Origin of the sequence: Acinetobacter sp. YH12069, from assembly GCF_013419675.1 — a bacterium.
GTDB classification, from domain to species: domain Bacteria; phylum Pseudomonadota; class Gammaproteobacteria; order Pseudomonadales; family Moraxellaceae; genus Acinetobacter; species Acinetobacter amyesii.
In genome coordinates this window covers 55,774-113,444 of the sequence record NZ_VOZS01000007.1, presented here as the reverse complement: position 1 = coordinate 113,444, position 57,671 = coordinate 55,774, and the positions used below count along the sequence as shown (strand labels likewise).

Genomic DNA, 57,671 nt, shown 5'->3' with positions numbered 1-57,671 from the left:
TTTTTCGCATCAGGTGTCCACGCAGGGGACAGGATTGGATCTCGTGAAGTCAAAATGGTACGGGGTTGTTCACCATCCGTATCTGCAATTTGTAGGGTATAGCGCTGATCTGGTGTTGCTGCATTACGCAATACATAGGCAATACGGCCGCTGAAGTCACCTGGAATGCCAGTTAAAGCTTGATAGATTGCATCACTGATCATATGCGCTGCTTGACGGTAACGTGAAGCAGGTACAGTGAGTAGTTCATTTAACAGGTATTGTTTTTTTTCAACATCATACAGTTGGTAGTGAATTTCATAAGAGCCATCTGCTGTTGTTTTTGATGTGCCTGTCACGACATAGGGTACGCCCGCAGCTTTCCATGCTTCTGCATTAGGTGAATTTATTGTTGCAGTTGCAGGTAAGTTTTTAGAGGCACTGGTAAATTTACCTGAGCGGTTCAAGTCATTTTCAACCACTGGATAAATATTTGAGTCATTACTAAAAGGCACGATCGCAATTTTAGGTGCCTCTTCAGGCGCCTTGGTGATTTCAAGATGAAGCTGTGCATGTGTTTGAGTGATTAAAACTGGACTCAAAGCGGTCATAATTGCTAAGCAAAGAAGATGTTTACGCGTCATTTCCATCATTCGCTAACTACTCTAAAAATGTGAGTTATTGTCTGTATTAGGTTGTGTCACATAATGGCATGATTTTGGATTATTAAAAGCATGAAAATATGACTGAACTGTTATAACACTGTGAAAAATGCAGAGATTTTATTCGAGTTCACTGAAGTTTATCTTAAAATTGGTGCAGACAACATCACATTTTGAATTGGAAATGATAATTATATATAGTTGAAATTTAATTTTTGAATCAAATGTTTAGAAGAAATAAGTAGCTCTTGATTAGGCTGAGTTAGTAAAACTTATATATATGTCATTTTATGAAAAGTGTCGACCAAATAGAATTTGTTTCATTCAAAAAATCAGTGAATGAACCCATCTAATCAATAAATTTTCCAAAGTTTGCCATATTCAGAAGAAATATAAAAAAATCCCCGCAATCAATGCAGGGATTTATCAAACTTAATTTGAAGATCTAAATGTAGAGGTAAAGCTTTGTGCTTCACGTCTAGCATCAGGGTCGCTTGGCATTGGGTACGGTGCTGCAGCACGAACCGCGGCTTCAATACTGGCTTTCATATCAGGGTCACTAGAGTTCACAATAACTGATCGGACTGAACCACTTTCTGATAATGTCACCCGAGCAGTTGCCGATTTACCCGCAGAGTCAGAAGGTGTGTCCCATGCACGACGGATTTTATTTTCAAAATCTTTCTTTGCAGTAGATGCAATCTTCTTCGCTTCAGCCTTTTTCTGTGCGGCTTCTTCAGCTGCTTTTTTTGCAGATGAAGCTTTGGCTTCTTCGGCTGCACGTTCGCGTGCTTCGGCATCGGCTTTTGCCTTTGCATCAGCCTTAGCTTTGGCATCAGCATCTGCTTTACGTTTTGCAGCTTCTGCATTGGCCTTAGCTTTTGCATCAGCATCTGCTTTACGTTTTGCCGCATCTGCATTGGCCTTGGCTTTCGCATCAGCATCAGCTTTACGTTTTGCAGCTTCTGCATTGGCTTTAGCTTTGGCATCAGCATCAGCTTTACGTTTTGCAGCTTCCGCATTGGCTTTAGCTTTGGCATCGGCGTCTGCTTTACGTTTCGCCGCATCTGCATTGGCCTTGGCTTTTGCATCTGCATTGGCTTTTGCCGTTGCTGCAGCTTTGGCTTTGTCAGCTTCTGCTTTTCTTAATGCATCGGCACGGATTTTTTCAGCCTTGGCTTTTGCATCAGCATCTGCTTTACGTTTTGCTGCGTCAGCATTGGCTTTCGCCGTAGCATCTGCTTTTGCCTTAGCCGCATCCGCTTTGGCTTCTTGTTGCGCTTTTAGTTTTGCAGCTTCAGCCGCTTTAGCTTGTTCTTGAGCACGCTTCGCACTGTCCGCAGCTTTTTGTTCTGCAAGTTGCTGTGCTTTTGCCGCTGCGAGTGCTTGTTGGGCAGCAATCTGTGGATCTGCCTTAGGTGGTTCTGCTGGCTTAGGCGGTGCAGCCGTTGGAATCTCGGGTGCTGGTTCAACGCTAGGTTCGGCTGTTTGCGTTATTTGTTTAGCTACATTTTCATGCGCGGTTTCATCAAACTCTGTGACTTCACGTGTTACAGGTTTTAAATCTTCCGGTTTTACCAAAACAGTGGTTATTTTTTTAGGGGGCTCAGGTGGTTTACTCATGCCAAGATAAAGTAAGCCAACCACAGCGACGATATGCACACCTAGTGTGAAACCAATCGCAACGGCTTTTTGTTTAAAAGGCGGCTTTTTGAAATCTTTCATAAATTACTTTAATGGCTCAGTCAGTAAACCTACTTGTGTTAAACCTGCATCTTGAAGGGTAGACATGAGTTTCATGACTTCACCATAAGGACGAGATTCACTGCCGTTAATCAGGACACTCATTTGCTTTTTCTGTTCGTTGGCTTCATTTTGCGAAGCAGTTAAAACAGATTTTAGTTCATCGAGTGTGAGTACATCATTTTGATGATTTTTATCTTCGAGTTTGATCGTACCATCTGCCTCAAGTGTAACAATCGCAGGGCGATCTTCCGCTTGCATAGGCGTGCCATTTGCCTGTGGTAAGTCGACTTTGACACCTGTGGTGATCATAGGTGCAGTGACCATGAAAATCACCAAAAGAACTAACATGACATCAATATAAGGTACGACGTTCATGTCACTTTTTAATGGTTTTTTGATACGCTCAAAGCGTCCAGAACGTTGAATAGCCATTAGTCATTGTCCTGAGTTGAACCTACAGACTGGCGTTGTAATAACGCAACCATTTCTTCGGCAAAAAGAGCACGATCGTTATAAACGGCTTCACCTTTGGCTGTAAAATGGTTAAATGCTAGTACAGCAGGAATTGCCGCAAAAAGACCAATGGCCGTTGCAATCAATGCCTCTGCAATACCAGGAGCAACCGTAGCAAGGGTGACTTGGTCAACATCTGCTAAACCAATAAAGGCGTTCATAATGCCCCAAACGGTACCGAATAAACCGACATAGGGTGCAACCGAGCCAATACTCGCAAGCGCGCCTAAACCATTTTCTAAATGTCCTTGGTCACGGCTTAAACCCACACGAAGAATACGTTCTGTACCTTCAATTGATTGTTCTGCGCTGGCATTACGTTTTTTAAGTTTGAAAAACTCGCCTAAACCTTGATAGAAAACATCTTCAAGGCCAACACGTTTCGAGTTGAGCTGAGCATTGTTGTATAAAGTATTGAGTTCGGCGCCAGACCAAAATATTTTTTGGAAATGTTCATCGTCAGCCTGCGCTTTTTTATAACTCATGTGTAACTTGGCAATCAGATACCAACTGAATAACGAAGCTAAGAGCAGCAGGAGCATTACCAGTTGTACGACAGGACTTGCTTGTAAGATTAGGTCTGAAACTTTGAGTGTTGATTCTAGTTGAGTTGCCATAGTTACTACATGTGCCAAATAATTTTTTTAATCTTGTTCCAATTCTTTCAGAATCAGTTCACGTATTTCATCAGGAAGGCGACGGGGTTTCATCTCTGCACTGATACATGCCAATTCTACCTCACCTGATGCCAGCATAATATCACCACGATAAATATTTTGTTGCAACACAAATGACGTAGCCTTACACGAAACTACACTTGCTGTAACAGTAATCAGGTCATCCATTAATATAGGACGTGAATATTTCACATTAATTTTATGAACGACAAAGTTGTAATCTTTTTGATGCCAATAATGGTCTACACCTGAAGCGCGTAGCCATTCTGTGCGGGTACGTTCCATAAAGCGAATATGATTTGCGTGGTAAACAATGCCACCTGCATCTGTATCTTCAATATATACACGAATGTTGAATTCGAATTTATTCGCCATGAGAGTGTTCCGTCTTTATAAAATCTGAAAAATATTGGTCTGCACTTCAGCAAAGAATTAGAGCATTTAAAAAATGGCGATAATTCAATGATTCGTCAAGTGCTTCAATGACGGGCAGTTTAGCACCGTGAGTTATCAGTCCAATGGCACAAGGTTTCAACTCACGTAAATCTTTAACTTTCGTAGTTGTCATTATTGTTTAAAAAAAGAGACTACTTTTAATTTGTTTGTTCATCTAATTTAAATTTTGCATCGACAAAATCCTGTAGATGAGCTGCTAAATATCCCGCAATATGAAAGTGAGTTTCTTCCATTTTCTTTTTCTGTTGCTTGGGGAGTAATGCCTTCAAAGATTCATACATATACGTTAAGCAGCAAAAGCCAAGGCCAATAACTAACATAAGTGAAAGTTTATTAGGTAGATCTATCCAGAAAAATACATAAACGAGTATGGCTAAAGCAAAGAATGAGAAGCTGAAATACAAAGTATTAATTTTTGCTGGCTTAAAGTTTTCCTTGACCAAAACTTGTACGTCGTCGTGATAGTACGTCCCAATAAAAATGAGGGCAGAAGTATAGTTGAAGCTCAGGTTTTTTATACGATATGTAGAAGGCGATTGTTTAATAGTTAAGATATTATCTTCACTTACTTCTATGGTTTCTTTGCTAAGAATGTTTTCACATTCGACAGTGATAAAATAATTGTATTCGGTGTGGAATAAGCTTTCAAAATCACTCATTTGTTTTGGGCTAAATGAACTGATAGGTTGTTCTCTGGGAATGTGTTCAATGGCACTGTCTAATGGTAGGTTTTGAATGTAGTCGCTATTAATTTTGTTAATTATTCTATTCTCAAGATTTATCATTTTAGTCTATTGTTTGTAGTGGCTTGAATTTATTTTAAAATTTAAATAAACATGCAGGGAGCATTTAACTCCCTGAAGTCGTTCAGTGAATTATCGTTTACTTATCTTTCGGCTCTGGTGGTGTCATCCCAAACTGTAAATACGCCATATTGGTGGCAATACGTCCACGCGCAGTACGCATGACATAGCCTTGCTGAATGAGGTAGGGCTCGATTACATCTTCTAGCGTCCCTGAGTCTTCTGCCATAGCAGCAGCTAGAGCTTCTACACCTGCAGGGCCACCATCAAAACGCTCTAGTAGCATTGATAAATAACGGCGGTCTAGCGTATCTAAACCATCTTTATCGACATTTAGCATGTCCAAAGCACGTTGAGCCATCTCTTGGGTTACTTCACCTGTGCCTTTGACTTGCGCATAATCACGGACCCGGCGTAATAAACGGTTTGCAATACGAGGTGTCCCACGAGCACGGCGTGCAACTTCTTGAGCACCTTCGGCGGTCATGGGCACATCCATCAAGTTGGCAGAACGAGTCACAATATGCGTTAAGTCTTTGACAGAATAAAACTCTAAGCGTTGTACGATACCAAAACGGTCACGTAAAGGAGAGGTCAGTAGGCCTGCACGAGTCGTCGCTGCAACAAGAGTGAAGGGTGGTAAATCCAGTTTGATCGAACGGGCAGCTGGTCCTTCACCAATCATGATATCCAACTGATAGTCTTCCATAGCTGGATATAAAATTTCCTCGATGACCGGTGAAAGTCGATGGATCTCATCAATAAATAAAACATCACCTTCTTCGAGGTTGGTTAGCATTGCAGCCAAATCGCCTGCACGCTCAAGGACAGGGCCTGATGTCGATTTTAAGTTACCACCCATTTCACGGGCAATAATATTGGCCAGTGTGGTTTTACCTAAACCCGGTGGGCCAAAAATTAAGGTGTGATCGAGTGCTTCTTCACGGCCACGTGCAGCACCGATAAAGATTTCCATTTGCTCACGGACGACAGGCTGCCCGATGTAGTCATCGAGGGAAGTTGGGCGAATGGCGCGGTCGAAGTGGTCTTCGGGTTTTTCTGAACCACTGATAAGACGGTCTTGCATATAATTAAATCAATCTCTGGCTGAACTTTCGAGGCACAGCCTCAAGTTGTGATTTGTGTTAAGGTGCCATTGTGTAGGCATTGCTTTACTTTTGAAAGATCAAAATGAGGGCTTTTAAATATATTTAAAAGTCCGCAAGTAAATCTTGTGTTGGATTGAGGATATATCCTTATATCCCAATCCAACATGGCGACATCCATGTCGCCTTCGTGTATCCAATTTAGGTGTATAGGTATGTCTATTTGAATTATTTATTCATCGACTTAAGTGCTGCACGGATAATGTCGCTGGCTTCAGTAAAGTCACCTTTGGCAGCATTCACTAATTTTTGTGCTTCAGCAGATTTATAACCTAAAGACTGTAAGGCCGCTTCAGCTTCAGCTACGGCAGAGTTGCCCGTAAATTGAATTTGTTCAACAGTTGAATTGGTTGGTGCAGTGCCTGAAGCCATGGCTTTAAAGCGATCACGTAACTCAATCATGAGGCGTTCAGCGGTCTTTTTGCCTACACCCGGAACTTTGACTAAAGTGTTTACATCTTCATGTTCAACCGTGTGAATCAGCATTTCAACACTTAATGTTGATAAAATGCCCAGTGCCATTTTAGGGCCTACGCCGTTAACTTTTAAAAGTGTGCGAAAAATCAGTTTTTCTTGAGCATTGCTAAATCCATACAGCAGTTGTGCATCTTCACGAACAGCCAGATGTGTCCACAGGGTAATTTTTTGACCTTTTTGTAGTTGGCAAAATGTAGAAAGTGGGGTGTCAATTTCATAGCCCACACCATTTACATTGAGTAATACTGTTGGTGCTTCCAATGCCAGCACTTCGCCAATTAAACATCCGATCATGTCATTTATTCACTTTATTTAAGTTCAGACTATATTTAAGTTCACTGTGGGTATTTCCCACATGTCCAATTTGTTGTGAGATTAGCGTGAAGGATAGTGAATTGCTAGCCTTCGATATTTTAATGGTTTAAAAGAAACCAACTTTATTGCCTTGAAGTTCCTGTGCAAGGTTATAAGCCTGATGGTCTGAAAATTTAGAGATAATATCCAATACTTGCATGATGTTTTCATAATGCAACGGCCCAAAATGTGCTCCTGAACGATGTAAAATAGACATCAATCGTTGCTCTTTAAAGCTCAAAGTTTTATTGGGCGTGGTCAGTGGAATAAAGGCATCCAAAATATTTTGCAAACTTTGGTGTGCAATAATTTCCAAACCTGCCTTATGCGGATGTTCAAAGATTTTATCACGAGCCAGTTCTTTGGCACGGTTAATCCCGATTTCAATATCTTCACTGCAATATTGCAATAAACTGCCTTTAAGTTGACCTGACAAAATTTCATGATGATGGCGGGCGAAGGCTGTCGTGACTTCTTCGACTAGACGTTTCATCACTCGACCACGTAATGCGGCAATTTTTTGTTGCCAAGTGGTATCAGTCATCGCCAATTCGGCAGGTATGCCATAGTCACCGACCAAATCAAGGAAAATTGGCTCAACTTCGTTATAGTTCAACATGTTGAGGATAATGCCATCTTCAAGGTCAATTAAGGCATAACAAACGTCATCTGCGGCTTCAAGCAAATAGGTCAACGGATGACGACAGTAGTGATATTCGCCCAGTTGAATTAAACCGAGTTGTTCTGCAATTTGCTGCAAGATTTCTTTTTCTGCTTGATAACAACCAAACTTTGCTCGTTGGCTTGCAGGTTTATTGCCTTGCGATGCAATGGTTTTTGAAAGCCACGGGTATTTTAAATATGCACCTAAAGTTGCATAGGTTAAACGCATACCACCATCATTCGGATGATAGTCAATTTTAGTCAGTAAACGTAAGCCTTGTGCATTACCTTCAAACTGACGCACATCGGCTTCTTCTTCAGGGCTTAAGTCCTGTAAAAAGTTGGTATGCGATGCGTCATCAAACCATTCTCGAATGGCATATTCGCCTGCATGGCCAAAAGGTGGATTACCAATATCGTGTGCCAAGCACGCAGCTTGAATAATTGCACCGACATCGGCAGGTGAAATCCACATCGGGAGTTCATCTTTAATTTTCTCAGCCGCCAGCATCCCCAGTGAACGTCCAATACAAGACACTTCTAAAGAGTGAGTTAGGCGAGTATGAATGCCATCATGTTGGGTGAGGGGATGGACTTGGGTCTTGCGGTTTAATTGTCGAAAGCTTTGCGAAAAAATAATGCGGTCGTAGTCTTTGTGGAAGGGGCTACGTGCCTGTTCAGAACTGTGTTTATTGCTACCAATACGAACTGTAGAAAGAAGTTCAAGCCAACGCATTTGAGTCATTTATCATTATTCAGTTATTTACTAAAAACTATGATGCCAAACTTGTGACTAAAGTAATAGTGGGTAGCGTCATAGCTTGACACTTTATTTAAGGGTATCGGTGTAGGTGTAGAATTATTCGTATTAAGGTAGGGTGTTTTTAAGATAAATATTATTCATTGGCTAGACTATTCGCTGATTCAAACCCATTGGTAATGCCGCCTTGAAAGCCTCAAAATTCTAAAATTGATATTAATTTTCGATTAATGTTTTTTACAATTTATTTTGTGCTAAGCTGCGCTGCTGTATTCAATCTTTTTGACTGAAAATAAAAACAAAATTTAAAAAATCTTGTGCCATTCTCGGATAGAAACTGCTTTTGGCATCTAGCTGATTTAACTAATTCACAGTAGAATATGCGCTCTCTTCAAGTCACATTGCGGCTTGGTTCAAAAGACCAGCCCGTGGAGCCAAAATCAGCATGTTTATCGTGGCCGGTGCACCAGCACACTCTTCTTTTAAGAAAACGCAACTATTAACACGTCTATCTTCGATTAGTTCTGTTCAAGAAATTGAAAGCCAATTGGTCTATCTATTTGACCAAGCGCTAAGCGAACAGCAACAGCAATCTGCTTTACAGCTGCTTAATGATGGTCAATCTTTTGAATTGCGCCAGCCAGCAAGTGATGAAGTCCAAATATTAGTGACGCCACGCGTTGGGACAATCTCTCCGTGGTCATCGAAAGCAACGGATATTTTTGCAAACTGTAATACACCGGTTCATCGCCTTGAACGCGGTGTTTTGTTTACTTTGAAGGGCGTAAATGCTGTTTCTGATGAAGTAAAACTAGCATTACATGACCGCATGACCGAAAGTGTTTTCAATGCTATTGAAGATGCTGCGGCACTTTTCTCTGAAACTGAACCAAAGCCTTTAAACTCAATTGATATTTTGGGTCAAGGTAAAGAAGCGTTGGTGAAAGCTAACTCTGAATTTGGTTTTGCGCTTTCTGATGAAGAAATCGATTATTTAACCGATGCATTCACAAAAATGGGTCGCAACCCGCATGACATCGAATTGATGATGTTTGCTCAAGCAAACTCTGAACACTGCCGTCATAAAATCTTTGGTTCAGAATGGACAATTGATGGTGAAGTTCAACCATTGTCATTGTTCCAAATGATTAAAAACACCTATAAAGAATCACCTACAGATGTATTGTCGGCATATAAAGACAACGCTTCTGTAATTGTTGGTTTTGACACACAGCGTTTTTATCCAAAACTAGATGCTGAAACAGGTCACCACGTTTATAAATACAAGAGTCAAGCCGCTCACATCTTGATGAAAGTGGAAACACATAACCATCCGACAGCGATTGCACCATTTGCTGGTGCAGCAACAGGTTCGGGCGGTGAAATCCGTGACGAAGGCGCAACAGGTCGTGGTGGTAAGCCAAAAGCAGGTTTAACAGGTTTTACCGTATCTAACTTGAACATTCCGGGCTTTGAACAGCCATGGGAAGAAAACTACGGCAAACCATCTCGTATGGCATCTCCACTTCAAATTATGATTGAAGGCCCATTGGGTGGTGCAGCGTTTAACAATGAATTTGGTCGTCCTGCGTTAAATGGTTACTTCCGTACATTTGAACAAAATGTCAATGGTGATGTAAAAGGCTTCCATAAGCCAATTATGATTGCCGGTGGTTACGGTAACATCCGTCCTGACCATGTAGAAAAAGATGCGATTCAACCAGGCGATTTACTGATCGTACTAGGTGGTCCTGCAATGCTGATTGGTTTAGGCGGCGGTGCAGCGTCTTCTGTAGACAGCGGTAAGTTGGGTGAAAACCTAGACTTCGCATCTGTACAGCGTGAAAACCCAGAAATGGAACGCCGTTGCCAAGAAGTGATTGATGCTTGCTGGCGCATGGAAGATCATAACCCAATCGTGTCTGTACATGACGTAGGCGCGGGCGGTATCTCAAATGCAATGCCTGAACTTGTGAACGATCACGAGTTAGGTGCGGTACTTGATCTGCGTAAAATTCCATCGCTTGAAAAAGGCATGTCTCCGATGGAAATCTGGTCGAATGAAGCGCAAGAACGCTATGTATTGGCAATCCGTCCATCATCTTTAGAACTCTTTGAATCACTATGTGCACGTGAACGCTGTCCATTCGCCGTACTAGGTGAAGCGACTGCAGCGCGTCATTTAACGGTTGAAGATCCATTATTCGGCAACAAAGCTGTGGATATGCCAATGCAAGTGATGCTTGGCGGCACACCGCGCATGAGCCGTTCATACGAAACGATTGAACGTAAAGGCGATGACTTCACTGCTGAAACAGTAACAGATTTGAAAGATGCGATTTACCGCGTTCTTAAGAATCCAACTGTTGCATCTAAATCGTTCTTAATCACCATTGGTGACCGTTCGATTACAGGTATGGTTGCACGTGATCAGTTCGTCGGTAAGTGGCAAGTGCCTGTAGCGGATGCTGCGGTAACAACAACTAGCCTTGTAGGTTATACAGGTGAAGCAATGGCAATGGGTGAACGTCCGCCAGTTGCATTGTTAAATCCTGCTGCGTCTGCACGTTTATCAGTAGCAGAATCCATTTCAAACATCATGTCTGCAAAAATCGACCAGATCAGCGACATTAAATTGTCTGCAAACTGGATGGCTGCTGCAGGTCAACAAGGTGAAGACCAAGCATTATTCGAAGGTGTTAAAGCCATCGGTATGGAAATGTGTCCTGCACTAGGTATTGCAATTCCAGTAGGTAAAGACTCATTGTCTATGCGTACAACGTGGAATGACGAAGGCATCGATAAATCTGTAACTTCTCCAATGTCAGGCGTGATCACTGCATTTGCACCTGTGACTGATGTTCGCAAAACATTGACACCTGAATTGAAAAATATCGAGTCTGTACTGGTACGTATTGATTTGTCTAAAGGTCAATTCCGTCTTGGCGGTTCGATCCTTGCTCAGGTTTATAAAGCAATTGGTTCTGTAACACCTGACGTAGACAGCTTCGATGACTTCAAAGCATTCTTTGCATTGGTTCAAGACTGGAACAACCGTGGTCTAATCAAGGCTTACCATGACATCGGTGATGGCGGTCTGCTGGCAACTGTTGCAGAAATGATGTTTGCTTCACGCCTAGGTGTAGCACTTGAAGATCAATCTACTGCAAGCTTGTTTGCAGAAGAAATTGGTGCAGTGCTTCAAATCAGCAAAGCGGATTGGGCTGCCTTAGAAGCTGAAGTTGCAGCGTCTAGCCTTAAAGATGCAATTGCGGTTGTAGGTACTGTAAATGATACAGATATTTTAACTGTAAATGGTTTGTGCTTAGACCGTGCTGAATTACAGCAAGCATGGACAGAAGTGTCACATCAAATCCAACGTTTACGTGACAACGTAGAAACTGCGGATCAAGAATATGCGCTGATTGCTGACAAATCACATGCAGGTTTAATTGCAAAACCAACATTTGATTTGAACGAGCCTATCGAAGCACCGTACATCAATGAACGCCGTCCAAACATGGTGATTCTGCGTGAACAGGGTGTAAACGGTCATGTAGAAATGGCTGCTGCATTCGATAAAGTCGGCTTCAACACTGTAGACGTACACATGAGCGACTTGCTTGCTGGCCGTATCAGTCTTGATGACTTTGAAGGTTTAGTTGCATGTGGCGGTTTCTCTTACGGTGACGTATTGGGTGCAGGCGGCGGTTGGGCTAAATCTGTATTGTTTAACCCGAAACTTCGTGACCAATTTGAGAAATTCTTCAACCGTGATGAAACTTTCTCTCTAGGTATTTGTAACGGCTGTCAAATGCTGTCTCAGCTTGCACCATTAATTCCGGGTGCAGAAGCTTGGCCTCGTTTCCACCGCAATACTTCAGAGATGTTTGAAGCACGTGCTGTCAACGTACGCGTTGAAAAATCGAACTCTGTATTGTTAGAAGGTATGGAAGGTTCGATTCTTCCTATCGCTGTAGCACATGGTGAAGGCCGTGTAGTTGCTAGCGCGGAAAACATTGCAGCATTGAATGCAGGCGATCAAGTGATCTTGCGTTATGTAGACAGCCAAGGCAACCCAACGCAGCATTACCCAATGAACCCGAATGGTTCGCCAGAAGCGATTTCAGGTGTAACGTCTAAAGACGGTCGTGCAACGATTATGATGCCGCACCCTGAACGTAACTTCCGTGCGATTCAGCATTCTTGGAAACCAGAAGATTGGGATCAAGACGGCGCTTGGTTACGTATGTTCCGTAATGCACGTAAATTTATTGGTTAATCTTAGAAAGAGGAATCATAGAAAAGAGCCGCCTTCGGGTGGCTTTTTTTATGATTAAAATTTACCAAAAGATATATTAATTATTGTGAATGCTTGTTTTTACACATATAATCGCTTTCGATTTTTAACCACCTACGGGTGGTTTTTTGTTGGTTTTAAATTTTTATTTCTCCCACTGAACTTGGTTTAGATTTTGCTTTTATATTTGTGGAAACATGCTAGTGTGTAATTTATGCACAATAACTAAGCAAGATAAAAGACAGCAAGATAAAAGAAAGATGGATAGCTAAACGAGTTCAGTATCAACACTCATGATGAGGTGATGACATGATTAAAACAGCAGAATATTCGGCAGTGGATAAATCTGCGCTGCGTAAAAAGGGCTGGAAGCTTTTTGGTGCAGTGGTGTGTTTGCAGTTGGTGTTTTTAGTTTTGGGTTATGCGTTGCAGATGTAATATTTGAAATATAGAAACCGCCGTGAGGCGGTTTTTTATAAACCATCATCTCTGGGAGATAGCCAGTCTTTATATTTTACTTTTAAGTCCTGTTTAAGAATTTCATCTTGAATAATAAAATCAATACCACCATCATAAGGTGCAACAATAATTTTTTTATCAAATGAAATGAGAAAGGCTTCAATTTCTTCATTTGCAATTTTTAATAATAAATCATCATGTTTTTTAGGCCGCCATATTACTTGAGTGTATAAAGGTATAAAACAGTCATCATTTTTATCACCATCATCAAAGTAATCAGGATCTATCTGATGTAGATTTATAGAAGGAGATTCTATTAAATTGTAGGAAATGATTTTTCTTCTATCATACTCAGGGTGGAAATAATTTGGCTCTGGCTGAGAATAATGTGGCGTAATATAATTACCAGTCACAAGGTAAACCGAGGTATCGAAGCCTAAGCAATCTGTAATGATCTGATTTTGATGATCTAATAAAAGTAGCACTTCTTCTGTTGTGTCTGCATATTGTTTAGACTTTGGAAAACTGTGTATACGGAACCAATATTCTGAAAAATAAAATTTAAATACGTATGGAATTGGAACTTTATTTGGAAAGTGATCATTCCATTGTTGTTCAAAGGTTTTAGTCATTGTTAATCTTTATATATTTTTAATAGGTTTAATATAACTTAGCATTAGGTAAATTTTCATATATCAAATGCAATGCTCAAGCTTATCTACTTCATACCTGAATAGCATCTTGAATCTACCAAACTTGCCGTATTTGAAGCAGGTGTCAGAGGTAGGTAATTTTGAGCACTGTACGTGGTAAATTTAGAGACAATACCAACTCAACATTTAGTCCGACAGAGTCTTCTAACGGGCGACATCCATGTCGCAGGTTCCGTGATCAAATATTAAAATTTGCTTTGATGATTGACTATTAATGATTCTATTTAAATCATTAACTGAATCTGCTTTAACACCGCCTTCAACGTATTTTCATAATCAAAAGCTTTATTAGTGCTTTCTTGATAACGCCAAGCGACATAACCATCTGGACGAACTAAGACAGCGCCTGATTCATGAATTTCAGATTTCGCATTCCATGTACCATAAACGTCACGGTATTCACGAGAACCAACTTGAATAACATCCAAATAAGGCAAATCCAAAGCTTCTGTAGCTTGCTTCCAGCCTTTGCCAGACAAGCCCGTAATTAAGGTAAAACGCCCTTTGCCTGTGATGTCTAAGGTTGAAATTTTTTGGCCTTTGGTATTAATCAACCATGTATGTGGAACTTTAGCCCCCGGACGCGTGGTTGCTTGCAAGTAAAGCTGTTGATCTTTCTCAAAGACTTCTGCTTCAGATTCAGCAATCATGGCATTGGATGTATAGCGCTGATTCAACTCTACACCTTGGGCATTAAACTCAAAGTTTTTAATTTCTAAGGCTTGATATAGCTTTTGACGAATTTCTGCAGCTTGTTCATCTTCCGCAAAAATACGTTGCATCATTTGAGCTTGAGTTGTGATGCCTTGGTCAAAGCCAAATACCTCTTTGAGATGCTTATAGTCAAAGCGAGATTGATTGGCACGCGCCACGATTTGCTTGCCGACAGGCGCACGCTCAGTGGTATAAGATTCAAGTAGAGCAGGAACAGCCCAACCTTTGATGGCATACGCCAATTTCCAACCGAGGTTAAAGGCATCTTGCATACAGGTATTTGAACCTAAGCCACTTGATGGTGGATGACGATGTACCGCATCACCGCCGCAGAATACACGACCTTTCGAGTATTCAGTTGCCCATGTTTGGTTCACATACCAATAAGACAGTTTTTGAATCTCGACATTTTCAACTTCAGCACCGACAAAGGCATTTAGACGCGCACGAACTTGTTCTTCGGTGACTTGTGGTTCGCCCTTGGAAATATCAAAGCCCCAACCCATAATCCATTCATTCCAAGGTGTAATGGCACGGAGTAAGCCCATGCCCAGATCACCAAAGCTCGCTTCTGGGTTAACAATCCATTGCAAAATAGCAGGGCGGTTTTTCACATATTGTGAAAGATCAGCTTTAAAGGTTACATAGACTGTACCTGCACGAGCCATGATCCCTTCCAGGGGCAAATCAAGCTCTTCAAGCACTTTAGAACGCGCACCATCCATGCCAATTAAATATTTGGCACGTAAGCTAAATTCAGTTTGGGTAATGCGATTAAGGAATGTTGCTGTTACGCCATGTTCATCTTGGATATGCGATAAATATTCAGTATTAAAATTATAAATTGCACCACGTTCAGCCGCATTTTTTACTAACAAAGCTTCCATTTTCGGCTGAATGAGATCGACCAATGGACAAGGACTGCCTTTAATATAATCGCCATGACGTTCATCACCGGTTCCCCAAGCACTCATGCGGGCAATTTCTTCACCGACAAGGCTCGTGGTAATGAGGCTTTCACCCATTTGTTCCCAAGGTGTGGCAATGTCGAGAACTTGTTCTTCGATACCTAAGTCACGTAACACTTCCATCGCACGTTGGTTGGTAATATGGGCACGAGGACTATTGGCTAACCAATTAAATTGGGTAAAAAGCTGAACCTGAATACCGTAATTTGCCAAGGCTAAACCTAAAGTAGAACCTGCAGGCCCTGTGCCAATAATCAGAACATCGGTATCGTATTGCTGTGTCATACAAAACTCCATGTGTATGTGAAGCGCAAACTTGGAATAGTCCGCAGTCTAGGCAAATGATTTTCCGAGTAGAATGGATATTCATATAAACTATAGATCTATTGGTATTTTGACTGCATGACACGGGTGATGTAGTGAGTGTGTGGAGTGAAGCGAATGGAATTACGACATTTACGTTATTTTGTGACGGTGGCGAAAGAACAGAGTTTCACTAAGGCAGCGGAAAAACTATTTACAGCACAACCATCGCTCAGTCAGCAAATTAAAGACTTAGAGCAGGAGGTTGGGGTGCAATTATTTGAACGTTCTGCCCGAAAAGTCTTACTGACCGATGAGGGGCAGGCTTTTCTGAAATATGCAGAGCAAGCACTAGAAAATGCCAAACAAGCTATAGCAGCAGCTCGCCACGTGGCGCAAGCCAAAAATAATCAAATACATATTGGCTTTTTAAATGTCGCAGAATTGAAAATTATGCCGAGTATTTTGGCGCAATTAAAACAACATATCCCTGATTTGAAAATTCATTTACATAGCTTGACGTGTACAGAGCAGATTCAAAAACTAAAAAATACTGAATTGGATATTAGCTTTACTCGTTATCACTTAAGTCATGACGACTTTACCAATATTCAGGTTTTAAGTGAGCAGATCTATCTAGTCGGTGCAGCGCATCTGCATCCATCAGATCGAATCTTAAAACTTCAAGAATTAAAAAATCACACCATTATTATGTGTGAGCAAAATGCTTCTCCTGTGTTTTACGATACCTTAAATGCCTTGATTCCTTTTGATCAGCATCAACATGATCATATGCTGTGGGTAACAAATGTCATGCAGCATTTAAATTTGATTAATATGGGCATGGGCCTGAGTTTTGTGCCCGAATATTTACTCAAATTTTTAAATGATTCGGTCAAAGTCATTCAAACAGATGTGGAATTACCGAAACTAGGTTTATATGCAACCTATCCGAATGCATCGAATAATGTTGCATTGAAAATGATTTACAGTGCTTTAAATAATGTAACTGCACAATAGAGTCTGGAATAACCAATGTTAAAACTGATTTATTATGTACCTGAGTCTCACCTAGAGTCGACTAAACTGGCCGTATTTGAAGCAGGAGCAGGTGGTATAGGAAACTATGAACACTGTGCTTGGCAAGTTTTAGGGAAGGGGCAATTTAAACCTGTAAAAGGTGCAAATCCATTTATTGGTGAGTTGGAGCAGCTAGAGTCTATCCCTGAATGGCGTGTGGAAACCATCGTGCCTGAAGAGAAGGCGAGTGAGGTCGCAAGGGCTTTAAAAGTAAGTCATCCTTATGAAGAGCCGGCATTTGAGTTTATTCAAATGGTGGATATTCAATTTTAATGATGCTTTTAAATTTTTAAGTTATAGAAAAAAGTAGATACACGAAGGGTGACATGGATGTAACCCGTTAGACAGAGATTCAAGGATGAATCTTCTGTCTAACAAGGGATTTTGGTTACTTTGATCCCCTCAAAGTAACGTAATACCCACGCGTTATAAACTAAAGTCACGTAGCTAATTGTGGTTGTGACTATTCTTTTGAAAGCAAATTATATTTTCTGAATAAACAGCTCACGATCAAAACGATACTGCGGGAAGAACACACCATCTTTAGCACGTTCACCTGCACCAATCACCATCACTGGGTATTGCTGAGCATTTAATCCTAAAATCTTCTTCACCAAAGGTTCATCAAAACCTTCCATCATACAACTGTCAAAACCATAGGCACGTAAAGCCAAAACTAAGTTTTCACAAGCCAATGCTGTGGTTTTGCTCGCCCAAAGTTTTGCATCTGCTTCATTAAAAGCTGTTACAGGCAATTGTTTATCCAGTGTACGTGCAACTTTGAAAGCAACTTTCTTAAAGTTACCTAGGGCGTTGAAGTAACCAGTTTTATAGTTATAAGGAATAAACTTGTAATACTTCTGTACCGCTGCAGGTGCTTCAGGAAATGGAAATTCAGAAATATTCCGTTTTGCCATTTCATCTACACGGTCGGTACGCGCGACACAGACAATCAATTCAGCAGCAGTTTTTGCAGCTAGTTGCCCTAAGCAAGCTTTCACCAATTGTTTTTTCTTTGGAGGGTTCTGAACTACATAGAATGTCCACGGTTGTAAATTCGATGAATTCGGTGCAAGCAAGGCGAGGTCTAAGCATTCATCTAAAACGTCGTTTGGAATGGCCTTGTCGGTAAACTTACGTACAGAACGACGGCTTTGTACAACTTTTTTAAAATTCTCGATATCGATGCCTTCAGGCGCAGGCTCGTAGTAGCGTTTCTTTTCAGGTTTAGTTTCAGTTTGTGATACTACAGTCATGTGGAAACATCCAGTTTTTTAATTTAGAAAATAGATTGGGGCTGAGATGAAAAAAACCACCCAAATATGAGTGGTTTTTTAGTTCCATTAAAACATTAATTGAACTGAGAGAAGTCAGGTTTGCGTTTTTGCATAAAGGCGGCAACAGCTTCCATCATTTCTGGAGAGCCTACTCGATCCATGAAAATTTCAGCTTCATGGTCAATCCATGCCACGATTTCATCTACATTATGTTTCATTAATGCTTTTGATTGAACCAAAGATGCTAGTGGAAGTGCAGATAACTGTGCTGCTTTTTTCGCAGCTGTCGCATAAGCATCTTCTTCAATGCTATTGACCAAATTTGCTGAAAGCGCTGTCGCACTATCAAACTTCTGAGCGGTTAAGAGTAATTCAGCCGCTTTATGGTAGCCGGCTTGTTGAACCAATAGCTTGCTCGATGCACCTTCAGGCGATAGACCAAGGCTCACAAACGGAATTTGGAATAGGGCAGTATTGTCGCTGTAGACAAGATCGCAATGAAGCAGAATCGTAACACCAATCCCAATGGCAACACCGCGAACCGCAGCGATCAGCGGCTTAGAAAATTGAGCAGCAGATTTTAATAAAATAAAAGGTGCGCCTTCTGCAGCTGGAGCTTGTCCTTTTTGAGCAGCAGATTTCATAAAATCTTGCATGTCATTGCCCGCACTGAAGTCCGCATCTTGACCACGGAGTACAACTACACGCACTGAAGAATCCTGATCAGCTTCATCTAATGCTTTGGCAATCCACAGATATAATTCTGTATACAGCGCGTTCTTCGCCTGAGGTCGGTTAATGGCTAAGGTCAGTACGCCATTGTCCAAATTCGCATTCAAATGTTCATGGGGTTGTTGAATACAGCTCAGTGTCATCGTACTATCCTTGCGTAAAAGTTTCGTTTTGATTTTATGCTCGACATTATGTCGCATATTTCAGCCTGTGGCACAACTGCTCAGTTCATAAAAAGTTTGATTTGATATGAAATATACATTTGATTATTTGGTTTTCATTGGGCGTTTTCAGCCGTTCCATTTAGCGCATTTGCAAACCATTAAAATTGCCTTACAACAAAGTCAATATGTGCTTCTAGCGCTTGGTTCGGCGCAAAATGAACGTAATATCAAAAATCCATTTTTAGCGTCAGAACGTGAGCAGATGATCCTGTCGAATTTTTCAGAGCAAGATCAGAAGCGAATCAAGTTTGTACATGTGATTGATGTATATAACGATGAAAAATGGCAAAAGTTAGTCAAATCTTTGGTGAATGAGGTGGTTGAAACGAATGCAAAAGTCGGTTTGATTGGACATTTTAAAGATGATTCTTCTTATTATTTAAAATTCTTCCCCGAATGGGAAATGGTTGAGCTGGATAGTCTAGAAGGGGCGATCTCTGCGACACCGGTACGCGAGGCGTATTATCGTGGTGAAATTCAGCATGATGCTTTTCCTCAAGGTACCGTCGAATTTTTGCAAAAATTTCAACAGACAGACATTTATAAACAACTTCAACACAAATTTATGACTCAGGATAAAACAAATCTGCTATAAAAAAACGCTAAAATTTCTAGCACTACAATGGAGCAAAAAAATAAACGTTGTAGTGATTTTAGGCTGTGTTTTATTCAGGAGAAAAACATGAATTTGCGTCACGGAACGTTAGCAAAATATATGGGAGCCTTCGCTTTATGCTGTGTATTGCCCCTACATGCTGCTGAATGGACGCTAACGCCTAATAGTCAGGTCACATTTGGCATTAAATCTGTGGGGCTGTCTATTGTAGAAGGGCGCTTTAATAAGGTTCAGTCGAACCTTAAGTTTGATCCTGAAATTCCACATAAAGGTTCAGTGCATTTAGTGTTAGATGTAGATAGCATTAGTTTTAGTAACCCAAGCTTAAAGGGATTAATCTTGGGAAGTGAATATTTTGATGCCGCTGAATTTAAGCAAGTGAAGTTCGTCAGTAAACAAATCGAACCCGTGGCTTATGCGAAATATATGATTCGAGGGGATCTCACCATTCGTGGTATCACTAAACCGGTGATCTTCGATACTACACTCACTCCAAGTCCGCAAAATCCAAAAGTGTTGGATGTTCAATCTTTAGCAACCATTAAGCGTAGTGATTTTGGTATGCGTAAAGCACTGGGTGGTGTTGGTGAGCAAGTATTGATACAGCTCAAAGGCCAATGGCGGCTTGAATAACCGCAGTCTTAATGGGTTTAACACATATGATCATTGGCATGTTGCAGCACAACAGCAGTCAATTTTTGTAATTGAACAGATTGTTGGTTCCAATGATGCCAATACAAAGCTAGATCAATACTGAGTTCTGTTGAAAGCTCTATCAATTTTCCTACTGCCAATAAGTCTTTGCTTTGATAGTCGGGTAACCATCCATAGCCCAAGCCCATCGTAATGGCATCAAAAAATGCCGTTGAAGAGGGAATGAAATGATGCGGATATTGTGAAGGATTGAGTCCGAAATTTTTCTGAATCGATTGCGTATGCAGGTCATCTTTCTCATTAAAAATCAGTGCAGGTGCAGCCCTTAACGCACTTCGCGTCACACCTTGACCGAACCATCTTTGGATAAAATCAGGAGTTGCTACAAAGCGATAATGCATTTCTCCCAGATATTCTGCAACGCAGCCTTTCATGGCTTCTGATTCTGTTGTGACACAGGCATTGACCAGTCCTGCTTCTAATAAATGATGTGTTTGTGACTGATCATCGACCTGAAAATGAATCACGATTTTTTCTTCAATTAAGAGGTCTTTGAGTAGCGGAAGCAGCCATGTTGCAAGTGAGTCAGCATTGGTTGCAATATTGACTCGATAGAAAGCATTCGCCGTTTGTCCTGTTAGATTTTGCAGAAAATTATGTTCTAGTAATTTGCTGTGTTGTAGATAATGCAATAAAGATTGGCCTGCGAGTGTTGGGCGGCAGGGCCGTTCACGCACAATGAGTACATGACCTAATTTCTTTTCTAAGGTTTGCAGCCTGAGCGTGACCGCAGATGCCGTAATGTTTAAACGTAGTGCCGCTTGTTCAAAGCTTCCTGTTTCTGCAACTGCAAGAAATGCTTCACTATGTTTGCTTTGTAACATGAGTCACCTATGAGCATTAGAAATTCTATAAACTAAGAAAAACTTAGTTATATTGATATTTATTTATAAATACTTATTTTTAGCAATAAGCTTGGATAATAGCAACATTCATTTAAAGCTTTGAAAGTGTAGTTAAAAATGTTGCACAGTTATATGCAAGGGCTCGCAATTGGATTTAGCCTAATTATCGCGATTGGTGCGCAAAATGCGTTTATTCTCAAGCAGGGGTTAAAAAAGCAGTATGTCTTTTGGCTCTGCGCTATTTGTGCTGCTTCTGATTCGATACTCATCTTACTAGGTGTGCTCGGATTCTCTCAATTGGTTGAAAGTCATCCGGAAATTGTGAGTGGAGCGAAATATTTGGGCGCAACGTTTTTAGCAGTTTATGGAGCACAGCATTTTCTGCAAGCCTTTAAAACTTCGAGCAGTTTAGCGCCCAGTGAGAAGAATGAAACAAAATTATTGAAGTTGGTACTGATTTGCTTGGCTTTAACGTGGTTGAATCCACATGTATATCTCGATACGGTTGTGTTGATTGGCTCTATTTCCACGAAGTTTGAGTCGACCGCTGTATATTTTGCGATTGGGGCCATCACAGCCTCTTGGGTATTCTTCTTTGTCCTCGGATTTGGCGCGCGCTATTTGTTACCGCTCTTCCAAAGTGCAAAGGCATGGAAAATTTTAGACTTTATTATTGGCGTTGTGATGTGGGGAATTGCAATTTCATTATTGCTCTAGTTATATGTCCTCATTAAATTTGAGCCCATTCCTAAAGGAGCGGGCTCAAATCATTAATTTTATGCAGCTTGTAATGCTTTTAAATCTTCTAAGACTTGTTCTGCATGGCCTGCAGCTTTGACTTTACGATATTCTTTTACCAGCTTTCCATTATGGAAAATAAAGGTTGAGCGTTCGATGCCCATAACCTTTTTGCCATACATATTTTTTTCTTTAATCACATCGAAATGCTGACATAGCACTTCTTCTTTATCACTGATTAAATCAATGCTTAGATTTTGCTTTTCAGTGAAGTTTTGATGGGCTTTAACCGAGTCACGAGAAATACCGTAGATTGGGGTATTAAGCGCATCAAATTGATCTTTTAAGCATGAAAACCCAATGGCTTGCGTCGTACATCCCGGTGTTGAATCTTTAGGGTAGAAGTAGATGATCAGCCATTCATTGTTTAGTTCTGCAAGGTTGACTTTACCTGAGGTGGTTGGGAATGTTTGATTTGGTAAGCTAATTTCAGTCATGAAGAATATCCTTTTTAATGTTTTATCCCTAAAAGGGCTTAAACAAAGTATGTGAAATATGACCATCATACAGAATTTACTTTGAACTTAAAGCAATAAAAAAGCCTGCAAATGCAGGCTTTTTTGAGACGAAAAATTATTTTTTCGCTTGAGCAGATTTCATTGCTTCTTCAGTTAAAGTTTTTAATTTACCTGTTAACTGAGGGCCGAAACATGCTTGAAGGTCTTTATTTTGTTTTTGAACAAAAGCGAGTGTTGCAGGACTTTTCTTCTGGTTGATTGTGCTTTGGATTTCCCATTTTTGAGCATTGGTTAAACGACCATCTGCTTCAACAGCACAAGTACAGTATTTGCTAACTTCAGCGGCAGTTAGTTTTTTACCTTTGCCTGTTTCTTCTTTACAAACATTAATTAACGAAGATTTAACGTTAGTGCTCTTATATGCTTGTTGAAGCTTTTCGTTGTCAGCGTGTGCAACTGAAGCAAACAATGCAGCTGCAGAGAAAGCAGCAGAAAGAATAATGTTTGATTTTAAATTTTTCATAAACCCTACCTTGTTATTTCGGTATGTAACGTGTCGGATCTTCAACACCTGCGTCAACGAAACCTTGTTTACGAAGACGGCAGCTATCGCATTTACCGCAAGCACGACCTTGGTCATCTGCTTGATAGCAAGACACCGTTTGACTGTAGTCTACGCCATGTTCTATACCTAAGCGAATGATATTTGCTTTGGATAAATGTAACAGAGGTGTTTCAAATTTAAGTGGTTTTCCTTCAACGCCAACCTTTGTTGCAAGGCGAGCCATGTTGGCAAATGCTTCGATAAACTCTGGACGGCAGTCTGGATAGCCTGAGTAATCAACTGCATTAATACCAATGACAATCGCTTCTGCACCAAAAACTTCCGCCGCAGCTAAAGCATAGGACAAGAAAATCGTGTTACGCGCTGGTACATAAGTTACAGGAATACCGGCTTGTTCATGATCAGGAACTTCAATGCTATGGTCAGTTAACGCAGAGCCACCTAAGTTACCTAAATCTATATTAATGACACGATGTTCTACACCAGCCAGCTTAGTTAACTCACGAGCAGCATCTAGTTCTGTCGTAGAACGTTGACCATACATAAAACTTAAGGCAATACATTCATAACGTGCTTGAGCCCAAGCTAAACAAGTGGTTGAGTCTAAGCCGCCAGACAATAAAACTATGGCACGAGGGCGCATATGCATTACTCCAAATAATTCTTTAAAACTTAACGACCAGTTTCATCGTTCCAAAGCAATTTATGTAATTGCAATTGGAAGCGAACAGGGAGATGGTCTTCTAAAATCCATTGTGCTAAATCACGTGCAAGCTGAGGCAAACTAACAGCACCTTTTTCAACGGCAAAGGCCGGAGAGAACCAAATGGTGCTGACTTTTTCGTTTAGCTTATAGCGCTCAACTTGCTGTTTTGACCATTCATAGTCTTCACGATTACAAATCACAAATTTGATCTGATCATGCGCTGTTAAATGGTCGAAGTTGCTAAGCAAGTTTCGTGCAACTTCACCCGATGTCGGGGTTTTTAAATCCATAACCTTTGAAACACGTGGGTCAACTTTAGACACATCTAAAGCACCGCTGGTTTCTAAAGAGACTTCGCAGCCTAAATCGGCCAGACGAGTCATGAGGTGAAGGGCGTTCGGTTGAGCAAGCGGCTCACCACCCGTCACGCAAATATAAGGCGTTTTAAAATCTAAAGTGGTTTGAATAATTTCTTCTAATGATTGGCGTTCACCGCCTTCAAACGAATAGGTTGTATCGCAATAAGTGCAACGTAAAGGACAGCCCGTCAAGCGGATAAAGACCGTAGGCAAACCTGCAGTATTGGCTTCACCTTGCAATGAATAAAAAATCTCCGTAATACGTAAACCCGCAGACGGATCAGAAACAGGAATAGCGGAAGATCGAAGGGTACTCATAACAAAATTAACCAGATATAAAAAAACAAAAAATCTCTACGATCATTGCTAACCGTAGAGACGAGGAGCGATAGAGGCTCCACGGAACATGAATGCTCCGCTGAAATAAAGACTTAGTCTTCGCGTAATAATTCGTTCAAGCTTGTTTTCGCACGAGTTTTCGCGTCAACTTTTTTCACGATTACTGCAGCGTAGAGGCTGTATTTACCGCATTTAGACGGCAAGCTACCAGAAACCACAACAGAGCCAGCAGGAACACGACCGTAATGGATTTCGCCAGTTTCACGGTCATAAATCTTAGTCGATTGACCAATGAATACGCCCATTGAAATCACAGAACCTTCTTCTACGATCACACCTTCAACGATCTCAGAACGCGCGCCGATAAAGCAATTGTCTTCAATAATTGTTGGATTCGCTTGAAGTGGTTCAAGAACACCACCAATACCAACACCACCAGACAAATGTACGTTTTTACCAATTTGTGCACATGAACCAACGGTTGCCCATGTATCAACCATAGTACCTTCGTCAACATATGCACCGATGTTTACATAAGAAGGCATCAATACGACGTTTTTCGCTTGGAATGAACCTTTACGCGCAACAGCAGGTGGAACTACACGTACACCAGCAGCTTTAAATTGTTCTTCAGTCCAGTCAGAGAACTTAGTGTCAACTTTGTCATAGAAGCGTAAGTCACAAGCTTCCATTGGTTTGTTGTCGTTCAATTTGAATGAAAGCAAAACGGCTTTTTTCACCCATTGATGAACAATCCATTCACCATCAATTTTTTCAGCAACACGTAATGTACCGTTATCTAGGCCAGCGATCACTTCTTCTACTGCTGCACGTACTTCAGCAGGACAGTCAGCTGCAGTGAAATTAGCACGGTCTTCAAACGCTTGTTCAATGATTGTTGAAAGCTGAGACATGTTCTTCCATCCAGAAAAAAATTTTCCAAGATTTTACACTAAATCGAGTTAAAAATAGATGGTAAATCGGCCTAGGATCGGAATTAATTATTAAGCAAGCACTAAAACCAAGAAATTAAGAGTAATGAATTTAGCATTTTCATAAGGTTTGTATAAAAAATACGCAAAATATACAGAATTGTTCCTTAACATCATTATTATATTTAAAAAAATGAAACAAAAACTCTTTATTAATCAATATTAAAATCTAAATGTATCAAAAGTTAACAAAAAATCAGTAAATTTGCATAAATGTTGAGCTGTGTTTCCTTTTAACATGTGCCATATAACAAGTCTGTAAAATCTGAATAACAGTTTATTTTGAGGAGAAACACATGAAATCATTACGTTTATTAACAGTAGCTGCTCTACTTACTGCTGCAGGTACTGCAATGGCAGATACCTCTGTAGTTCATGATGGCTATGCATTTGATCAAAACCAACTTATCCCAACTGGCGCTCGTCTAGAAGTGGGTACGACTGGTTATGGTGGTGCGTTACTTTGGACTGCGAACCCATACGTCGGCCTTGCATTAGGTTATAACGGTGGTGATATTTCATGGTCTGATGATTTATCTGTCGATGGCGTAAAATACGACATGGATATGGATAACAAAGTTGGTTACTTAAATGCAGAAGTTCGTCCTTGGGGTGCAAGTGCTAATCCATGGGCTCAAGGTCTTTATGTTGCTGCGGGTGTAGGTTATATCGACACTGAATATGGTTTGAAATCTACAGCGAAAAGCGGTGAAATCGAAATTGATGGTAAAGAAACTTCTTTCGAACGTCTAAACGGTAAAGTGTCTTACGATAACGATATCGCACCATACCTAGGTTTTGGTTTTGCACCAAAATTAAATAAAAACTGGGGCGTATTCGGTGAAGTAGGTGCTTATTACACTGGTAACCCAACTGCAAAATTAACGGCTGTTGGTGGTACTGCTGCTGACCGCGAATTACTTGCTGACCATGAACGTAGCATCGAACAAGATGACAAATACGAATGGCTTCCAGTAGGTAAAGTAGGTGTGAGCTACCATTGGTAAGTTATTACTGAAATAAAAAAACGAGCTTCGGCTCGTTTTTTTTGTTTTTAGAATGCGTTTAAAATCTGTGACCAAATTTCAAACCATAGATCATGGCATCATTGTCTGAGACACTTGCAAGACCTGAAATATGAGATGTTTCAGTATTCGATGGTTTTGAGAGCTTCATATAATACAGGCCAGTCGCTAGAAAATTGTTCGGGTTAAATTTATACATCATACCTAAACCTAAACCTCGATAGCCATCACTTGGGTTTAAGGTAGACGCCGCATTTCCTGTCCCGTTGTCCCAAATAAACTCTGCAGCAGCGAGCCAACTCGGATTCAATTGATGTGCAATCCCTAACTTTCCTGACCATTGATCTTTCTGATATTCCACCAATTGGATATCAGCTAAATCACGGTATTGTGGATCGAGTGCTGCGTATTGAAGCACGGCATTAAACTGCGGTGGCTGAATGTTGAAATCTTTCCAATTAATCCACCGAACTGTGCCATATACAACATTGTGTGGGCTAATGGCTGTTTGAAATTCAAAATTGACGCTTTGTGGCGTTTGAATGGAGGTATGGGTGTCTGGTACTAATTGAAAAGGACCATTTGAATATAAAGTTGATTCAGAGGTCTTGGTGTCATGTTTGATTTTTGAACGATAGGTTAGGCTGGTTTTAATAGCGTATTCAGGGATTTGATAACTGAAACCGAGCAGCCATCCGAGCGCTTCATCTTGTTTAAAGTCGGCATGGTATCCATTGAGAGCTGCATATTGTTGCCCAGATATTTTTAAATCACCTTTAAATGTTTGTAGGCTCAAACCGCTATAAATATTCCAATTTTTATTCGGCTGATAGCCCACCAATCCAGTTAAGTTATGCGTTCTAAAGTTAATATCGGCACTTTCAATATCGATATTTGAGCCATCTGGTAGGCGAGGGCTATATTGATAACTGATATCGGTATGAAAGGGTTGCTCATAAATCACCCCCGCAGAAATATTTTCATGTGGTTGAATTTTGAGTGCCAATTTCCCAGAAAATTGTTGATGAGCGAGATTCCCTGTAGAAAAATCAGTGATGCCCAATTCACTGATTAAACCTTGGTTTTGAACTTTGCCGTCCACTTGAGCATCGACATAAGCGAAACTGGCTTCAGTATAATTTCCAGGCTCAAGAAAGGCCGAGATCGATTGATCTGAGTTTTCTATTCCTGCTGCATACATGATCTGTATGGGGCAGACGATACCGACTGCCACTGCGACGAATTGATTTTTCATAAATATGGGTCGGAAGTAATAAGGTTTTAATTTTTATTGTGTTGGATGTATTTTAATCAAAATTAAAAATAAAGCCAAGAAAACTTAGATAAAATATGTGTTTACCAAAAAAAGAGGACAGTAGGTGTCCTCTTTAATTCGTCAATTGGCCTATCATTCTTCTGGGTAAGCGACTTTTTTCAACGCTTTGATGTCAGCATCTGGTGAACATAAAGAAATAAACTCATAGCCATAACCGCGTAGTAAATGTCCTTTGCGAACAGCAATCCAAGTGGTATTGACCCCAAAAATATCGGTTGGAATTTGTTTTAAACGGTAGTCACGTTCTGGGTCGTATGCTACATCGTTGACAATACCAACCCCCATATTGAGTTCAACATAGGTTTTAATAACGTCTGCATCAAGTGCGGACATCACGATATCAACATCAAAGCCTGAATCTTCAAAGGCTTTATCAATTTTTGAACGACCCGTAAAACCACCGTGGTAAGTAATAATTGGATAGTTCGACAAATCTTCAATGGTGATATTTGATTTTTGGGTCAGTGGATGCTCTTGTGGTGTGATGATACTGTGTTGCCAGTTATAGTAAGGCACACTTGCAAGGTTATCTTCGGTGGTTAACGATTCGGTTGCGATCCCAATATCCGCTTCACCTTGAAGGAGCATTTCTGTAATTTCAACAGGGCTTGCTTGTTGCAAAATTAGATGAACTTTTGGAAATTCTTTTTTAAATTGGTTCACAATCGGCGGCAAGACATAACGCGCTTGCGTATGTGTAGTCGCAATCGTTAATGTCCCTTCATCCACTTTGTTAAAGTCATCTGCTAGACGTTTAATATTGTCTGCATCTACAAGCATGCGTTCAACGATACCCAATAATGACTGGCCTGGTTCGGTTAGACCGAGTAAACGTTTACCTTTACGGATGAACAGCTGTACACCAAGTTCATCTTCTAGATCTTTGATGTGTTTACTCACGCCTGACTGCGAAGTGTAAAGTGCAGCAGATGCTTCTGTTAAATTAAAATTCTGACGTACTGTTTCTCGAATAATTCTTAATTGTTGGAAATTCATAATTTTATTTTACCTTAAAAGCAAGTGGGGCTTGTGACGGCCCCAACTTTTTGTTTTATGCAACTTGGTTTTCAAATAAATGCAAGTTTGTTGCACTTAACCATACCGTTTGATTTGGGCGGAATTGATGCGCTTTCGCTTCATCAGCCGTTAATGAAATTTCGATCAGATTGCCTTGGCGGTCATGCAGTTCAGCAATGACTTTACCTGCAATCCAAAGCTCACGTACAAAAGTCGCTTGGATGGCATTTTCTTGCGGCTGTGCATGAATACGCAGTTCATCCGGACGAGCAAAGGCAATGACATTGCCTTGCGGTGCATTGGCATTTTGTGGCAACAAAATTCGGTCTTCACCAATTTGAATAAGGCCATTGCTATTTTGACCTTCAAAACGGTTGGCTTGACCTAAAAAGTCAAATACAAACGGTGTTGCAGGTTTTTCATAAACTTCACGTGGCGAGCCAATCTGTTCTACGTTGCCTTTATTCATCACAATGATTTGATCGGCCACTTCAAGCGCTTCTTCTTGGTCATGGGTCACGAAAATAGAGGTAATGTGGAGTTCGTCATGCAAGGTACGTAACCAGCGGCGTAATTCTTTACGAACTTTGGCATCCAATGCACCAAAAGGTTCATCCAGTAATAACACACGCGGCTCAACCGCTAAAGCACGTGCTAGTGCAATACGTTGACGTTGACCACCTGAAAGTTGAGCAGGGTAACGGTCAGCCAAGAAACCAAGCTGAACAAGATCAAGCAAACGAGTAACCCGTTTTTTGATTTCCGCTTCAGATGGACGTGTTGCACGTGGGCGTACGCGTAAACCAAAAGCAATGTTGTCAAATACGGTCATATGGCGGAACAGTGCATAATGCTGGAATACAAAACCAACTTCACGTTCACGGACGTGAACTTTAGTGGCATCTTCACCTTCTAGAATGACTTGACCGCCATCGGCAGATTCAAGACCTGCAATGATACGCAATAGGGTAGTTTTACCACAGCCAGATGGGCCAAGCAGCGCAACGAGCTGACCATCAGGGAAATCTAAAGAGATATTTTTAAGTGCATGGAATGCACCAAAGTGTTTTTCAATATTTTTTACTTGAATACTCATGAGGTCATTCCTTAAGAAACTTGTGAATCTTCTTTACGCTTGTCTTGTCGTTCCTGACGTAGTTCAACCCATGTTTTTAAAATCAGGGTCACAATCGCCAAGAGCGCTAATAGTGAAGACACAGCAAAAGCAGCACTAAAGGTATATTCGTTATAAAGGATTTCTACGTGTAGGGGTAAGGTGTTGGTTTCGCCACGAATGTGACCTGAAACCACAGAAACAGCACCAAACTCACCCATTGCACGTGCATTACAGAGAATCACGCCGTAGATTAAGCCCCATTTGATATTTGGAAGTGTCACTTTCCAGAATGTCTGCCAGCCTGAAGCACCCAAGACGATTGCCGCTTCTTCTTCCTCAGTCCCTTGAGCTTCCATTAATGGAATCAACTCACGTGCCACAAAAGGAACGGTAATAAACACAGTGGCAAGGACAATGGCTGGAACGGCATATAAAATTTTGATGTCGTTATCCATCAGCCAGCCGCCTAACCAACCTTGAGTACCAAAAATCAATACCAACATTAAGCCAGCAATAACTGGAGAGACTGAAAATGGCATATCAATAATCGTGGTTAAAATAGATTTACCACGGAAATTAAACTTGGCAACAGACCATGCCGCAGCTACACCAAAGACCACGTTTAGCGGTACGGCAATCACAGCTGTTAGTAATGTTAGTTTCACCGCAGATAATGTGTCTGGATGAACCAGTGCTTGGAAGTAAACGCCAACACCTTGTTTAAAGGCTTCAACGAAAACCAAAACCAATGGCAGAATCAGGCAGCTTAAGAAGAAAATTAAAGCAATGATGATCAGGGTATAACGAACCCATGTCGGTTCACGCGTTGCATCACGCGACTGTAATTTTTCCGCAAGCGCATTACTGTTCGTATTCATCGTGCAGTTCTCCCTGTACGGCGACTCGCCCATGCTTGAACCAAGTTAATTAAGAATAAAATGGCAAAAGAAATCACCAGCATCACGACTGCAATCGTGGTCGCGCCTGCATAATCATATTCCTCAAGACGAGAGATGATCATCAATGGCGCAATTTCAGTTTTGAAGGGTTGGTTACCTGCGATAAAAATCACCGATCCATACTCACCCACACCGCGTGCAAAGGCCAAAGCAAAACCTGTTAACAGCGCAGGAAATAGAATAGGTAAGATCACTTTGGTCACGATCTGAAAGCGATTTGCGCCCAGTGCCGAAGCTGCTTCTTCAAGTTCAGTTTCTAGATCACTCAGTACAGGCTGTACAGTACGAACCACAAAAGGAATACCAATAAAAATGAGGGCCAAGGTAATACCGATCGGGGTATATGCGACTTTAATGCCAATGGGTTCAAGGTACTGACCGATCCAACCAGTCGGTGCATATAACGAAGTTAATGCAATACCAGCAACGGCAGTTGGCAATGCAAAAGGTAAATCAACCAATGCATCGACAATACGTTTACCAGGGAAGGTATAACGAACCAAGCACCATGCTAAGAGTAAACCAAAAACCACATTAACTAACGCAGCAATAATGGCGGCACTAAAACTCAGTTGTAACGATTTTAAAATACGTTCTGAGCTTAAAATCTCCCATAGTCCATCCCAACCGATACCTAAAGATTTAATAAATACGGCCGAAAGGGGGATGAGCACAATTAAGGATAAATACGCTAGGGTAAAGCCTAGAGAAAGACCAAATCCTGGCAGCACTCGGGATCGCTGCGACATGATGACTCCTCAAAATGAGAAAAGCTGACTTAAAAGGTCAGCAAAATTGAATAAATGATTTTGCGACAAGCTTAAAGCTCAGTACTTAAAAAGCAAATTGAAATAAATACTTGTTTTCATCAGTAAAGCTGATATGTTTCATGTGGTTTTCTGAAATTAAGTAATTGAAAATTTCAGGAAACGGTCCAAAACCTGATGCAACATTAATGTGTCCTACAGCGCCCATATTCACAGGGTAGAGCTTCCAAGCACCTGCAAGTTGTTTTGCATCTTCAAAGCCAAGCCAAGGATCATTTTCACTAATCAACATCGTTGTCGGCACACGAATACTTAGCTGATGAAAAAAAGCTTTGTAATCCGTTGTACTGTCGCGTGCAAAGCCGTTTTCTCCAAAGCGAGCTGGATTGGCTGGCGCAACCAAAACTAAATTTTTGATTTTTTTATTGAGTTCTGGATGCAAGGCCAATGCTGCCACCGTGGTTAAACAACCAAAGCTATGCGCCACAATTTGAATTTCACCCTGTAAAGGTCGTACGGTTTGAACGAATTGTTTAATCCAGTCTTTTAGTACAGGGTGATTCCAATCCTTTTGCTGAACACGAGAGCTAGACATGAGCTGACGTTGTAACCAAGATTGCCAATGTGCGTGTTCACTACCGCCTACACCCGGGACAATTACTGTATGTGTCATGTCAAGTTCTCCTGATTCAGTCAATGAATGGTCTTATTTTCCATTGTTGGCTTTGACGATTTGGTCAAACACGCCGCCATTTTCAAAGTGTGCTTTTTGGACTTTATCCCAACCACCAAATTCTTTATCAATGGTGACGAGTTTAAGTGGCTTAAAGACTGATGCGTATTGTGCAAGCGTTGTAGGGTTACGTGGACGGTAAAAGTTCTGAGCTGCGATTTGCTGACCACGTGGTGAATAAAGGAAGTTTAAATAACCTTTGGCTAAATAAAGATTGCCTTTTTTCTCTGCATTTTTTTCTAGAACAGCAACAGGTGGCTCAGCTAAAATTGAAAGTGAAGGGGTTACAATTTCAAACTTACCCGGCTGTTCACGAATCGCTAAATGTGCTTCATTTTCCCAAGCCAGCAATACATCACCAATACCACGTTCAGCAAAGGTCGTAGTCGAACCACGTGCGCCTGAATCGAGTACTTTGGTGTTTTTATAAATCTTACGGACGAATTCTTGAGCCGTTGTATTATTACCACCCGCTTGATGTTTTGCCCAAGCCCACGCAGCTAAATAGTTCCAACGCGCACCGCCGGAGGTTTTCGGGTTTGGGGTAATAATACCTACACCTGGTTTAACCAGATCGCCCCAATCTTTAATCGCTTTAGGGTTGCCTTTACGGACTAAGAACACAATGGTTGAGGTATATGGCGTTGAGTTTTGTGGAAGTTTCTTTTGCCAATCTGCAGGTAAAAGTTTGGCTTTTTCTGCAATCACATCAATATCCGCTGCAAGTGCTAAAGTCACCACGTCGGCATCTAAGCCATCAATGACGGCACGTGCTTGTTTACTTGACCCGCCGTGAGATTGTTTAAAATTAATTTTTTGACCTGTACGGCTTTCCCAATATTTACTGAAGTCTTTATTCACACTTTCATAGAGTTCACGCGTTGGGTCGTAAGATACGTTTAAAAAGTCTTTTGCAGCTGCGCCAAAAGAAACTGTCGAGATGACGGCAGCAAGAACACCCAATTTTAATTTTGCGGAAATACTCATGTGAACCTCAATAATTTTTACTTTGTCTGTAACATGGGGGAAGAATAGCGCCAATCTTTATGCATAAAAAATAATTAAAAACGAATTTTATATGAATAAAAAAGATAACAAGTGTGTCTACGAAAAAAAAGCATCGACCTTATGCGAAAGGAAGATGCTTTCCGGTTTTTAAAGCATTATTTGGAATTATTGGTCTTCACGATTTGGTCAAAGACGCCACCATTTTCAAAATGTTTTTTCTGCACTTTGCTCCAACCACCAAACTCTTTATCAATAGTCACTAATTTTAAAGGTTTAAAAACATTTTTATATTTTGCCAGTACCGCAGCATTACGTGGACGATAATAGTTCTGTGCTGCAATGGTTTGACCTGCAGGTGAGTACAGATAATTTAAATATGCTTTGGCTAAATTTTCATTGCCATCCTTCTTGGCATTTTTTCTACAATCGCAACAGGTGGCTCGGCCAAGATAGAAAGTGAAGGGGTCACAATCTCAAACTTACCCGGCTGTTCACGAACTGCCAAATGTGCTTCATTTTCCCAAGCCAATAACACGTCACCAATACCACGTTCAGCAAATGTAGTTGTTGCACCACGTGCGCCTGAGTCGAGGACTTTGGTTTGCTTATAAATTTGACGGACAAATTCTTGGGCTTTTGTATCGTTGCCACCTGCTTGATGTTTGGCCCAAGCCCACGCTGCTAGATAGTTCCAACGCGCACCACCCGATGTTTTTGGGTTCGGGGTAATAATGTCGACACCTTGTTTAATTAAATCGCCCCAGTCTTTGATGCCTTTCGGGTTGCCTTTATGCACTAAGAACACAATAGTCGATGTATACGGCGTTGAGTTTTGCGGAAATTTCTTTTGCCAGTCTTTTGCAACTAAACCACGTGCAGCAATTTCATCAATATCTGCAGCCAAGGCCAAAGTGACGACATCGGCATCTAGACCATCAATAACTGCACGAGCCTGTTTACCTGATCCACCATGAGATTGTTTAAAGTTAATGTCTTGGCCTGTGGTTTTTTTCCAGTAAACACTAAAGTCTTTATTGAAGTTGTCATACAATTCACGGGTTGGATCATATGACACATTTAAGAAATCTTTGGCAGATGCACTGAATGCTGTGGCAGAAATGAATGCAGCCAAAACTCCAAGTTTTAATTTAGATAGATTCATGTTGTCCTCAATTTTTATACATGTTTTGTTGGATGAGGCAAGAATATCTGTAGTTTTTATGCAGAAAAAATAATTAAAAAAGAATTTAATATGAACAAAAAAGAAATATATGCTGAACGATTATTTTTTAAAATAAAGAGATGTAATTGGGATGACGACGTATGCAGTGTTTTAAAAATGCGCAGCAAATAGAACAAGTTGATTTACTTGATCGAGCCTTTCACTATGGCGATGGCTGTTTTAGCACGGCACGAATTCGCCAAGGACAAATAGAACTTTTAGCTTTGCATATTGCACGATTAAAACTGAGTAATGAGCGATTAAAGCTAAATGCAGATTTAAGCCTCATTGAAGCCACTTTAAAATTGTTACGTAAACAAGATGTCGTCAATGGCACTTTAAAAATTGTGTTGAGTCGTGGTATCGGTCAGCGTGGCTATAGTTTACCTGAGCATCCAGCAGAAGTTTGGGTGTTTTATTACCCCAAAGCTGTTGCGGATTTTGAGTACGAAACTGTCGAAAGTGGTGTATTACATCAAGCCATTGGGTTAACCATGCCAAGTTTGGTGGGCTTGAAGTCCTTAAATCGATTAGAACAAGTCATGCTTAAAGCAGAGTTGGATCAAACCCCATGGGGGGAGGCTTTGGTGACGGATGTGCAAGGTACAGTTGTCGAAGGTGTGAGCAGTAATTGTTTTATTCGTACAAATGAAGGATGGATTACGCCCGAACTTCGTTATAATGGCGTGCATGGTGTCATGCGTGCAGAAATTTTAAAACGGATGCAGCAGCATCAGACTCCATGTACTCAACGTCACGTCAATATGGATGAAATTCCGCATTTTCAGAGTGTTTTTTTCTGCAATGCTTTAAGTCCCATGAAAATTGCATCAACTCTGAATGGAGTTGAGTTAGATGTTCAAGCTTGTATTGAACTTTTCCGAACACTTCAATTAAGTCAGATTCGTTAATATGTCCACCGCGTCTAAAAAAACAAATAAGAAAAAATCTGCCAAAGCAGGTTTTCCATTTAAAGCATGTTTGGTTGTGCTACTTGGTATCGTTGTACTTGTGGCGATCTTACTGTGGTCGAGTTTATTTAAAGCCTATCCCGTGGAAGGCAAAAAGCAAATGTTGGCGATTGGTGCAGGGGATACCTATTCAGGATTTATTGACCGACTGGCCAAAGAGAAACAAGTTCATTTTCCTATTATTTTGAAGTTGTACCAAAAGTTCATGATCAATGACACCCTGAAAGCGGGTGTATATGAAATTCATGAAGGCATGAGCGTACGTGAAGTCATGAAACTGATTTCTAACTCTGAAAATGCGCAAATGAATCGAATTTTAGTGATCGAAGGGACGACATTTAAGCAACTGATAGATGCTTTAAAAAATGACCCTTTGGTGACGCATGACATCAGTCATTTACCGTATGCAGAAATCTTAAAAGAGCTCGGTATTCCGTATTCACACCCTGAAGGATTATTTGCACCGAATACGTATTTCTTTGCAAAAGGCGAGTCTGATCGCAAAATTTTGAAGGATTTGTATAACCGACAAATCAAAGCCTTAGATCAGGCTTGGAACAATCGAGCTCAAAATTTACCGTATAAAGATAAATATGAAGCCTTGATCATGGCATCGATTATTGAAAAAGAAACCAGTATTGATAGTGAGCTTGAACAAGTGTCTGGTGTGTTTGTCCGTCGTTTACAGCAAGGCATGCGTTTACAAACGGACCCTACGGTTATTTATGGCATGGGTGATAAATACCAAGGCAATATCACTCGCCAAGATCTACGTACACCTACAGCATATAATACGTATACGATCAATGGCTTACCGCCTACACCGATTGCTTTGCCGAGTCAAAAAGCAATTGAAGCCGCGATGCATCCAGATGCGTCAAATAACATCTATTTCGTGGCAACAGGTAACGGTGGTCATAAATTTAGCAGTAATTTGTCAGACCATAACCGAGCGGTACAAGAGTATTTATCGGTAATTCGTGCGAAAAATTGAGGAGTGAGCATGTTTATTAGTTTTGAAGGCACGGAAGGTGTGGGTAAAACCACGTTGATTCGTAAACTACATGAGCATTTCCAACACTTAGCAAAAGATGTGGTATTAACCCGTGAGCCGGGTGGTACACCTATGGCAGAGCAAATTCGCTCACTGTTACTTTCGGTGAACCACGAAGAAACCATGAGTAATGATACTGAATTATTGCTGATGTATGCAGCACGTGCACAGCATTTAGAAGCCGTGATTCTCCCAGCGTTGGCTGCAGATAAAATCGTTTTATGTGACCGTTTTACAGATTCGAGTTTTGCATATCAGTGCGCAGGTCGTGGTTTGGACCGAGAAAAACTGAAAGTTTTAAATGACGGTTTTGTGGCGCGTATGCCAGATATTACCTTTTGGTTAGATGCACCGATTGAAACGGGGATGTTACGTGCGCGTGAACGTGGTGCTTTGGATCGATTTGAGCAAGAGAAAGCAACGTTCTTTGAGAAAGTGCGTTCAGGTTTTGCTGAAATTCATGAAAATGAGCCTGCACGCATGAAGCGCCTCGATGCGACGCAAACACCTGAACAGGTTTTTCAACAGGCATTATTGCATTTGCAACAGATCTAAAATGCCATAGTAATCTTTAGGTATTTGATTTAAAAATCATTCATAGCATAAGTTATGGATGATTTTTTTATGCCGCATCGAAAGCAGGCGATTATTGATTTTTTACAACGTGAATTTGCCCCAAGTTTAAAAAATTGCACGATTCAAGAAGTTGGACAGCAAACCGCGACCTTAATTTGGCATGTCACTGAACAAGATCTAAGACCTGGTAATACGATTTCTGGCCCAACCATGATGACTTTGGCTGACTTTGCGCTATATGTGGCCATCTTGGGGGAGATCGGGATTGTGGGACTGGCGGTCACGACCAATATGAATATTAATTTTTTAAGAAAGCCAGAAGCCAATAAAGACTTAATAGGCGAGTGTCGATTGCTGAAAGTGGGCAAAAGTATAATTTATGGTGAGGTGTTGGTGTATTCAGCAGGTGTGGATGAGCCTGTTGCACATATAACAGGAAGCTATTCTATTCCACCGAAGCGATTATAAAGGCTCAATTGCATTTGCTGATTCAAATAAAAAGCCGAATTTACATTCGGCTTTTTATGGTTTTTAGACATTTTAGATGTTTAAGAAACCAGTTCTGTATTCACCAATGGACATTCCACTTGGAAATTGGGTGGAGTTAGGACTGTTTTTCGTAATTCTGCTGCTTGTTCAGGATAGTCCAAAGTGAAATGCAGTCCACGTGATTCTTTACGTTCCATTGCACAGCGTACAATCATTTCTGAAACCAACACTAAGTTACGTAATTCAATCAGATTTTTACTGACTTGGTAGTCTTGGTAATACTCGGTAATTTCACGATTGAGCATTTCAATACGATGGAGCGCACGTTGAAGCCGTTTGGTTGTTCTGACAATACCCACGTAGTTCCACATGGTTTGGCGAAGTTCATCCCAATTCTGCAAAATCACCACGTCTTCGTCAGGGTTGGTCACTTGCGAGTCATCCCATTCTGGGACATGAGGCGCCTGATAGGATCCCTGATGCTGTGCTGTGATATGTGCTGATGCACTCATGCCATAAACGAAACATTCCAATAAGGAGTTACTCGCCATACGGTTTGCACCATGTAGACCAGTATAAGAGGTTTCCCCAATGGCATATAGGCCTGGAATATCGGTCTGACTGTTTTCATCAACCACAACGCCGCCACAGGTGTAGTGAGCAGCAGGAACCACAGGAATCATTTCTTTGGTGATATCAATGCCAAGTTCCATTAAGCGTGCATACAATGTAGGAAAATGTTCTTTGACAAATTCTGCAGGTTTATGGGTGATATCAAGCCAAACATGACGTATGCCCAGACGTTTGATTTCATAATCAATAGCGCGCGCTACAATATCGCGTGGTGCTAATTCTGCACGCTCATCAAAGCGCAGCATAAAGCGTTCACCGTCAGGAAGACGTAAATAGGCACCTTCGCCACGCATCGCTTCGGTAATTAAAAAGGAGCGAGCTTGAGGATGGTACAAACAGGTTGGATGGAATTGGTTGAATTCCATATTGGCAACACGACAGCCTGCACGATAAGCCATGGCAATACCATCACCCGTCGCAATGTCGGGATTCGATGTATATAAATAAGCTTTCATTGCACCGCCACAGGCAAGGGCAGTAAATGGTGCTAAAAAGGTATGTACTTTTTCGGTTTTTTCATCTAATGCATAAAGGCCTAGAGCACGGCTTTCAGCTTCAGGATTTAACTTTTTTGCGGTAATTAGATCTATCGCGATATAGTTTTCAAAGATCTGAATATTTGATTTTTCTTGGGCGCGTTCTACCAATGTTGTGGAAATTGCACGTCCAGTTGCATCCGCTGCATGAATTATACGGCGCTGAGAGTGGCCACCTTCTCGGGTCAGATGTAGCTGTTCTTGTTCGTCTAAAGTAAATTGCACCCCTTGATTCAGTAGAAAATCGACAGAGGGCTTACCACCTTCAACGGTTTGTTTTACCGCCGCCATTTCACATAAATGTGCACCTGCAATCATGGTGTCATCGATATGTTGTTCAATGGAATCTGTTTTATCGAGGACGGCTGCCACGCCACCTTGGGCAAAATATGTACTGGCATCCGTCAGCGTCGACTTAGCTAAAACAGCAATATTAAAATGATCTGGTAACGAGAGGGCTAAACTTAAACCTGCACCGCCACTTCCCACAATAATCACATCAAATTGATGTGTCGTGTTTAAATTAGACATGTCCATCAGCTAATTTTAAAAATGTCCGATCATCACAACTGTTTTTGCCTAAAAACGCAATGACTATAAATTAACTAAATAATGAAAAATATTCATGGATCTGTAATATTTAAGGAATGTTTAAGATTGTTTATCCTAAATATTCATCAAACATTTTATTACGAAGCCTAGACTTGCATTGTGATAAAAACTAACGTATTTCAAATGATAAGCACAATTGAGTGAATGCTAACAATGAATAAATCGTATTTACAAAAGGGACTTTATGCAGCTGTGTTTACGGTTGCTAGCGTACAAACGCAGGCAGCAGGTCCTGTTGATTTTTCCAATTTGGTTGAACAGGTCAGCCCAGCTGTCGTAAGCGTGAATGTGGTTAAAAAGCTCAGTCAAGAAGAGCTTTTACAGCAGCAAGTCCCAGAAATATTACGACGCTTTTTTGGTAATCAGGTCGTTATCCCGCAGCAAAAAATGCCGCAAGAAAAGACCGGTTATGGAAGCGCATTCTTTATTAGTAAAGATGGTTATCTATTAACTAATCACCATGTGGTAGAAGATGCATCGAAAGTCACCATCGTATTGAATGACCGCCGTGAAATTGATGCCACCGTTGTGGGTAGTGATGAGCGGACTGATGTGGCTTTGCTAAAGGTGAAAGGTTCAAATTTTCCAGAGCTACGCACAGGTAATGTTGACCGTTTACGTGTAGGTGAGCCAGTGTTGGCTATTGGTTCACCATTTGGTTTTGACTATTCAGCTTCGGCAGGGATTGTCAGTGCGAAAATGCGCAATATGATGGGAGAAACCTCGGTTCCATTTATTCAAACCGATGTGGCATTGAACCCCGGAAACTCAGGCGGCCCTTTATTTAACCAGTCTGGTGAAGTGGTTGGGGTGAACTCTCGTATCTTTAGTGGTACGGGTGGTTATATGGGTTTATCGTTCTCGATTCCTATTGATGTGGCGATGGATGTTGCAGACCAATTAAAGAAAAACGGCAAGGTGACACGTGCTTACTTAGGCGTTATGCTGCAAGATATCGATCGGAATCTTGCTGAATCCTATAACCTTTCAAAACCTGAGGGCTCATTGATTACTCAAGTTGCACCGAATTCACCCGCAGCAAAAGCTGGCTTTAAAGCGGGTGATGTCATTTTGAAATTTAATGGTACACCGATTTCACGTACTGGCGAACTACTGAATTATCTCAATCGTACAGGTCCTAATCAAAGTATTCAGCTTGAAGTATTACGTGATGATAAACGCCAAAACATTTCAGCAACCTTGATCACTGCACCAGATGATACGCCTGCAAAAGCTGAAATTGCACCTGTGAAAAAAGGCCCGGTGATTGGGGTGTCAATTCGTAATTTAACTGCAGATGAATTAAAGCAACTGAGTGTGAAAGGTGGTGTATTAATTCAAGATGTACGAGCTAGTGGTATTGCTGCACAAGCGCGAATTCAGCCGGGTGACGTTGTGACTCAAGTTAATAATAAAGCTGTGAATAATGCAGAAGATTTTGTGAAAGTTATTTCAGAATTGAAAAATGGCAGCATTGCACGTGTTTCTTTGATTCGTCAGGGGCAACGTGCGATTGTGGGCATGCGCATTCAATAATGATTTGCTGAATGAAAACCACTCCAAGCGAGTGGTTTTTTAACTTTAGCGTTTTTGCAATTCACCCTTAGATAAAAATGGGTAGACTGTGGGCCACAATTTAAAATTTGCAGGACGCTATGAGCGATATCTTTGATTTAAAAATTACAGTTCAAGCTGAACATATCGACACATTAAATCATGTGAATAACGTGGTGTACGTCAGTTGGATGCAAGATGTCGCGACAGCACATATTGAAGCTTTGGGTTTAGGCTTAAAAGAATATATTGAATTGAAGCATGCCATGGTCGCTGTTGAGCATCATGTGCAATATCGTAAAGCAGCGCTCGAAGGTGAGGAGATTATTCTGCGAACGTGGCTCAATGATATCAATGCGTTGTATTCATTTCGTCAGTATGTATTTTATCGCCCTAAAGACAAAGCGATATTATTTACAGGCAATACACAGTGGGCATGCATTGAAATTGCTACAGGCCGTCCAAAACGCATGTCGCCAACATTTACCCAAGCTTATCAACCCATCGCAGATAGCATAAATCCGCTGGATTTTAGTGCTTATGATCTTTGAGTTTGATTTTATCGCAAAATTTCAAACCAAGACTAGCCAAGTTCTCCATGTAGGATGAATGACTTGCATAAAAGCAATGCATTATTTTCGATACTTTGAAAAATCCATCTGCTATAATCCTCGGCAATTTCTATTCGGCTTTTGCTATGCATAAAGAATTGCATGCATAGCGCTTTTATTTTTCCAAGGTAGCCCATGGCGCAAGCTAAAAAATCTGTTGATATAAAAAACATTCGTAACTTCTCGATCATTGCGCATATCGACCATGGTAAGTCGACGCTTGCCGACCGATTTATTCAAACTTGTGGTGGCCTGCAAGATCGTGAAATGCAGGCACAGGTTCTAGATTCTATGGAATTAGAACGTGAGCGTGGTATTACGATTAAAGCTACGTCTGTGACTTTGTATTACACTCATCCTAACGGTGAAGAATACCAGCTTAACTTTATTGACACACCTGGGCACGTTGACTTTTCTTATGAAGTTTCACGTTCACTTGCTGCATGTGAAGGCGCATTATTGGTGGTCGATGCTGCACAAGGTGTAGAAGCCCAGTCTGTTGCTAACTGCTATACAGCAATTGAACAAGGCTTAGAAGTCCTACCTGTTTTAAATAAAATCGATTTGCCGCAAGCAGAGCCAGAGCGTGTTATTCAAGAAATTGAAGACATTATTGGTATCGAAGCGACTGAAGCACCTACATGTTCAGCTAAAACCGGTCTAGGCATTGAAGGGGTGCTTGAAACACTAGTCAATGTCATTCCTGCACCCGAAGGCGATCGTAATGCACCATTACAAGCCTTAATTGTTGACTCTTGGTTCGACAACTATTTGGGTGTGGTTTCTTTAGTTCGTATTAAAGAAGGTCGTGTGCGTAAAGGCGATAAAATGTTGATGAAATCAACTGGTCAAACGCACATCATCACCTCAGTAGGTATTTTTAATCCTAAACATACAGAAACTGACATGCTCGAAGCAGGTGAAGTTGGTTTCGTGATCGCGGGTATTAAAGATATTTTTGGTGCTCCAGTTGGTGATACGATTACCTTGGCAACTACACCAGAAGTTGAAAGCTTACCGGGTTTCAAAAAAGTGAAACCACAGGTCTATGCAGGTTTATTCCCAATCGATTCAAGTGAATTTGAACCGTTCCGTGAGGCGCTGCACAAACTGCAAATTAATGACTCAGCATTATTCTTTGAACCAGAAAGTTCAGATGCACTCGGTTTTGGTTTCCGTTGCGGCTTCTTGGGTATGCTGCACATGGAAATCGTACAAGAGCGTTTAGAGCGTGAGTATGATCTTGACCTGATTTCTTCTGCACCAACCGTAATTTATGAAGCGGTGATGAAAAATGGTCAAACCATTTATATCGATAGCCCTTCTAAAATGCCGGATGGTTCAACAGTTGAAGACTTACGTGAGCCAATTGCAGAATGTCATATCTTAGTTCCGCAAGAATACTTGGGTAATGTGATGACTTTATGTGTTGAACGTCGTGGCGTTCAAAAAAATATGAAGTTCATGGCAAACCAAGTCGCCATTACGTTTGAAATTCCAATGGCAGAAGTGGTGATGGATTTCTTTGATAAGTTGAAATCATGTTCACGTGGCTTTGCGTCGCTTGATTATAGCTTTGTCCGTTTTGAGAGTTCATCTCTCGTTAAGGTTGATGTGCTAATTAATGGTGAGAAGGTTGACGCCTTGGCCATGATTTGTCACCGCCAAGATGCTCGTCATCGTGGTATTGCTCTAGTTGAAAAAATGAAAGATTTGATTCCACGTCAAATGTTTGATGTGGCTATTCAAGCAGCAATTGGTGCACAAATCATTGCACGTTCAACTGTAAAAGCGATGCGTAAAAACGTATTGGCAAAATGTTATGGTGGTGACGTGTCGCGTAAGAAGAAACTTCTTGCGAAACAAAAAGAAGGTAAGAAACGTATGAAACAAGTGGGTAGTGTTGAAATCCCACAAGAAGCGTTCCTTGCTGTATTGAAAGTAGAAAGATAATAAATAGAGGTTTATGAGCTCATGGATTTTGACTTTAATTTGATCCTTGTTCCTGCCACAGTCATTTTTTTCTTAATTTGGTTGTTGGATAAGTTTGCCTGGAAGCAACGGCAGACCAAAGGTAAGGGGAATGAAAATGTCGTTATCGCATGGGCTTATGATTTCTGGCCGATTCTAGCGATAGTCTTGGTAATGCGTTCATTCTTATATGAGCCATTTAATATTCCATCAGACTCTATGGTTCCAACTTTAGAGACAGGTGATTTTATTGTGGTGAATAAATATCAGTATGGCGTACGATTACCTATTATTAATAAAAAAATTCTTGATGTCGGTGAACCTGAGCGTGGTGATGTCATTGTATTCCGTTATCCACCACAACCAACCATTAGCTATATTAAACGTGTGGTCGGTTTACCAGGGGATCATATTATTTATGATCATGGTCAACTGAGTGTGAATGGTCAGAAAGTGGCAAAAGTTCCTGTGGAATTTAGCCGTGAAAAAGATCAACTCGACACACCTACATCGATTTATCATAAAGAAACTATGGGTAAGCATACGTTTACCATGCGTGAGCTTGAAGGCGTAAATGTTGCGCGCCAAGCGCCATTTATCAACTATGTTGAAAATGGTAAATATTCAACAGAAAATGGTTTATATTGGGAAGTTAAGGTTCCTGAAGGTCACTATTTTGCGATGGGGGATAATCGCGATCAAAGTGCGGACAGTCGTTTTTGGGGCTTTGTGCCTGAAGAAAACCTCACTGGACGTGCTTTTTACAAGTGGATGCATAAGGAACCTGGTTTAAAACTGCCTTCATTTAGTCGTAATGGCAGTATTGATTAGTCTATAAAAATAGGAATATAAAATGAGACATCAACGGGGAACGTCTTATTTAGCTATAATGTTAGCTGTAGTTGGTTTTGCATTTATGGCGAAGGTTGCAATTGCAGTATGGGGGCCATATTTTGAGGATCGGATGATTAATAGTCAGATCCGTGAGCAACTTGTTAGTGCTCCTAAGAATATTAGTCCGGCTGGATTTGTAAAGGAAATGGATAAACGATTTAATATGAATATGATTGATATTAAATTTTCAGATATTGCACAAGTAAACAATGACAATGGTTTGCGAGTGGAAAAAAATTATGAAATAAGAAAACCTTTCTTATTGAATATTGATATTGTGTTGAAGTTCGAGAAAAGTTTTGATCAAAGCTCAGTCCAAGCTAAATGAAGCTCGTTTAGCAAGTCGTATCGGTTATCAGTTTAAACAACCTGAATTGTTACAACTGGCCTTGACCCACCGATCGGTGAGCCATAAATACAATTATGAACGCCTAGAATATCTGGGCGATTCATTATTGGGTATGATAATTGCCAATTATCTGTACCATGCCTACCCGCATGAAAATGAAGGGCGTCTAACGCGTATGCGTGCGACACTGGTTCGTCAGGAAGCGTTAGGTAAAATTGCCAATGACTTAAAACTTAGTCAAGAATTAATCTTGAGTACAGGTGAGTTGAAATCTGGCGGTCATCATCGCGAGTCTATACTTGCGGATACCGTTGAATCGATCATTGGTGCAATCTATGTCGATTGTCAGGATTTAAAAATTCTGGAACCGATTGTTCTTAAATGGTATGTGCCATATTTAGATCATATTGAACCGACCGATCAACTGAAAGACCCTAAATCACGTTTGCAAGAGTATTTACAAGCACGTAAAAAACCTCTCCCGGTTTACGAGGTTGTAGATATTCAGGGTGATGCTCCGAACCAACATTTTAAAGTTGAATGTACAGTCGAAGGGCTCCCTGTTAAATACGGTGAAGGTTCAAGCCGTCGCTTTGCTGAACAAGCTGTAGCGGCAGAAATCTTAGAAATTTTGGAGAAAAAGTCTTAATGACTACTCATTCCGATCACGTAGATGCTGATCACGAGTCGCAAGGCGACAGTAACGATTTAATTAGTCAGTTTTTTAGTGCGCAAGGCACTGAAATTCCGGCCGATTTTAAAAGTGGTTTTGTAGCGATTGTTGGTCGTCCAAACGTGGGTAAATCAACGTTGATGAACCATATTTTGGGTCAAAAACTTTCAATTACGTCCCGTAAACCACAAACGACTCGTCATAAAATTGTGGGTATTGACTCACGCGAAAAATCTCAAGCGGTATTTGTAGATACCCCGGGGATGCACAAAAAAGAAGTCCGTGCCATCAATAAAATGATGAACCGTGCGGCACATTCTGCACTTCGTGATGTGAACTTAGTTTTGTTTGTGATTGATGCAGACAAATGGACACAGAATGATGATTTAGTGTTAGAAAAGCTAAAAAATGCCGATATGCCAGTGATTCTTGTGATCAATAAAATTGATACACTAGAGAATAAAAACCATGCATTACCATTGATACAAGAGCGTGCAAAATTAATGAATTTTGCAGAAATTGTTCCTGTATCAGCATTACGTGGTGCAAATTTAGATCATTTGCGCAGCACGATTGAGAAATATTTACCATTCCAACCACCACTGTATTCACTTGAGCAATTAACGGATCGTTCAGAGCGCTTCCTTGCCTCTGAAATTATTCGTGAAAAAATCATGCGTCAATTGGGTGAAGAGCTTCCTTATGATTTAACCGTTCAAATTGAGTCGTTTAAAACAGAAGAAGCAACAGTTAATCCAAAAACTGGTCGTCCTAAAGCGGCGTGTACCTATATTGATGCGACGATTTTTGTCGATCGCTCTGGTCAGAAGGCTATTGTGATTGGTGAGAAGGGTGCCAAACTGAAGAAAATCGGTATGGATGCACGTGTAGATATGGAAAAAATGTTCGAGCAAAAAATCATGCTAACACTTTGGGTGAAAGTCAAAGGTGGTTGGTCTGATGATGAGCGTGCATTGAAAAGCTTGGGTTATAGCGACATTTAATTGCTAGACATTTAAAACTTTGAGGGAAGAGTAATGATGAAAGTAATAGCTGTAGTGGCATGTGTTTTGTTTCTACAAGGATGTATTCATAAAATCGTTACTGTTCCTGTCAAAGTGGCTTATAAAACCACAAAAGGCGTGGTCAAAGGGACCGCTGCAGTTGTGGGTGCAGTCATTCCAGATGGGGATGATGAAGAAGACGAAAAGAAAAAGAAAGACAAGGATTAATATTTTAAATCATGCGTAATGAGATACTGCATGGTTATTTAATTCACCATCGTAAATATCGTGAAAAAAGTCATATCGTGCACCTGTTTACGCAGGAGCATGGCCGAGTTGACGGTATTCTCAGGCAAACACCTCCGCCTCAGTATCAACCGATTTGCTTGCAAGCATCCGGCAAGTCTGAGCTTAAAAATTTCAGTAAACTTGAAATTGTAAATCAACCCATTTTCTTTTTTGGGGATGCTTTTTTTTCAGGGTTTTATTTGAATGAAGTCTTATTGAGGCTATGTCCCTTAGAGGTCGAGATGCCAGAGACATTTGCTCAATATGCACATACCTTAGAACAACTCCAATGCATGTCTGCGCACGATAATCCTGACCTGTTTTTGCGACAAATCCTTAGACAGTTTGAGCATGAACTGCTTGAAGAATTGGGTTATGCGCTGGATTATTCAACTGATGCAAATCAACAGCAAATTCAGCTTCATGAAAATTATCAATTTCATTTAAATGAAGGTTTTCAACCTGTCATTAAAGCCTCACGCGCAACATTGTCAGGTCAGCACATTTTAAGTATGTGTGATTATGAAAAAGGTGGGGAATTTAATTCTGAACAGTTACAATTACTGTCTAAGTTGTACCGACAAATGATTACTTCCTTGCTTGGCGATCGTCCATTAAAAAGTCGTCAATTGTGGATACAGAATTCTCAAACTCAACGTCATTAGGAAAGAATTATGGCAGCTTTGCTTGGTGTAAATATTGACCATGTGGCAACACTACGAAATGCACGTGGGACAACTTATCCAGATCCTGTGAATGCCGCAATTATTTGTGAGCAAGCGGGGGCGGAAGGGATTACGCTACATTTACGTGAAGATCGTCGCCATATTAAAGATGATGATGTGCGTCGTATGCGTTCTGTATTAAAAACCCATATGAATCTTGAAATGGCAGTGACCAATGAAATGGTTGAATTTGCCAAAGAGATTCAGCCGCATCATGTATGCTTTGTTCCTGAAAAGCGTGAAGAAGTCACGACTGAAGGCGGTCTAGATGTTGTTGGGCATTTTGAAGATGTAAAAAATGCGACTCAAGCACTCGCAGCGATTGGTTGCGAAGTTTCATTATTTATTGATGCTGACTTTGCTCAAATTGATGCGGCGATTGCCTGTGGCGCGCCAACGATTGAGTTGCATACAGGTGCATATGCAGATGCTGAAACACCAGAAGCGCAGAAGGCAGAGCTGGAGCGTATCATTCAAGGTGCTGAATATGCGGCATCTAAAGGTTTGATTGTGAATGCTGGTCATGGCTTAAATATTGACAATGTCACTCCAATTGCTCGCATTGCGCAAATTCATGAACTAAATATTGGTCACTCGATTATTGCTGATGCAGTGTTTATTGGATTGGCACAGTCTGTAAAACAAATGAAAGCTGCGATTAAAGCCGCACGTTAATTTTTTAAGTAAAGTATATGTCAAATATTGATTATGATGCCCTAATGAAGCCAGTCATTGGCTTCTTGGGGTGTGAAACACCAAAAGCATGGCTAGATGAAGCTTTAAATAATTTGGATATCCTGATGCAGGATCATGCCAATTGTGAAAAGAAAGCTGCAAGTACAGCAATGAATTTGATGTTTCGTTATAGTTTTTTCTCGGATTTACAAATCAAACTGGCACAGCTAGTACGTGAAGAAATGCTTCATTATGAGCAAGTGCTGGAACTGATGGCAAAACGTGGTCAGGAATGGACTGCAATCAGTGCTGGTCGGTATGCAGGTGGTTTACGTAAAGAAGTGCGGACTTATGAGCCAGAAGCGTTAATTGATATTTTGGTGATCGGCGCATTCGTTGAAGCACGTTCATGCGAACGTTTCTATGCGCTTGCACCGCACGTGGATGAAGAGTTGGGTCGTTACTACCGCTATTTGCTAAAGTCTGAATCACGCCATTATGAGGACTATTTAGCATTGGCCATGGATGTGGCGACGACCAATAAGCTAAAGAACCCGAAAGAAGATATTCAGATGCGTATTGAGCATATTCGTGAAGTTGAAAAAAATCTGATTAGCAGCCCAGATGAGTTATTCCGCTTTCATAGTGGTGTGCCAGTCAAAGCAGCTTGATAAAAGAATCCTCCAGAATGGGGGATTTTTTATGCACTTAAAATAAATGATAATAAGAATTATTTACAATTATCTTGGGTGAATCTAAAATGAAACGATCTCTATGAATCAAACAATTTAAGCTCACTTATTCAATATGAAATTACAATTCACTTTACTCTGTATCGCTTTGTGTGCGGTTGGTCAGGCTGAAGCGCATTATCCTTATGTTGCACCTCTAAACTATCAAACATTTAATAATCATAGTGCCATTCTTTCTGGTTTTTATGACAATCCGTTTGTTTCTGAAATAGCCATTAAAAATTTTAATTTCCATGTACATACACCGTCAGGTGAAAAGCTGCATCTAACAGATGCCGATTGGGCAAAAACTCAAACAGTCAGCAGTTATAGTTTAGAAAATAAGCAGGATGGCACGTATCGTATTCGTGGTGAAAAGCAGGGAAGTACAGCGCGTTTTGCTTATGATCAAAAGCAGTGGAAAGCGTTAATCAATGGTGTACGTGATCCTCAAAAAACTGCGAATGCAAATGTCATTTATACAGCCGAGTTGACTAAAAAGTCGCAAATCAAAAGTATTCAAACCCAAGAAATCATTGAAACTTTTGTATCGCGCCGTGTAACGTCTACAAATGTAGTGAATCATTTGCATGATGGTTTTGATGTGCAATTTAGAACCCATCCGAATGCCATTATGCAAAATGAGCCAGTACAACTGAAAGTGCTAGATCAGAAAAAAGCGGTTCCGGGTTTACAGGTTGAAATTTTGCAGCAAACAACGGATTACAGCCGTGAAGGAAAAGTTTATAAAACGCTTAAAACTGATCAAGAAGGAAACTTGAATTTTAGCCTATCAGATCGTGGTCAGTATTTACTGAAAATCGATTATCAACAGCCTTTTGAAATGAAAGGCGATACATTAAAACGATACAAATATACTTTGAGCTTTAATGTAATCTAAGGTGATTAAAAGAGAAAAAGCTCTGCGATTTACGGAGCTTTTTTATGAAAATGATTTAGCTATCTTTAGGTTTAAGATAAAACATCGATAAACCTATCAATAAAATTAAACTGGTTTGAGTGAAAAAGTGTTTATTAAAACCACCATAATATTGCTGCGAATAGCCTGCGATCAGTAAATACCCCGTTAAATAGAGCAGTCGATAATATCGGCTTTCAAAACAATAAAAGACACTTGCAAAACATAAAATCAAGCAACCAATCACCATATAGTGGATATCCCAAATGATGGTGTTGATAGCAAATAAAAGTGCTGAAAGTGCGCCGATAGATAAATTACGAAGGCTTTCAAACCCTTGAAAAATGTGCATCAAAGCTAATATGAAGAGTGGTAATAGAGCAAGTGCATATTTTATTTTCATACTGTTTTGCGTCATGAGCATAAAATTTTGCTGTTTCTCAACAATGGGGCTAGTACTGATGCTTAGCCTAAGCCATTGTAGGGTTAAGTGTTCAGGGATGTTGGCTTTAACTAAAAATTTGAGAGTGGCTTGTGGTGGGATAATATAATTTTCTTGGAATTCATGGCCATAAAAGATCCAAGATTTATTGGTCTCCAATGTGTGATATTGCGTATTTTTTTGAGTTGAGATGTTAAAGAGTTGTCCACTTGCATTTAACCCAGCTTTCATACATGGTGTTTCTTTTTCGTGAACAATACATAACGGCAGTACCGAAATTTCAAGATCTTTTCGAGTTTGTTGCTGACCTGCAAAATCGATATGAACATATAACTGATCAGATTGGTTTTGCAGCGTAATCGGTGTGCTTGACCAATATTGTCCTTCTGTCATCTCGTCCAATACAGATTCAGATATTTCCGGAATAGTATTGTGATTTTGAATCTGCTGAGGTGGAATCAACCATTGTAGGTTGCTGTCAAGAAGGGTGTTCGATTCACTATTATATAAATTGGGTGGTGTTTTGAAGTGTTGTTCAATTTCACTTTCGGGTGTGCAGCTCACCAAATAAATTGCAAATGGACTGATAAAAATTAAAAGAAAAATGAATGCAGTGAGGTAGTGTTTTAAGGCAGTTTTATTTGATTCAGCATCAACTTGAATGAACATTTTTTTTATTTTAATGACAATGACTTATAGATTATATGTAAATCAAAGGCATTAAAAAAGCCCATTTAAATAAATGGGCTTTAGAATTTGGCTCTCCAACCTGGGCTCGAACCAGGGACCTGCGGATTAACAGTCCGTCGCTCTACCGACTGAGCTATTGGAGAATCTGAATGCGATTATAAGCAGATTTTGAAGAGGGTCAAGCTAAAAATACCAATATGAGGAGAAATGCGTGATAGACGTTTTTTATTTGAACAAAAAGAAGGATTTTTTAGAAAAAATGAATCTTAGGCTTGCAAAGAAAAAATTCAATTGATAGTCTGAATGCAACAACAGAGCGTTTAAACATATGTTTAAACAGTGTGGATTTAAACCCAACTTGCCAGCACTAAAATGGCTAAACAGGAGAAAGCGAATGAATACGCTGACTATTTCTCAGATTTTTTCAAACTTTTCTTTTTATCAAGAAAACTATCTTTCCATTATCAGTAACCAAGAGCAATATCAAACACCTGTCGAAGGGGCGTACGTTGACGTTTGGCCTTTGGGTCAACGTGACTTAGCATTGGGTGATTTATTACAACTGTGGTTTAGTGAAAAATGGTTGATCAACGCGCCATGTCATTTACGTTTTGAACATCAAGATGATGGTCGTCGTATGCCTTTGCAACGCAAGCAAGATTTGTATTTATACCAATTGGCAGGTAATGCGTTATCAGGCTCAAATCGTTCTAAAGTATGGTCTATTTCAGAACAACGGGAACTTCGTGTTGAGTTAGATAGTGCTTTAAAATATTATTGCTTTCAAAAGGGCAGTAATCGCATTGATCTAAGTGAAGGCCAATTAATTCGTGCCTTACATTCAGCAATTTAAGTTTGAATCATCATCTGCTCGCATTGAATTGCGAGCAGAAAAATAAAATATTAAGGACGTATAATCATGCAGGTTGCAGTTGCATGTGCATAAAGTTTGCCATTGTCATCAATAATTTTCCCTTCAGAAATCCCTAAATTTTTACTGATATTAATGACTTTTCCTATAGCCGTAAGTTCAACATTCTTTGGGATCGGACGACACATTTTAATATTTAAGTCGATGGTGCCATAACCCACACCAGCCTCTAATAACGTGTGAATGGCACAACCTGTCACCGAGTCGAGTACCGTAGCAGCAAAGCCACCATGCACACCGCCAAGTGGATTTAAGTGTCGTGCATCTGCTTTAGCCTTAAAGCTAATACTGCCCTCAGATACTTCATAAGGCTGCATAGGAATAGTTTCGCTAATACTTGCTGGTGGAATTTTCCCTGCACACATGGCTTGTAGAAGTTGTAGTCCAGTCATTTCTTTTGGGTTCATTATTGTGGCCTATTTTATGAGTTCTAAAAAGGAATCTGAGCTTAACATAGCTAATTGTTGAAATTATTGTCAAGTTGATTATTTGAAGCTTTCATTGAGTAATCTTGCTTTGGCATTTACGTGGGTTATATAAAGAATAGCAGTGAGTAGAGGGGATAAAGGGAGGTAGGCATGATGTGAAAAATAACGCGAAATGCATCTAAAAAAATAAGTAATAAATCTATTGTATATACTTGGTTTTTAACAGATGATGGGTAAAACATAAAAGATATCAGCTGATTATAAGTCGAATTGAGACTTATATTTAGAATAAAAAATACAGTGAAAAGTCATGAAAACGTTTTTAAATTTGTGGATGCCCATTTTTTTGAGTAATACCATTTTAATGCTTGGTGGTTTATTCGATACGATTTTTTTATCTCATTTTTCAGCACAACATGTCACTGCAATGGCTGTTTGTTTGGGTATCTACAGTTTAGTTTTTGTCTCGGGTATGGGTATTTTGCAAGGCATGATGCAGGAACTGGCGGAAGCAAATGGCCGCAAAGCGTATCTGGAATTACAGCTGATTATTAAGCAAAGTATCATTATTGTGCTCTGTCTTTCATGTGGTGCGGCTTGGCTTTTTACTCATGCAGAACCATTGCTTAATGTCTTAAGAGCTGATGAAGAAATAAGAGCATTAATTCAACCATGTTTGGTTTTGATGGCTTTAACCATTCCCGGGCATTTTTTATTACGAATTCTTTTTATTTACACGCAAACCTGTGGGCAGGCAAAGCGCGTGTTTTATGCAAACACGCTGTATTTAATAATAAAAGTAACTTTGGCATATGGCTTTATATTTGGAATTTCGGTTTTTAATATTCCTGCTTATGGTGTGAAAGGCGCTTTTCTAGAGCATCTTCTTGCGCAATGGCTGTTGCTTGTTCTCTATTATTTCTTTTTCTTAGAAAAGAAATTAAGTATTCACTGGTTAGGTGAGTTCTTTAATTTAAAAATTTTATGTAATATTTTAAGCATTGGATTACCAACTGCTGTGGTTGTTTTTATTGATGTATTTACCATAAGCGCAATTGCGTTACTGGCATTACCACTGGGTAGTGTCATTGTAAATGCGTATCAAATCGCTATGGGGTTTTGCGGCTTATTGTTTATGTTGCCGCTTTCACTTGGCGCAACCTTTAGTATTTTGGTATCGACTAAAATTGGAGAGGGGTGTGTTCAGGAGGCGTGGCATTTAACCGGTATAGCGATGAAGGTGGCATTCGTGGTCGCATTATCCGCCTCAATCGTTGTGGCAGTATTTCATCCCTATATATTGCCCTTGTTCAGTAATGACAAAGATGTACTCAACGTGGTTTTCTCATTGGTGTTTTTATTGTGTTGGATGCATATCTTTGATGCGATGTTAGTAGTTTCGGTCAATATGTTGAGATGTTGGAAAGTTATTGTATTTCCGATGCTGGTTTATAGCAGCATGATTTTAGTTTTCGGGCTTGGTGGCGGCTGGTATTTGGCATTCCATCCAGTGACATGGTTGGGGCGCACGTACGTTGCATTCAATATTCAAGGATTTTGGATCATGCTTTGTTTTGCTTATACGCTGGCGGCAATTATTTGCTTTACCTGTCTTAAATGGAAACATAGTAAATATTTAAAAATGGCTCAGATATAAAAAACCCGCGAATATCGCGGGTTTTTTTGATTTGATCTTTAGATCAAATTATTTTTCAGCGGCAATTGAAGCAATCGCAGCGTCTACGCCTTCGATTGAGTCAGCAGCTTTCTTGATACGTGCAAGCGCATCTACAAGAACTTCGTCTGCAGTTGCATAAGAAATACGCATGTAACCACCTAGACCGAACGCATCACCAGGAACTACGGCAACACCAGTTTCTTCCAATAACCATGCAGAGAATTCTGTGCAAGATTTTAAACCTTTTGCACGAATCAATGGACGGATGTTTGCGTATGCATAGAATGCACCATCAGCAGGAAGGCAAGTGATACCGTTGATGTCGTTCAAGCCTTTCACAACTAGGTCGTGACGGCGTTTGAATGCTTCAATCATTGGCTCAAGAACGTCTTGAGGACCATTCAATGCAGCTTCAGCAGCAACTTGTGAAATAGAAGTTGGATTTGAAGTTGATTGAGATTGGATTTTTTTCATCGCACCAATAAGTTTAGCAGGGCCCGCTGCGTAGCCAATACGCCAGCCAGTCATTGCATAAGCTTTAGATACACCGTTAAGAACGATTACGCGATCGTAAAGGTCTGGTGCAACTGTTGCGATGTTGTAGAATTCGTCGTCCCAACGGATTGGTTCGTACATATCATCAGAAGCAACTAAAACTTCAGGGTATTTACGTAGAACGTCAGCTAAAGCAAGTAATTCTTCTTTAGTGTAGATCATACCTGTTGGGTTAGAAGGGCTGTTTAGAACCACTAAACGAGTTTTGTCAGTGATTGCAGCTTCTAATTGAGCAGGCGTAATTTTGAAACGTTGGTCTTCACCACATTTCACGATTACAGGAGTACCTTCAGCAATGATCACCATGTCTGGGTAGCTTACCCAGTAAGGAGCAGGGATAATTACTTCGTCACCTTTGTTTAACAAAGCAAGTGCCAAGTTAAAGAAAGATTGTTTACCACCACAAGAAACCAAGATTTGGTTTGCAGCGTAATCAAGGTTATTGTCGCGTTTTAATTTAGCAATAATTGCTTTTTTAAGACCTGGAGTACCGTCAACAGCTGTATATTTAGTGAAGCCATTGTTGATAGCAGCAATTGCAGCATCTTTGATGTGTTGTGGGGTATCGAAATCCGGTTCACCTGCGCCTAAACCAATTACGTTTTTACCAGCAGCTTTCAATTCAGCAGCTTTGTTAGTAACAGCAAGTGTAGGGGACGGTTTGATGCTATTTACACGATCAGACAGACGTACGTCCACGGCAGTATTCCTTCTTATAGGGATTAAAAAATAAAAAGCACACTATCTTAGCTTAAATGCACAGTAATGGGGAGTGGCAAAATCAACAATGTGCAAAAAAGTGTGATATTCTATCCTAACCATATAATTGAGAAAATTTACATTGAGTTACTTAAATTTTTAATCAAATTTTATGGCAAATTCTTAAAGTCACGGACAAAAATAGGGCATAAAAAAGGCCACAATATCTGTGACCATTTTTAATAAAATTTTGTGCTTCAAATACTTTGCTTATTGAACAAAACGCGATAGATCTTCTTCGGGGCGAGCAGTTAGCACTTCTACACCATTTTTTGTTACAAGTAGCGTGTGTTCGTACTGTGCAGACAAGCTATGATCTTTAGTAACGACAGTCCATTTATCACCAAGAAGTTTGGTTTTCCAGTCGCCACCGTTCACCATTGGTTCGATGGTAAAGGTCATGCCTTCTTCTAAGATCATGCCTGTATTGGGTTGACCGTAGTGTAAAACTTGTGGTTCGTCATGGAAAACAGTACCAATACCATGACCACAATATTCACGTACAACGCCAAAACGTTCTGATTCAACATATTGTTGAATGGCATTACCAATATCACCCATGGTTGCGCCTGGTTTTACCACCGCCATACCACGGTACATGGCTTCTTGAGCAACTTTACATAAACGGTTCGCTAAAATAGATGTTTCACCGCCTACGATATACATCATGTTGGTATCACCGTGGTAACCATCTTTAATCACAGTGACATCGATGTTTAAGATGTCACCTTTTTTTAACTTTTTGCTTTCAGATGGAATACCGTGACACACCACATGGTTCACTGAAGTACAGATCACGTGCTGGAACGCTGGACGACCCGGCGCAGCACCATAACCTAAACAAGCAGGAATAGCTTCTTGTTTGTTGACAATATAGTCATGACAAATCGTATCAAGTTCTAGGGTAGTCACACCTGGAACAATATGCGGTTTGATCATATCCAAAACTTCTGCCGCCAGTCGACCCGCGACGCGCATTTTTTCAATTTCGTCAGGCGTTTTAATTAATCGACGTGGAGCTTCGTAAGTACTGTTCATGATCTCTAAAAACTTTTGGAAATTTGTATGTGACTATGGTATAAATAGCCGCCCATTTTATCAAATGCTTTTTCGTGAATATCTTTCATGAGCTTTGTGCGATGGGGCAATAAAATCCGCACATATATCGACACATTTCTCTGGGTGCCTTTTTAGGTGGAGAATGCGGGTATATGGAGGCCTAACCCAAACTTTAAGGTAAAGAAAATGGCAGATTACAACGTAAGCATGCGCGACCTTCTTCAAGCAGGCGCACACTTCGGTCACCAAACACGTTTTTGGAATCCAAAAATGCGCGAATACATCTTCGGCGCGCGCAACAAAATTCACATCATCAACCTTGAGCACACTGTTCCTGCGTTAAATGATGCTTTGAACTTTGCTAACAACTTGGCTAGCAAAAAGAACAAAGTTTTGTTCGTTGGTACAAAACGTGCAGCTTCTGCAATCATCCGTGAACAAGCTCAACGTGCAGGTCAACCATATGTTGATCACCGCTGGTTGGGTGGTATGTTGACTAACTGGAAAACTCTTCGCCAGTCAATCAACCGTCTAAAAGACCTTCAAACTCAATCTACTGACGGTACTTTCGCTAAACTTACTAAACGTGAAGCTTTAGAACGTACTCGTGAGATGGAAAAACTTGAACGCGCTCTTGGCGGCGTTAAAAACATGGGTGGTTTACCTGACGCATTATTCGTAATCGATGTTGATCACGAAGCAATTGCAATTAAAGAAGCTAAAAACCTTGGTATTCCTGTTATCGGTATCGTTGATACAAACTCTAACCCAGACAACGTAGACTACGTTATCCCTGGTAACGACGATGCGATCCGTGCAGTTACTCTTTACGCTTCTGCTATGGCTGATGCGATTCTTGCTGGTAAAGAATATGCTCAATCACAAGCAAATGCACAAGCTAAAGGCGAAGAAGCTCCTGCTTCTGAGGCTTAATGCGTTTGACGTAAGCTTGTCATTTTTGCGACACGTGATGGTGGCAAAGTAAGCGTCATGTATGCAGACGGCCCAAGAGACAGCTCTGGGCCGTTTCTGTTCTAAAAAGAATTCATTTTCTACCGTATTTAGGAGATTAACATGACTGCAGTTACAGCAAGCATGGTTAAAGAATTGCGCGATCGTACTGGTCTTGCAATGATGGAATGTAAAAAAGCATTAACAGAAGCGGGCGGTGACATCGAATTAGCGATCGACAACCTTCGTAAATCTGGTCAAGCTAAAGCTGCTAAAAAAGCGGGTAACATTGCTGCTGACGGCGCGATCAC

Annotated in this window: 59 protein-coding genes, 1 tRNA gene and 1 pseudogene (2 of these 61 only partly in view); 28 read left to right on the top strand and 33 right to left on the bottom strand. The window is 40.5% G+C overall.

The genetic code is table 11. The annotated features are described in order from the left end of the window. The 9 genes from tolB to FTU16_RS06790 all read right to left on the bottom strand — a co-directional run. Positions 1-629: the 5' portion of a Tol-Pal system beta propeller repeat protein TolB gene (tolB, locus tag FTU16_RS06830; RefSeq protein WP_180126505.1), read on the bottom strand. The gene continues 655 nt to the left of window position 1, outside the view; the window shows 629 of its 1,284 coding nt (coding positions 1-629); the start codon lies at positions 627-629; the stop codon falls past the left edge of the window. Between the two features lie 444 nt (positions 630-1,073). Further along, a complete protein-coding gene (gene tolA, locus FTU16_RS06825) occupies positions 1,074-2,366 on the bottom strand; it encodes a cell envelope integrity protein TolA (protein ID WP_180162967.1) in 1,293 nt (430 codons plus the stop codon). A gap of 3 nt (positions 2,367-2,369) precedes the next feature. Beyond that, a complete protein-coding gene (tolR, locus tag FTU16_RS06820; RefSeq protein ID WP_180162966.1) occupies positions 2,370-2,819 on the bottom strand; it encodes a protein TolR in 450 nt (149 codons plus the stop codon). Continuing rightward, a complete protein-coding gene (gene tolQ / locus FTU16_RS06815) occupies positions 2,819-3,517 on the bottom strand; it encodes a protein TolQ (protein WP_078192037.1) in 699 nt (232 codons plus the stop codon). Before tolQ ends, tolR begins: the two co-directional genes overlap by 1 nt. Positions 3,518-3,544: 27 nt before the next feature. Then, positions 3,545-3,952, bottom strand: a complete 408-nt coding sequence (ybgC, locus tag FTU16_RS06810; protein ID WP_078190367.1) for a tol-pal system-associated acyl-CoA thioesterase — start codon at positions 3,950-3,952, stop codon at positions 3,545-3,547. Between the two features lie 218 nt (positions 3,953-4,170). Continuing rightward, positions 4,171-4,818, bottom strand: coding sequence for a hypothetical protein (locus FTU16_RS06805; protein ID WP_180162965.1), 648 nt, complete (start codon positions 4,816-4,818; stop codon positions 4,171-4,173). 97 nt (positions 4,819-4,915) lie between these two features. Then, the gene (gene ruvB / locus FTU16_RS06800; RefSeq protein WP_168378058.1) at positions 4,916-5,923 is read right to left on the bottom strand and encodes a Holliday junction branch migration DNA helicase RuvB; all 1,008 of its coding nucleotides are present in this window, start codon (positions 5,921-5,923) and stop codon (positions 4,916-4,918) included. A 247-nt stretch (positions 5,924-6,170) separates the two neighbouring features. Then, a complete protein-coding gene (gene ruvA, locus FTU16_RS06795) occupies positions 6,171-6,773 on the bottom strand; it encodes a Holliday junction branch migration protein RuvA (protein WP_180162964.1) in 603 nt (200 codons plus the stop codon). 127 nt (positions 6,774-6,900) lie between these two features. Beyond that, entirely contained in the window at positions 6,901-8,241 is a 1,341-nt protein-coding gene (locus FTU16_RS06790; RefSeq protein WP_180162963.1) for a deoxyguanosinetriphosphate triphosphohydrolase, read from the bottom strand. Between the two features lie 460 nt (positions 8,242-8,701). Here FTU16_RS06790 and purL point away from each other — a divergent pair, with 460 nt between their 5' ends. Together purL and FTU16_RS16515 are read left to right on the top strand one after the other, a co-directional pair. Continuing rightward, on the top strand, positions 8,702-12,538 hold the full coding sequence (gene purL, locus FTU16_RS06785) for a phosphoribosylformylglycinamidine synthase (RefSeq protein ID WP_180162962.1): 3,837 nt from the start codon (positions 8,702-8,704) through the stop codon (positions 12,536-12,538). Between the two features lie 327 nt (positions 12,539-12,865). Beyond that, complete coding sequence (locus tag FTU16_RS16515; RefSeq protein WP_257223017.1) at positions 12,866-12,994, top strand: KGW motif small protein; 129 nt, start codon at positions 12,866-12,868, stop codon at positions 12,992-12,994. A gap of 35 nt (positions 12,995-13,029) precedes the next feature. Here FTU16_RS16515 and FTU16_RS06780 read toward each other — a convergent pair whose 3' ends face one another. Continuing rightward, positions 13,030-13,647 (bottom strand): hypothetical protein, encoded by a 618-nt coding sequence (locus tag FTU16_RS06780; RefSeq protein WP_180162961.1) that lies wholly within the window; start codon positions 13,645-13,647, stop codon positions 13,030-13,032. Positions 13,648-13,952: 305 nt separating this feature from the next. Then, positions 13,953-15,695 (bottom strand): FAD-dependent monooxygenase, encoded by a 1,743-nt coding sequence (locus FTU16_RS06775; RefSeq protein ID WP_180162960.1) that lies wholly within the window; start codon positions 15,693-15,695, stop codon positions 13,953-13,955. Between the two features lie 156 nt (positions 15,696-15,851). On the opposite strand from FTU16_RS06775, the gene FTU16_RS06770 reads away from it, so the two are divergent. Together FTU16_RS06770 and FTU16_RS06765 are read left to right on the top strand one after the other, a co-directional pair. Then, positions 15,852-16,733: a LysR family transcriptional regulator gene (locus FTU16_RS06770; protein WP_111883955.1), complete on the top strand. Its 882-nt coding sequence runs from the start codon at positions 15,852-15,854 to the stop codon at positions 16,731-16,733. A 15-nt stretch (positions 16,734-16,748) separates the two neighbouring features. Next, the gene (locus FTU16_RS06765) at positions 16,749-17,066 is read left to right on the top strand and encodes an NGG1p interacting factor NIF3 (RefSeq protein WP_180162959.1); all 318 of its coding nucleotides are present in this window, start codon (positions 16,749-16,751) and stop codon (positions 17,064-17,066) included. A gap of 209 nt (positions 17,067-17,275) precedes the next feature. Here FTU16_RS06765 and FTU16_RS06760 read toward each other — a convergent pair whose 3' ends face one another. Both FTU16_RS06760 and FTU16_RS06755 read right to left on the bottom strand, forming a co-directional pair. Beyond that, a complete protein-coding gene (locus FTU16_RS06760) occupies positions 17,276-18,049 on the bottom strand; it encodes a nitroreductase family protein (protein WP_180162958.1) in 774 nt (257 codons plus the stop codon). Between the two features lie 95 nt (positions 18,050-18,144). Next, positions 18,145-18,945: an enoyl-CoA hydratase-related protein gene (locus FTU16_RS06755; RefSeq protein WP_180162957.1), complete on the bottom strand. Its 801-nt coding sequence runs from the start codon at positions 18,943-18,945 to the stop codon at positions 18,145-18,147. A 106-nt stretch (positions 18,946-19,051) separates the two neighbouring features. Here FTU16_RS06755 and FTU16_RS06750 point away from each other — a divergent pair, with 106 nt between their 5' ends. Both FTU16_RS06750 and FTU16_RS06745 read left to right on the top strand, forming a co-directional pair. Beyond that, the gene (locus FTU16_RS06750; RefSeq protein ID WP_180134987.1) at positions 19,052-19,621 is read left to right on the top strand and encodes a nicotinate-nicotinamide nucleotide adenylyltransferase; all 570 of its coding nucleotides are present in this window, start codon (positions 19,052-19,054) and stop codon (positions 19,619-19,621) included. An 87-nt stretch (positions 19,622-19,708) separates the two neighbouring features. Then, on the top strand, positions 19,709-20,275 hold the full coding sequence (locus FTU16_RS06745) for a YceI family protein (RefSeq protein ID WP_180162956.1): 567 nt from the start codon (positions 19,709-19,711) through the stop codon (positions 20,273-20,275). Positions 20,276-20,292: 17 nt separating this feature from the next. Here the strand turns inward: FTU16_RS06745 and FTU16_RS06740 are convergent, their stop codons facing one another. After that, on the bottom strand, positions 20,293-21,180 hold the full coding sequence (locus tag FTU16_RS06740) for a LysR family transcriptional regulator ArgP (RefSeq protein WP_180162955.1): 888 nt from the start codon (positions 21,178-21,180) through the stop codon (positions 20,293-20,295). Between the two features lie 138 nt (positions 21,181-21,318). Here FTU16_RS06740 and FTU16_RS06735 point away from each other — a divergent pair, with 138 nt between their 5' ends. Beyond that, positions 21,319-21,918 carry a LysE/ArgO family amino acid transporter gene (locus tag FTU16_RS06735; RefSeq protein WP_180162954.1) on the top strand — a complete coding sequence of 200 codons (600 nt, stop codon included), beginning with the start codon at positions 21,319-21,321 and terminating at the stop codon, positions 21,916-21,918. Positions 21,919-21,977: 59 nt separating this feature from the next. Here the strand turns inward: FTU16_RS06735 and FTU16_RS06730 are convergent, their stop codons facing one another. From FTU16_RS06730 to dapD, 5 genes are all read right to left on the bottom strand, one after another. Beyond that, positions 21,978-22,436, bottom strand: coding sequence for a peroxiredoxin (locus FTU16_RS06730; protein WP_180162953.1), 459 nt, complete (start codon positions 22,434-22,436; stop codon positions 21,978-21,980). Between the two features lie 136 nt (positions 22,437-22,572). Next, the gene (locus FTU16_RS06725) at positions 22,573-22,980 is read right to left on the bottom strand and encodes a hypothetical protein (RefSeq protein WP_180111167.1); all 408 of its coding nucleotides are present in this window, start codon (positions 22,978-22,980) and stop codon (positions 22,573-22,575) included. A gap of 13 nt (positions 22,981-22,993) precedes the next feature. After that, the gene (gene queC, locus FTU16_RS06720; RefSeq protein WP_180026884.1) at positions 22,994-23,665 is read right to left on the bottom strand and encodes a 7-cyano-7-deazaguanine synthase QueC; all 672 of its coding nucleotides are present in this window, start codon (positions 23,663-23,665) and stop codon (positions 22,994-22,996) included. Positions 23,666-23,694: 29 nt separating this feature from the next. Then, positions 23,695-24,405, bottom strand: coding sequence for a 7-carboxy-7-deazaguanine synthase QueE (queE, locus tag FTU16_RS06715; protein WP_180162952.1), 711 nt, complete (start codon positions 24,403-24,405; stop codon positions 23,695-23,697). 113 nt (positions 24,406-24,518) lie between these two features. Continuing rightward, the gene (gene dapD, locus FTU16_RS06710) at positions 24,519-25,340 is read right to left on the bottom strand and encodes a 2,3,4,5-tetrahydropyridine-2,6-dicarboxylate N-succinyltransferase (protein WP_078190347.1); all 822 of its coding nucleotides are present in this window, start codon (positions 25,338-25,340) and stop codon (positions 24,519-24,521) included. A 374-nt stretch (positions 25,341-25,714) separates the two neighbouring features. On the opposite strand from dapD, the gene carO reads away from it, so the two are divergent. After that, positions 25,715-26,425 (top strand): ornithine uptake porin CarO, encoded by a 711-nt coding sequence (carO, locus tag FTU16_RS06705; RefSeq protein ID WP_180023341.1) that lies wholly within the window; start codon positions 25,715-25,717, stop codon positions 26,423-26,425. Positions 26,426-26,483: 58 nt separating this feature from the next. Here the strand turns inward: carO and FTU16_RS06700 are convergent, their stop codons facing one another. From FTU16_RS06700 to FTU16_RS06665, 8 genes and pseudogenes are all read right to left on the bottom strand, one after another. Next, positions 26,484-27,698 carry an OmpP1/FadL family transporter gene (locus FTU16_RS06700; protein WP_180162951.1) on the bottom strand — a complete coding sequence of 405 codons (1,215 nt, stop codon included), beginning with the start codon at positions 27,696-27,698 and terminating at the stop codon, positions 26,484-26,486. Positions 27,699-27,851: 153 nt separating this feature from the next. Then, positions 27,852-28,775: a CysB family HTH-type transcriptional regulator gene (locus FTU16_RS06695; RefSeq protein ID WP_180009951.1), complete on the bottom strand. Its 924-nt coding sequence runs from the start codon at positions 28,773-28,775 to the stop codon at positions 27,852-27,854. 55 nt (positions 28,776-28,830) lie between these two features. Further along, positions 28,831-29,892, bottom strand: a complete 1,062-nt coding sequence (locus FTU16_RS06690; protein ID WP_078190344.1) for a sulfate/molybdate ABC transporter ATP-binding protein — start codon at positions 29,890-29,892, stop codon at positions 28,831-28,833. An 11-nt stretch (positions 29,893-29,903) separates the two neighbouring features. Further along, complete coding sequence (gene cysW / locus FTU16_RS06685) at positions 29,904-30,791, bottom strand: sulfate ABC transporter permease subunit CysW (RefSeq protein ID WP_078192018.1); 888 nt, start codon at positions 30,789-30,791, stop codon at positions 29,904-29,906. Then, positions 30,788-31,621 carry a sulfate ABC transporter permease subunit CysT gene (gene cysT / locus FTU16_RS06680; RefSeq protein ID WP_078190342.1) on the bottom strand — a complete coding sequence of 278 codons (834 nt, stop codon included), beginning with the start codon at positions 31,619-31,621 and terminating at the stop codon, positions 30,788-30,790. The genes cysW and cysT overlap by 4 nt, the downstream gene beginning before the upstream one ends. An 85-nt stretch (positions 31,622-31,706) precedes the next feature. After that, a complete protein-coding gene (locus FTU16_RS06675) occupies positions 31,707-32,312 on the bottom strand; it encodes an alpha/beta hydrolase (protein ID WP_180162950.1) in 606 nt (201 codons plus the stop codon). Between the two features lie 33 nt (positions 32,313-32,345). Beyond that, positions 32,346-33,359: a sulfate ABC transporter substrate-binding protein gene (locus FTU16_RS06670; protein WP_180162949.1), complete on the bottom strand. Its 1,014-nt coding sequence runs from the start codon at positions 33,357-33,359 to the stop codon at positions 32,346-32,348. Positions 33,360-33,535: 176 nt separating this feature from the next. Beyond that, positions 33,536-34,542 (bottom strand): annotated as a pseudogene (locus FTU16_RS06665) (sulfate ABC transporter substrate-binding protein). A gap of 161 nt (positions 34,543-34,703) precedes the next feature. On the opposite strand from FTU16_RS06665, the gene pabC reads away from it, so the two are divergent. The 4 genes from pabC (at position 34,704) to FTU16_RS06645 (ending at position 37,671) form a co-directional block, all read left to right on the top strand. Then, on the top strand, positions 34,704-35,513 hold the full coding sequence (pabC, locus tag FTU16_RS06660) for an aminodeoxychorismate lyase (RefSeq protein ID WP_180162948.1): 810 nt from the start codon (positions 34,704-34,706) through the stop codon (positions 35,511-35,513). A gap of 1 nt (position 35,514) precedes the next feature. Continuing rightward, positions 35,515-36,567 carry an endolytic transglycosylase MltG gene (mltG, locus tag FTU16_RS06655; protein ID WP_180162947.1) on the top strand — a complete coding sequence of 351 codons (1,053 nt, stop codon included), beginning with the start codon at positions 35,515-35,517 and terminating at the stop codon, positions 36,565-36,567. 9 nt (positions 36,568-36,576) lie between these two features. After that, complete coding sequence (gene tmk, locus FTU16_RS06650) at positions 36,577-37,182, top strand: dTMP kinase (protein WP_078190336.1); 606 nt, start codon at positions 36,577-36,579, stop codon at positions 37,180-37,182. A 69-nt stretch (positions 37,183-37,251) separates the two neighbouring features. Further along, positions 37,252-37,671, top strand: coding sequence for a PaaI family thioesterase (locus FTU16_RS06645; protein ID WP_180007634.1), 420 nt, complete (start codon positions 37,252-37,254; stop codon positions 37,669-37,671). Positions 37,672-37,751: 80 nt separating this feature from the next. Here the strand turns inward: FTU16_RS06645 and nadB are convergent, their stop codons facing one another. Further along, entirely contained in the window at positions 37,752-39,398 is a 1,647-nt protein-coding gene (nadB, locus tag FTU16_RS06640; RefSeq protein ID WP_180007635.1) for an L-aspartate oxidase, read from the bottom strand. A gap of 228 nt (positions 39,399-39,626) precedes the next feature. On the opposite strand from nadB, the gene FTU16_RS06635 reads away from it, so the two are divergent. The 12 genes from FTU16_RS06635 to FTU16_RS06580 all read left to right on the top strand — a co-directional run bounded on the left by FTU16_RS06635 (position 39,627) and on the right by FTU16_RS06580 (position 49,849). Continuing rightward, positions 39,627-41,009: a Do family serine endopeptidase gene (locus FTU16_RS06635; RefSeq protein WP_168378034.1), complete on the top strand. Its 1,383-nt coding sequence runs from the start codon at positions 39,627-39,629 to the stop codon at positions 41,007-41,009. 119 nt (positions 41,010-41,128) lie between these two features. Then, entirely contained in the window at positions 41,129-41,578 is a 450-nt protein-coding gene (locus FTU16_RS06630) for a thioesterase family protein (protein ID WP_180101969.1), read from the top strand. A 195-nt stretch (positions 41,579-41,773) separates the two neighbouring features. After that, positions 41,774-43,591, top strand: a complete 1,818-nt coding sequence (gene lepA / locus FTU16_RS06625; RefSeq protein ID WP_180162946.1) for a translation elongation factor 4 — start codon at positions 41,774-41,776, stop codon at positions 43,589-43,591. Positions 43,592-43,612: 21 nt separating this feature from the next. Further along, positions 43,613-44,440 (top strand): signal peptidase I, encoded by an 828-nt coding sequence (gene lepB / locus FTU16_RS06620; protein WP_180162945.1) that lies wholly within the window; start codon positions 43,613-43,615, stop codon positions 44,438-44,440. 22 nt (positions 44,441-44,462) lie between these two features. Continuing rightward, on the top strand, positions 44,463-44,831 hold the full coding sequence (locus FTU16_RS06615; protein WP_078190327.1) for a DUF4845 domain-containing protein: 369 nt from the start codon (positions 44,463-44,465) through the stop codon (positions 44,829-44,831). Continuing rightward, positions 44,803-45,501: a ribonuclease III gene (rnc, locus tag FTU16_RS06610; RefSeq protein WP_111883979.1), complete on the top strand. Its 699-nt coding sequence runs from the start codon at positions 44,803-44,805 to the stop codon at positions 45,499-45,501. Before FTU16_RS06615 ends, rnc begins: the two co-directional genes overlap by 29 nt. After that, a complete protein-coding gene (era, locus tag FTU16_RS06605) occupies positions 45,501-46,529 on the top strand; it encodes a GTPase Era (RefSeq protein WP_067765139.1) in 1,029 nt (342 codons plus the stop codon). The genes rnc and era overlap by 1 nt, the downstream gene beginning before the upstream one ends. A gap of 33 nt (positions 46,530-46,562) precedes the next feature. Continuing rightward, a complete protein-coding gene (locus FTU16_RS06600; protein WP_180162944.1) occupies positions 46,563-46,757 on the top strand; it encodes an NF038104 family lipoprotein in 195 nt (64 codons plus the stop codon). Between the two features lie 8 nt (positions 46,758-46,765). Then, entirely contained in the window at positions 46,766-47,482 is a 717-nt protein-coding gene (recO, locus tag FTU16_RS06595) for a DNA repair protein RecO (protein ID WP_180162991.1), read from the top strand. A 9-nt stretch (positions 47,483-47,491) separates the two neighbouring features. Further along, the gene (pdxJ, locus tag FTU16_RS06590) at positions 47,492-48,217 is read left to right on the top strand and encodes a pyridoxine 5'-phosphate synthase (RefSeq protein WP_180003244.1); all 726 of its coding nucleotides are present in this window, start codon (positions 47,492-47,494) and stop codon (positions 48,215-48,217) included. A gap of 17 nt (positions 48,218-48,234) precedes the next feature. Beyond that, on the top strand, positions 48,235-48,888 hold the full coding sequence (locus FTU16_RS06585; protein WP_078190322.1) for a tRNA-(ms[2]io[6]A)-hydroxylase: 654 nt from the start codon (positions 48,235-48,237) through the stop codon (positions 48,886-48,888). Positions 48,889-49,024: 136 nt separating this feature from the next. After that, on the top strand, positions 49,025-49,849 hold the full coding sequence (locus FTU16_RS06580; RefSeq protein ID WP_180162943.1) for a DUF4198 domain-containing protein: 825 nt from the start codon (positions 49,025-49,027) through the stop codon (positions 49,847-49,849). Between the two features lie 55 nt (positions 49,850-49,904). Here FTU16_RS06580 and FTU16_RS06575 read toward each other — a convergent pair whose 3' ends face one another. Further along, positions 49,905-50,978: a hypothetical protein gene (locus tag FTU16_RS06575; RefSeq protein ID WP_180162942.1), complete on the bottom strand. Its 1,074-nt coding sequence runs from the start codon at positions 50,976-50,978 to the stop codon at positions 49,905-49,907. Positions 50,979-51,066: 88 nt separating this feature from the next. Continuing rightward, positions 51,067-51,142, bottom strand: a tRNA-Asn gene (locus FTU16_RS06570). 251 nt (positions 51,143-51,393) lie between these two features. Here FTU16_RS06570 and FTU16_RS06565 point away from each other — a divergent pair. Next, positions 51,394-51,852 (top strand): hypothetical protein, encoded by a 459-nt coding sequence (locus FTU16_RS06565; protein WP_180162941.1) that lies wholly within the window; start codon positions 51,394-51,396, stop codon positions 51,850-51,852. 50 nt (positions 51,853-51,902) lie between these two features. Here FTU16_RS06565 and FTU16_RS06560 read toward each other — a convergent pair whose 3' ends face one another. Further along, positions 51,903-52,340: a PaaI family thioesterase gene (locus tag FTU16_RS06560; protein ID WP_180084181.1), complete on the bottom strand. Its 438-nt coding sequence runs from the start codon at positions 52,338-52,340 to the stop codon at positions 51,903-51,905. A gap of 328 nt (positions 52,341-52,668) precedes the next feature. On the opposite strand from FTU16_RS06560, the gene FTU16_RS06555 reads away from it, so the two are divergent. Further along, positions 52,669-54,015: an MATE family efflux transporter gene (locus FTU16_RS06555; RefSeq protein ID WP_180162940.1), complete on the top strand. Its 1,347-nt coding sequence runs from the start codon at positions 52,669-52,671 to the stop codon at positions 54,013-54,015. A gap of 48 nt (positions 54,016-54,063) precedes the next feature. Here the strand turns inward: FTU16_RS06555 and FTU16_RS06550 are convergent, their stop codons facing one another. Continuing rightward, positions 54,064-55,290: a pyridoxal phosphate-dependent aminotransferase gene (locus FTU16_RS06550; RefSeq protein ID WP_111883988.1), complete on the bottom strand. Its 1,227-nt coding sequence runs from the start codon at positions 55,288-55,290 to the stop codon at positions 54,064-54,066. Positions 55,291-55,560: 270 nt separating this feature from the next. Then, positions 55,561-56,388, bottom strand: coding sequence for a type I methionyl aminopeptidase (map, locus tag FTU16_RS06545; protein ID WP_168378021.1), 828 nt, complete (start codon positions 56,386-56,388; stop codon positions 55,561-55,563). Between the two features lie 207 nt (positions 56,389-56,595). Here map and rpsB point away from each other — a divergent pair, with 207 nt between their 5' ends. Then, positions 56,596-57,342, top strand: a complete 747-nt coding sequence (rpsB, locus tag FTU16_RS06540; RefSeq protein WP_078190314.1) for a 30S ribosomal protein S2 — start codon at positions 56,596-56,598, stop codon at positions 57,340-57,342. 141 nt (positions 57,343-57,483) lie between these two features. Continuing rightward, on the top strand, positions 57,484-57,671 hold the beginning of the coding sequence (gene tsf, locus FTU16_RS06535; protein ID WP_180066391.1) for a translation elongation factor Ts. The gene runs 688 nt beyond the window's last position; 188 of the gene's 876 nt are visible here — the first part of the coding sequence; its start codon is at positions 57,484-57,486; the stop codon falls past the right edge of the window.

Excerpts from the sequence above, each read along its gene's own strand:
- tolA (WP_180162967.1), bottom strand. The coding sequence starts at position 2,366 with ATGAAAGATTTCAAAAAGCCGCCTTTTAAACAAAAAGCCGTTGCGATT.
- tolR (WP_180162966.1), bottom strand. The coding sequence starts at position 2,819 with ATGGCTATTCAACGTTCTGGACGCTTTGAGCGTATCAAAAAACCATTA.
- tolQ (WP_078192037.1), bottom strand. The coding sequence starts at position 3,517 with ATGGCAACTCAACTAGAATCAACACTCAAAGTTTCAGACCTAATCTTA.
- ybgC (WP_078190367.1), bottom strand. The coding sequence starts at position 3,952 with ATGGCGAATAAATTCGAATTCAACATTCGTGTATATATTGAAGATACA.
- FTU16_RS06805 (WP_180162965.1), bottom strand. The coding sequence starts at position 4,818 with ATGATAAATCTTGAGAATAGAATAATTAACAAAATTAATAGCGACTAC.
- ruvB (WP_168378058.1), bottom strand. The coding sequence starts at position 5,923 with ATGCAAGACCGTCTTATCAGTGGTTCAGAAAAACCCGAAGACCACTTC.
- ruvA (WP_180162964.1), bottom strand. The coding sequence starts at position 6,773 with ATGATCGGATGTTTAATTGGCGAAGTGCTGGCATTGGAAGCACCAACA.
- FTU16_RS06790 (WP_180162963.1), bottom strand. The coding sequence starts at position 8,241 with ATGACTCAAATGCGTTGGCTTGAACTTCTTTCTACAGTTCGTATTGGT.
- purL (WP_180162962.1), top strand. The coding sequence starts at position 8,702 with ATGTTTATCGTGGCCGGTGCACCAGCACACTCTTCTTTTAAGAAAACG.
- FTU16_RS16515 (WP_257223017.1), top strand. The coding sequence starts at position 12,866 with ATGATTAAAACAGCAGAATATTCGGCAGTGGATAAATCTGCGCTGCGT.
- FTU16_RS06780 (WP_180162961.1), bottom strand. The coding sequence starts at position 13,647 with ATGACTAAAACCTTTGAACAACAATGGAATGATCACTTTCCAAATAAA.
- FTU16_RS06775 (WP_180162960.1), bottom strand. The coding sequence starts at position 15,695 with ATGACACAGCAATACGATACCGATGTTCTGATTATTGGCACAGGGCCT.
- FTU16_RS06770 (WP_111883955.1), top strand. The coding sequence starts at position 15,852 with ATGGAATTACGACATTTACGTTATTTTGTGACGGTGGCGAAAGAACAG.
- FTU16_RS06765 (WP_180162959.1), top strand. The coding sequence starts at position 16,749 with ATGTTAAAACTGATTTATTATGTACCTGAGTCTCACCTAGAGTCGACT.
- FTU16_RS06760 (WP_180162958.1), bottom strand. The coding sequence starts at position 18,049 with ATGACTGTAGTATCACAAACTGAAACTAAACCTGAAAAGAAACGCTAC.
- FTU16_RS06755 (WP_180162957.1), bottom strand. The coding sequence starts at position 18,945 with ATGACACTGAGCTGTATTCAACAACCCCATGAACATTTGAATGCGAAT.
- FTU16_RS06750 (WP_180134987.1), top strand. The coding sequence starts at position 19,052 with ATGAAATATACATTTGATTATTTGGTTTTCATTGGGCGTTTTCAGCCG.
- FTU16_RS06745 (WP_180162956.1), top strand. The coding sequence starts at position 19,709 with ATGAATTTGCGTCACGGAACGTTAGCAAAATATATGGGAGCCTTCGCT.
- FTU16_RS06740 (WP_180162955.1), bottom strand. The coding sequence starts at position 21,180 with ATGTTACAAAGCAAACATAGTGAAGCATTTCTTGCAGTTGCAGAAACA.
- FTU16_RS06735 (WP_180162954.1), top strand. The coding sequence starts at position 21,319 with ATGTTGCACAGTTATATGCAAGGGCTCGCAATTGGATTTAGCCTAATT.
- FTU16_RS06730 (WP_180162953.1), bottom strand. The coding sequence starts at position 22,436 with ATGACTGAAATTAGCTTACCAAATCAAACATTCCCAACCACCTCAGGT.
- FTU16_RS06725 (WP_180111167.1), bottom strand. The coding sequence starts at position 22,980 with ATGAAAAATTTAAAATCAAACATTATTCTTTCTGCTGCTTTCTCTGCA.
- queC (WP_180026884.1), bottom strand. The coding sequence starts at position 23,665 with ATGCGCCCTCGTGCCATAGTTTTATTGTCTGGCGGCTTAGACTCAACC.
- queE (WP_180162952.1), bottom strand. The coding sequence starts at position 24,405 with ATGAGTACCCTTCGATCTTCCGCTATTCCTGTTTCTGATCCGTCTGCG.
- dapD (WP_078190347.1), bottom strand. The coding sequence starts at position 25,340 with ATGTCTCAGCTTTCAACAATCATTGAACAAGCGTTTGAAGACCGTGCT.
- carO (WP_180023341.1), top strand. The coding sequence starts at position 25,715 with ATGAAATCATTACGTTTATTAACAGTAGCTGCTCTACTTACTGCTGCA.
- FTU16_RS06700 (WP_180162951.1), bottom strand. The coding sequence starts at position 27,698 with ATGAAAAATCAATTCGTCGCAGTGGCAGTCGGTATCGTCTGCCCCATA.
- FTU16_RS06695 (WP_180009951.1), bottom strand. The coding sequence starts at position 28,775 with ATGAATTTCCAACAATTAAGAATTATTCGAGAAACAGTACGTCAGAAT.
- FTU16_RS06690 (WP_078190344.1), bottom strand. The coding sequence starts at position 29,892 with ATGAGTATTCAAGTAAAAAATATTGAAAAACACTTTGGTGCATTCCAT.
- cysW (WP_078192018.1), bottom strand. The coding sequence starts at position 30,791 with ATGAATACGAACAGTAATGCGCTTGCGGAAAAATTACAGTCGCGTGAT.
- cysT (WP_078190342.1), bottom strand. The coding sequence starts at position 31,621 with ATGTCGCAGCGATCCCGAGTGCTGCCAGGATTTGGTCTTTCTCTAGGC.
- FTU16_RS06675 (WP_180162950.1), bottom strand. The coding sequence starts at position 32,312 with ATGACACATACAGTAATTGTCCCGGGTGTAGGCGGTAGTGAACACGCA.
- FTU16_RS06670 (WP_180162949.1), bottom strand. The coding sequence starts at position 33,359 with ATGAGTATTTCCGCAAAATTAAAATTGGGTGTTCTTGCTGCCGTCATC.
- pabC (WP_180162948.1), top strand. The coding sequence starts at position 34,704 with ATGCAGTGTTTTAAAAATGCGCAGCAAATAGAACAAGTTGATTTACTT.
- mltG (WP_180162947.1), top strand. The coding sequence starts at position 35,515 with ATGTCCACCGCGTCTAAAAAAACAAATAAGAAAAAATCTGCCAAAGCA.
- tmk (WP_078190336.1), top strand. The coding sequence starts at position 36,577 with ATGTTTATTAGTTTTGAAGGCACGGAAGGTGTGGGTAAAACCACGTTG.
- FTU16_RS06645 (WP_180007634.1), top strand. The coding sequence starts at position 37,252 with ATGCCGCATCGAAAGCAGGCGATTATTGATTTTTTACAACGTGAATTT.
- nadB (WP_180007635.1), bottom strand. The coding sequence starts at position 39,398 with ATGGACATGTCTAATTTAAACACGACACATCAATTTGATGTGATTATT.
- FTU16_RS06635 (WP_168378034.1), top strand. The coding sequence starts at position 39,627 with ATGAATAAATCGTATTTACAAAAGGGACTTTATGCAGCTGTGTTTACG.
- FTU16_RS06630 (WP_180101969.1), top strand. The coding sequence starts at position 41,129 with ATGAGCGATATCTTTGATTTAAAAATTACAGTTCAAGCTGAACATATC.
- lepA (WP_180162946.1), top strand. The coding sequence starts at position 41,774 with ATGGCGCAAGCTAAAAAATCTGTTGATATAAAAAACATTCGTAACTTC.
- lepB (WP_180162945.1), top strand. The coding sequence starts at position 43,613 with ATGGATTTTGACTTTAATTTGATCCTTGTTCCTGCCACAGTCATTTTT.
- FTU16_RS06615 (WP_078190327.1), top strand. The coding sequence starts at position 44,463 with ATGAGACATCAACGGGGAACGTCTTATTTAGCTATAATGTTAGCTGTA.
- era (WP_067765139.1), top strand. The coding sequence starts at position 45,501 with ATGACTACTCATTCCGATCACGTAGATGCTGATCACGAGTCGCAAGGC.
- FTU16_RS06600 (WP_180162944.1), top strand. The coding sequence starts at position 46,563 with ATGATGAAAGTAATAGCTGTAGTGGCATGTGTTTTGTTTCTACAAGGA.
- pdxJ (WP_180003244.1), top strand. The coding sequence starts at position 47,492 with ATGGCAGCTTTGCTTGGTGTAAATATTGACCATGTGGCAACACTACGA.
- FTU16_RS06585 (WP_078190322.1), top strand. The coding sequence starts at position 48,235 with ATGTCAAATATTGATTATGATGCCCTAATGAAGCCAGTCATTGGCTTC.
- FTU16_RS06580 (WP_180162943.1), top strand. The coding sequence starts at position 49,025 with ATGAAATTACAATTCACTTTACTCTGTATCGCTTTGTGTGCGGTTGGT.
- FTU16_RS06575 (WP_180162942.1), bottom strand. The coding sequence starts at position 50,978 with ATGTTCATTCAAGTTGATGCTGAATCAAATAAAACTGCCTTAAAACAC.
- FTU16_RS06565 (WP_180162941.1), top strand. The coding sequence starts at position 51,394 with ATGAATACGCTGACTATTTCTCAGATTTTTTCAAACTTTTCTTTTTAT.
- FTU16_RS06555 (WP_180162940.1), top strand. The coding sequence starts at position 52,669 with ATGAAAACGTTTTTAAATTTGTGGATGCCCATTTTTTTGAGTAATACC.
- map (WP_168378021.1), bottom strand. The coding sequence starts at position 56,388 with ATGAACAGTACTTACGAAGCTCCACGTCGATTAATTAAAACGCCTGAC.
- rpsB (WP_078190314.1), top strand. The coding sequence starts at position 56,596 with ATGGCAGATTACAACGTAAGCATGCGCGACCTTCTTCAAGCAGGCGCA.